Here is a 57671-nt window from a genome sequence, read left to right as displayed (position 1 = left end):
CGAGAAGCCGTTTGGCTATGATCTGGAATCGGCGCGCAAGCTCAATGCCGAACTGGCGCAAGTATTTGCAGAGGATGAGATTTTCCGGATTGACCACTATCTGGGTAAGGAAATGGTACAGAATATTGAGGTGATCCGGTTTGGCAATGCCTTTTTCGAGCCGCTCTGGAATAATCAGCATATAGCGAATGTGCAGATCACGCTCAGTGAAACTGTAGGCGTCGAAGAGCGTGGAGGCTATTATGATCATTCCGGAGCGCTGCGGGATATGGGTCAGAACCATATGCTGCAGATGCTGGCCATGATCGCCATGGAACCGCCAAGCCGTCTGATGCCGGAAGATATCCATGATGAGAAAGTAAAAGTACTGCGCTCCCTGCGGCCTTATCTGACAGCAGAAGAAGTTGATAAAAATGTGGTGCGTGCCCAGTACACAGCCGGTTCCGCTAAAGGCAAGGAATTGCCGGGCTACCGTGAAGAAGATAAGGTAGATCCCGAATCGAATACAGAAACGTATTTCTCGGCGAAAGTATTGGTAGATAATTTCCGCTGGGCGGGTGTACCTTTCTATATCCGAACAGGCAAGCGTCTGCCGGTAAAAACAACGGAAATTATCGTTGAGTTCAAACGCATGCCGACCAATGTATATCTGGGGCAGCGTCATAACTTGGAGCCCAATCTGCTCGTCATCCGGGTCAATCCGATGGAAGGCATTTATATCAAGATCAATGCCAAAAAGCCGGGTTCCGATTCGGAAATTCAGCCGCTGGCGATGGAATTTTGCCAAAGCTGCATGATCGGCATCAACTCGCCGGAAGCGTACGAGCGTCTGCTGGAAGATGCGGCGCAGGGCGATTCGACCTACTTTACCCGCTGGGATGAAGTGGCTGCAGCTTGGAGCTTTATCGATCATATTGATCAGGCCTGGAAACAGCATCCATCAGATGTAAAAACCTATCCAGCCGGCTCCTGGGGACCGGAAGAGACACATCAGCTGCTCCAGCGGGATGGATTTCACTGGTGGCCTGTCAATGGACAGGATGAAGATGACGTGATCTGGCAGGCGAACAGCCGCTAAGGTTAAGCATAATCAATTGCAATAACACTATTCTGTGCGGACAACACATAGGAATAGTCACCATACACCTATTTATTATCCGACTGTGGTAAACTGTCTATAATTGTAGTGATATGTATGGACACTCCAGTGTGGATGGAATACAATAAAAGAAGCGTCTTTTATCGAATAAACACTCTTATGTTGGCATGACATAAGAGTGTTTTTGCTGTGGATATGCTACAATAAGTACAGTCTATTCAAGTGATGAAGGGAAAATGATAATGAGTAAAATGATAGATAAAGAACTACAGCAGGAAGTCGACAAACGCAGAACGTTTGCGATTATCTCTCACCCGGATGCGGGTAAAACGACTTTGACGGAGAAGCTGCTGCTGTTTGGTGGTGCCATTCGTCTGGCTGGAACAGTCAAAGCGCGTAAAGCAAGCAAACACGCCACAAGTGACTGGATGGAAATTGAAAAGCAGCGTGGTATCTCGGTTACTTCTTCCGTTATGCAATTTGATTATAATGGTCACCGGATCAACATTCTGGATACACCGGGTCACCAGGATTTCAGTGAGGACACCTACCGTACATTGACTGCAGCAGATGCGGCAGTCATGCTGATTGACGTAGCCAAAGGGGTCGAGGCACAGACAATCAAATTGTTCCAGGTCTGTGCACAGCGCGGCATTCCTATTTTTACATTTATCAACAAACTCGACCGTGAAGGACGCAGTCCATTCGATCTGATGGAAGAGCTGGAGCAGGTACTGGGTATTCGCTCGGTGCCGATGAACTGGCCTATCGGAATGGGGCGCGAACTGTGCGGTGTATATGACCGGATGAAGAGTCAGGTTGAACTGTTCCAGGGAGACGATCATTCCACAATCGAAGTGACAAAGGTAGAAGATTACCGTGACCCGATCATCAAAGAGATGGCTGGTGATTTCCTGTATGAGCAGCTCACTCAGGATATCGAACTGCTCGATGTGGCAGGCGATCCTTTTGATTATGAAAAAGTACTCAAGGGTGAACTGACTCCGATTTTCTTCGGCAGTGCGATCAATAACTTTGGACTGCAGACATTCCTGGAGAACTTCCTGGAACTGGCACCGAAGCCGGAACCGCGCCGCAGTACAGCAGGGCTGATTGAACCGACTAACGAGAAATTCAGTGGATATGTGTTCAAAATTCAGGCGAATATGAACCCGGCTCACCGTGACCGGATTGCCTTCCTGCGTGTCGTATCCGGCAAGTTTGAACGCGGTATGAGCGTTAAGCATGTACGCGTCGGCAAAGATATCAAACTGGCTCAGCCGCAGCAGTTCCTCGCACAGGATCGTGATATCGTACAGACAGCTTATCCGGGCGATATCGTCGGTCTGTTCGATCCAGGCATTTTCCGTATCGGGGATTCTCTGAGTGAAGGCAGCAGCATTGTTTTTGACGAGCTGCCTACTTTCTCTCCGGAGATCTTTGCCAAAGTGACTGCCAAGAATGCTCTGAAATACAAGCAGTATCAAAAAGGAATCGATCAGCTGACCGAAGAAGGTACCATCCAGGTATTTAACACCGTCAGCTTTGATGATACGATTCTGGGCGTGGTCGGACAGCTGCAGTTCGAGGTATTCGAATACCGGATGAAAAATGAGTATGGCGTGGATGTCCAGCTGCAGCGGATGCCATTCCAGTTTGCACGCTGGATCGTCGCCGACAATCTGGATCCATCCAAGTTCCGGATCAACTCGACACTGGTTAAGGATAAAAAAGGCAACCATGTTGTACTGTTCGAAAATGAATATGCCATGCGTACAGCCGTAGAGAAAAATCCGGATGCGCAGTTCCTGCAGACCGCTCCATAAAAAAGCCAATCATGTATTAATACAAGTTGAATATGCAGATTGTTGAATACAGAAGATATTCCTATTCAGCAATCTGCATTTGTTTATGGCATCTGTTACAATTTAAACGAATAATAGTCAGCGAATGTAGATAACTGTAGTGGATATTGGTATTTTAATGAATGTGCTGGAGGTAGATTATGGCTAGAAGGCAGTATGCGGTTATTGGAATCGGCCGTTTTGGTTCCAGTATTGCAAAGACACTGAGTGAAATGGGATTTGACGTATTGGCGATCGATTCAGATGAACATCGCGTACAGGAAGTGTCCCATATTGCAACACAGGCGGTAGTCGCGGATTCGACGGATGAGGAAGCGCTGCGGGCGCTCGGTCTGCGTAATTTTGACGTGGTTGTGGTAGCGATTGGTGAAGATATTCAGGCGAGCATCCTGACGACACTCATTTTGAAAGAAATGGAGATTCCGATGATTCTGGTCAAAGCGCAGAATGAGCTGCACGGCAAAGTGGTACAGCGGATCGGAGCAGACAAAGTCATTTTCCCGGAGCGGGATATGGGGGTTCGCGTAGCTCATCATCTGACCTCACCGAATGTGCTGGATTATATTGAGCTGTCCGACGATTACAGTATTGTCGAAATGAGAGCGACCGACTCCATGGTCGGTCATAACCTGATCGAGCTGAACATCCGGGCCCGCTACAGCTGCAACGTAATGGCAATCAAGCGTAATAGTCATATGAATATCGCGCCGGCGCCGGAAGAGCGGCTCAAAGCCGAGGATATACTGGTCATTGTCGGCCAAAAGCACGATCTGATCAAAATGGAAATGGATCTGGAAAACTAATGGAAATTCTATCGACGCAAAATGCACGTGTAAAAGAGTGGGCCCAACTGCTGGAGAAAAAGCACCGGGACAAGCAGGAAAAGTTCATTATCGAAGGCATTCATCTGGTCAGCGAAGCACTGCGCAGCGACTGGGATATTCAGTATATCGTCTATGATACGGAGAAAGGAATACCGGCAGAGCTGCAGGCGGATATCGCTTCGTATTCAGGCGGAGCCCAGTATGTAGCCGTCTCAGAGGCGGTGCTGGCCAAATGTACAGATACCCGGACCCCGCAGCCGGTATTTGCAATTGTATACAAGCGCAATGCGCTGCTGCAATCGATTCTGGCAGAGCCGAAAGGTATCGTAATCGTGCTGGATGGTGTGCAGGACCCAGGCAATGTTGGCACGATTATCCGCAGTGCGGATGCTTCGGGAGCGGCAGGTGTAATACTTGGACAAGGCTGTGCCGATCTGTACAATCCCAAAACGATTCGTTCCACGATGGGTTCCTTGTTCCATCTGCCGGTACTGGAAGGCAATCTGCAGGATATCCTGCCTGCTGCCAAAGAGCAGGGCGCTGTGCTGCTGAGCACGTCGCTGCAGGCGGAGAAGTCATGCTATACGTATGATTTTGGCAGTGGCGCCTGGATTGTAATTGGCAATGAGGGGAAAGGGATCTCCGAGTCTACAGCAGCGATGGTGGACGAGCATATCCTGATCCCGATGCAGGGACAGGCCGAATCACTGAACGCGGCGATGGCCTCGACAATTTTGTTATTTGAGGCGATGCGTCAGCGAGGACTGTAGAATAACCACTGTGCCAATATTTTAAAATAAAAGACACCGCAGAAACAGAGGAATATTCTTCTGTCTCTACGGTGTTTTTTATTTTACCGGTTATTCATATCCAGCCGCACCAGCAGTTATGAAGCAGCATTATATTCAATCCGGATCAACGTGCTGGTGCTATCCTGTCTTATTCACTGCTTGCATCAGCATACATTGCCTACTGTATGCTTACGGCTGGTACCAGCGGTGCCGCTTGCTTGCTTATGCCAGCAGACAGCTTACTGCTGCTGACGTCGAACCAGGACGACAAAGCTCAGTACAGCCAGCACTTCCGCGCCAAAGATCACCAGGCTCATGGGTACCGCGGTCAAGCCGCTGCCGAGGCCGACAAGAGGTGAAGCCGCGCCGCCGAGCAGCAGTGGCAGCAGTCCCAGCAGCGCAGATGCACTACCTGCCGAACTGCCCTGGCTCTGCATCGCCAGCGAGGTGGAAGTGGCCCCTACCGAACCGACACACGATACGACCAGGAACAGCATCACAGCAATCGGAATTAACCCACCGCCTGCAAAAGCAATAACAAGCAGCAGCAGCGAAGCGATAAAGGCAATCACAAGACTGATCCGCAGCAGCCGGTATTCGCCGTATTTGCCGGACAGTCGGCCCGCAAGCTGGGCAAAGATAACGATACCCACCCCATTAATGGCAAAAAACAGACTGAATCCCTGTGCGGAAACGCTGAAAATATCCTGCACAACAAAAGGCGATCCGGCGATATAGGCAAACATGGCAGCGGTTATAAAAGCCTGCGAGAGGGCAAAGCCGATAAAAGCACGATCCCGAATCAGCCGGCCGAATGTACGCAGTGTATTGCCCAATCCGCCGCTGACTTTACGTTCCGGGGAAAGCGTCTCCGGCAGCCCAAACAGCACCATAATGAACATAATCGCGCCAATCGCAGCAAGCACGATAAATACACCCTGCCACGGTACAAATTTGAGCAGCAGTCCGCCAATAATCGGCGCTGCAATCGGTGCAACTCCATTTATGAGCATCAGCAGCGAAAAGAAGCGGGTCAGTTCATGACCGGAGTACAGATCGCGCACAACCGCACGCGAAATGACAATGCCCGCGGCCCCTGTCACTCCCTGGATAAAGCGGAGCAGGATCAGCATCCATATATTGCCTGTCAGTGCACAGAGCAGCGAAGACACAGCGTAGAGCATTAATGAAATAATCAGCGGTGTACGGCGTCCTTTGACATCGCTGAGCGGACCTACAATAAGCTGTCCGAAGGCCAGACCGAGCAGACAGGCTGTCAGGCTGAGCTGGGCGAGCGAAGCATTGGTCTGCAGATGCTCGGCAAGTGTAGGCAGCGCAGGCAGATACATATCAATCGATAAAGGAGCAAAAGCCGATAGGGAGCCCAGAATCAGGGCAATCCACAGACGCCGGGATTTGGTCAGGCCCGCGGCAGTCAGAGGGCTGGGTGAAGCAGATTTGTTCATATACAGAAATCGTCCTTTCCAAAAAAACATTTCGTTGTCTATGCAACAACTTACAGTGTATACGATCATGGAGAATGAAGAAAGCAAAGATTTCAGCCTCATGCATTTCGTGTTATAATGTATCCCAATGATCAATAAATCCTGAAAGACAATACAACCGAGGAAGGTAGGTCAAACATCTTGTCTACAAAAGCTAAGCAACCGAAGCCCGAATGGATCAAAATCAAGATGACCAACAACGAAAACTATCAGGAAATCAAGAGCATGATGCGCTCCAAAACACTGCATACGGTGTGTGAAGAAGCACGCTGCCCGAACATCTACGAATGTTGGGCCAATCGTACTGCAACGTTTATGATACTGGGAGATATTTGTACACGCGCTTGTCGTTTTTGCGCTGTCAATACGGGAATGCCGACGGAGCTTGATTTGCAAGAGCCAGAACGGGTAGCGGAAGCCGCTGAGAAGATGGGCCTGAATCATTGTGTTATTACGAGTGTGGCCCGCGATGATCTGAAAGATGGAGGCGCAACCATTTTCGCGGAAACTATCCGTGCAATGCGCAAGCGTCTTCCACTCTGTAGTGTGGAAGTACTGATTCCCGATTTTATGGGAGATATTGATTCCCTCAAAATCGTTATGGATGCCAAGCCGGATATTCTTAATCATAATATTGAGACCGTGGAACGAATGTCTGACCGTGTCAGAGCAAGAGCCAAGTATCCACGGTCCATGGAACTGCTGCGCAATTCCAAACAACTTCAACCAGACATCCCAACCAAATCCAGTATCATGCTGGGCGTAGGCGAAGAGTGGGATGAGATTCTACAAGCAATGGATGATCTTCGTGCGGTAGATTGCGATATTCTGACACTGGGGCAGTATTTGCAGCCAAGTCCCAAGCACTTGAACGTGGCTCGATACTATACTCCGGAAGAATTCGCGATTCTCAAAGAAGAAGGACTCAAACGCGGATTCAGTCATGTGGAGTCCGGTCCGCTGGTCCGCAGTTCTTATCATGCGCATGAACAGGTGAAATCCGCATCCAAGTCGAAGGAAGCTTCGACCGTTTAATTGCTGAAAGGCGGGGAAAACTTGATTCAGATTGGTGGCAAAACTTACGAACTTATCAAAGAACACCGGGACGGATGGAACGTAGAAGTATTCCGTGACCGCTTTAGTGAAGTGCTGGACCGGTATGATTATATTCTGGGGGACTGGGGATACAACCAGCTGCGCCTCAAAGGATTTTACCGTGATGGTCATCCCAAAGCGGGCAAGGATACATCGCTATCCAGCATGACCGAATATATTAATGAATACTGCAACTTTGGCTGTGCCTATTTTGTACTCCAGAAGGTAAAAGATACCGGCAATCCGCCTAAATCTGCTGCCGAAGGGGAAAAAGCCGAGAAGCCGGATAAGCCGTCCAGAGGACATGGCTCACGCAAGGAACGGCAGGACAAGCATAATAAAACCGATAAAACCGCATCAGCGGACAGCGGTTCCCGATCCAAAGGCAACGGAGGGTCCAAGTCTGCAGGAGAGACGAAAGTCGCTTCACAGCAGTCAGCTGCTGCAGCCAAATCGGCAGCACAAGCAGGGGGAACCAAAGTCTCTCCATCACAGTCACCAGCCGAGGCTAAACCGGCAGTGCAGCCGGTAGTGGAGAGTCATGTCTCACCTTCACAGGTGCCAGCTGGGGTTAAAACGTCAGTACCGCCAGGAGAGGACACCAAAGTCTCACCACCGCAGCCGTCAACTGAGGTTAAGCCGACAGCAGGACAACCGGTGTTGGATACCAACAGCTCCTCATCACAATCGGCAGTTGGAACAACACCAACGCCGACAGGAGAGACGCAAATGACATCACCGCTGCCAAAGGAACCAAACCGTACTGCTGAGAATCATGAGGAAACGTCACAGCGGCCGGAATAACTCGGCTGCTGAAAGAATGCAGAATTCCATGGAAATGGATCTATTCCGACTCTTCCCGTGCATACAGAGTGCAGTTGGTATCTTGCACATGAAAGCAGTAGGATGGATAAAATACAAAAAAAGCTGACTTCTTTTACGAAGTCAGCTTTTTTGTTCTGTCTGCTAAGAGCATATCCAGCATAGTCATCTTTGTAACGATAGAACGATTGAAGCAGGATATAAAAGAAAAGCACACTCTTACTCGCTCTCCGTTCGTCCTGGGGCTATCAGCCGAGGAAAGATTGTCTGACCCGGTTCCAGAACGGATACGGGCGGTATCGGGCAAAGCTGACGCGTACTTTGGACACCTGGCAGCGGATAGAGATCAGATCATCAATCGACAGATTCAGGTGGTCAATCGTCAGCTGCAGGCGCTGCTGCTTACGGGAATGAATATCACAGTGATGGTGCTTGGGCAGCATCATGGATGAACCCAGTGTACGATAGACCCGATTGTTGATCGAGGCGATTTCTGCGATCTGCAGTGCTTCGATGGTGGGATGCACCATCGCCCCGCCAAGCGCTTTGTTATAGGCAGTACTTCCGGATGGCGTCGAGATGCAGATGCCGTCACCGCGGAACATTTCAAAAATCTCGTCATTAATATCGACCTGGGCGACTACGGTTGTACCGTCTACCCCTTTGAGTGTAAACTCGTTCAGAGCCGTGTAATGAGACGTACCGCTCTTGGTGTTGATCTCCAGATCCACAAGCGGGTATTTGACGATCTTGGGATGGTGTTCCATGCTGTCGCCGGACTCACCTGCCATAAATTTGACCAGTTCCTCCAGTTCATCGGCTTTCCAGTCTGCATAGAAGCCCAGATGTCCGGTATGAATACCGACAAAGGCAAGGTCAGGAATATGATCAATAAAAGTATGGAAAGCGTGCAGCATCGTACCGTCTCCACCGATAGAGACGACAATTTCAGGTGATTCCGCATCGAGTTCAAAACCGTACTTGGCAGCCAGCTTATGGAATCGTTCACTAAGTTCAATGGATAATTGGTCTCCGCGATCAAGTACATAGTATCTCAAGTTAAGGAAGCTCCTTTGTCCAATATGGTTAACCTACTCACTTTTGATGATAATCAATTCTTACAGGGAACACAATGTTTTACTGAATAATTAACCGGAAAACCAGATAGTTACGTAAGCGCAATATAAACGCAACAATGCACCGTTTTGTAAAGAGCCTGTAATCTAATTGTTAAAGAGAACGCTTACAAAAAGGGTCCTATTTCATATTGGGTGTGGTAAAATAAAGACAAGAATAAAACGTACCTCTCGTCGGAAGTCAACATAACTTTGAGAAACGGAGTGATCAAGATGAGTGTAAGTATTATATCCGGTCTTGTTGTATGTGCGTTTGTGTATGTCATCCGATCCTCTTTTACACATCCTGGTGAAGAAGACGGAAGCATGTACTGACAGTTTCGACACTTTAACCTAACTTAATTTCTACTCATATATCCATTTTCCGCTGCAAAAGGCGTGAAATGGCAGGGAGCGCTAAATTCACTTTAGCGTTCTTTTTTATTGCATCCATATCCGGATGGCTAACATTAGGGAAATTATCCCCCCTTCATTCAAGTACCCATCCAACTATGTTATAATTTTGGCAATGACGCATGGAAAGTTGGCGATTCACTGTGAAATTTGATCAATCCATTTACGAACTGCTTGGCGGAGATGAAGGTCTTCGTCGTCTGGTTGAAGCATTTTATCCGAAAGTTCAGCGTGATCCGTTAATTGGTCCTTTATTTCCGGAAAATATTGATCCGGTAATGGAAAAGCAATATATGTTTTTATCACAGTTTTTTGGCGGTCCGCCGCTGTTCTCGGAAAAGCATGGTCATCCGATGATGAGAGCAAGGCATATGCCGTTTCCGATTACGCATGAAAAAGCGGATGCCTGGCTGGCCTGCATGAATGAAGCATTGACTGATATTGGGGTGGAGGACGAACTGCGTGTCTTTATCATAGACCGTCTGTCCGGCCCGGCCCACCACTTTGTAAATACAAATTGATGTTGGGGGAAGATGGATCAGATGGGGGAGTCACTGGAACTAGAACCGTTATATCAGATAACGGTAAATTGTCCGCAATGCGAGGAGGACTTTAAAACAAGTCGGGTTCGTCCAAGCATGAAGCGCGCAGTACGGCGGGATTCCGATTTCTGTGCTTATTACCAGCATGAGAATCCGGATTATTATGTAGTGCGGATATGCCCGCACTGCGGATTCGCCTCGACCGAGAATTCTGTTGCCAAGCTGAGCAATGAACAGAAACAAAAATATATGAAGCAGATCGGCAGCCGTGTCGCCAAGCGCGATATGGGCGGGAAGCGTACGGGAGAACAGGCACTGGAAGCTTACAAACTCGCACTAATGTGTGCACAGACGGTAGGGGACCGTGAACGTATCGTGGCCAGCTTTTTGCATCATATTGCCTGGCTGTATCGATACAATGGAGAGATCGAACAGGAACTGCGTTTTATCCGTTACTGTCTGGAATCGTACATCCGTGTCTTTGAGCTGGAGAGCGTCAGCGGCAGTGATGCCAAGCTGATGTATCTGATTGGAGAACTGCATCGTCGTCTGGGAGAATTTAATGATGCGGTGAAATGGTTCTCGCGTGTCATTAACGATCAGCACATTACCGATTCGGCGATGATCCGAGCTTCGCGGGAGCAGTGGGTTGTACTGCGGGAACAGATGCTGTCCAAAAATATCGATCTGCCGGAAGAGATGCAGCAGTAAGGCAAATCAAATCGATGAGGATACAAAAAAAAGGAGCCACTCCATCAGAGGGCTCCTTTTTTTGATGACTGATTGGACAGAATGTACAGTATCATATCGTCTCACTAATATGATTACAACAGAAGTATACACATTACAGCAGCTGTCTATCATACATGTGACTGCGGGAACTGCGTTGCTTAGCGCAGCACCGTATCGGTCAGCAGATAATCCGAATCACTGTCCAGCAGGGTCACCCGGTTGCTGCAGCAAGGGAAGACCAGCAGTTTCTTTTTGCCATTATGAATGGTTGCCAGCTCTTTGGGACGAATCGGCAGCAGCACATTGGCAGTCTGGCAGAAAGGACATTCCTGAATATATACATCGTTCATTACAATATCGTAAGGCCAGGCCTGATTAAATGGAATCATTATTCATTGCCGCCCTTTGACTCATCCTTGGCGAGTTCGGCCAGCTTTTGCATCAGGATGTGCTGTGGCATATGCATGAGCTGCTCCAGAGGAACATTAAGCTTCTCGGCCAGTTTGACAGCCGTATCCGCAGAAATCTGTAGTGGTCGCATCAAAGGCTCCCTCCTCATTACAAAATAGTATTGAATTAGAGTATACTATAGTTATACCCTCTTGGCGATGATACTGCTGCATCCGGCCCCGAGGAAGTTAGCAGCAGCCTGACATTACGGCTCCCGACAGCTCCATGAATGGGGTCATTCGTCCATCACAAGAAATTGAACATACATAGGGATGAACGGTCTGGCCTTTCACGCAGCAGAGGAATGCTGGATATTATGCACTGCTGCAAACTGTAATTAACCACTGGTCATATTCATATTCTGTCTGCATGCAGACCTACACAGAAAGGTGATGTCAACATGAACCATCCGCTGAATCCTACCTGGAACCTGGAACCTATTTTTGCAGGAGGCTCCACTTCGGAACAATTACAAGTGTTTTTGGGCAAGCTGACAGAAGACATCGATCGGTTGGCGTCCGAGCTGAAGCAGCAGAAGGCTCCGCAGCAGGTAGAAGAGACACAGAACTTTGATACACTGCTGGAGCAGCTGCAGGATACACGCATTCGCCTACGTGAAGCGGGATCATTTGCCGGCTGTCTGACCGCCCAGGATCAGAGCGACAAACAGGCGACCCGTTTATCCGCTGCATTATCCGACCTATCGGCCAATCTGCAGGCATTATTCGTACAGTTCCAGAGTATTCTGGTGGATACGTCCGATGAGGTATTCGCTGGCTGGATCGAACGTCCACAGGTAGCATCGGTCGCCTTTTACCTGAATGAGATCCGTGCGGTTGCCCGTGAGAAGATGTCTCCTGAGCTGGAGAGTCTGGCACTGGGACTCGCGGTAGACGGCTACCATGGTTGGAGCGACTTTTATGATACGATTGTCAGCCATGTGCGTATTCCATTTGAACAAAATGGAGAGACCGTGATGCTGTCGGCAGGCCAGGCCGCCAATAAGATGAGCGACCGGGACCGCAATATTCGTGAAGAGATATTCCGGAAATGGGAAGAAGCATGGACAGGCGTGGAGGACTTTTGTGCGGATACACTGAACCATATTGGCGGCTTCCGTCTGAAGCTCTACGACCGCCGCGGCTGGGACAGTGTACTGAAGGAACCGCTCGCGATCAACCGGATGTCCCAGCAGACGCTCGATACGATGTGGGATGTTATTGTCAAAAATAAACCGGTATTCGTCTCCTATCTGGAGCGCAAGGCACAGGTACTGGGCGTGGACCGACTGAGCTGGAATGATGTCGAGGCACCGATCGGCAATGTGGACAGCACATTGAGTTATGATGATGCGGCTGATCTGATCGTGGAGCAGTTCCGCAAGTTTAATCCGGAGATGGCTGACTTTGCCGCCCAGGCTTTTGAGAAGCGTTGGATTGAAGCGGAAGATCGTGCCGGCAAGCGTCCGGGCGGATTCTGTACCTCCCTGCCGCTGAGCAAGGAGACACGTATTTTTATGACCTACAGCGGTACGGCTTCCAATGTATCGACATTGGCTCATGAGCTGGGACATGGTTATCATCAGCATGTGATGAATGATCTGCCGGCATTCAGCCAGCAGTATGCGATGAATGTCGCCGAGACGGCATCGACCTTTGCCGAGATGATCGTCGCGGATTCCCTGGTAAAAGAAGCGAAGAGCGAGGAAGAGAAGCTGTCCCTGCTGGAAGATAAAATCCAGCGCAGCATTGCATTCTTCATGAACATCCATGCCCGCTTCCTGTTCGAGACACGATTCTACGAACAGCGCCGCTCCGGCATGGTTGGCAGTGAAGAACTGAGCCAGTTGATGGAAGAAGCGCAGCGTGAAGCCTTCTGTGATACGCTGTCGTCCTACCATCCGCACTTCTGGGCATCCAAGCTGCATTTCTACAAAACAGGTGTGCCGTTCTACAACTTCCCGTATACATTCGGTTATCTGTTCAGTACAGGCATCTATGCGCTCGCTCAGCGTGAAGGCGCAGGATTCGCCGCCAAGTATGATGCACTGCTGCAGGATACTGGACGGATGACTGTCGAGGAACTCGCACAGAAGCATCTGGGCGTTGACCTGACCCAGCCGGAATTCTGGCAGGGAGCGGTGGATGTCGGTATAGCAGATGTACAGCTGTTCCTAGAAATGACAGCTTCCTATGCACGTTCCTGATCAGGGACAAAGAATAACAGCAGCCTTTTCCATATTCCGCACAGGAGATGGAGAAGGCTGTTTTTGTTCAATTGTTTCCTTCAAAAAGTAAAAAAAGAGGAAAGTAAATTCATTATATAAAAGGGAACATAAAAATAAGGTTACTTAGTAGTTAAAGGAATTTCGTGTCGAATAATGGTTCTTAATACCTAATTTTACATCTATGACTTGATAGATCGTAACAATCGACATATAATGAGTCTTAAGTCCTGATTACATGGGACTAGGGGGAGAAAGGAAGGGGAACATATGCCTAAAAATGATCTGGTTTCTCTGGCGAGACAACTTGATATCGTCTTTAAGGAGCTTGAGAATGAATTATCCTGTCTGGATTCGGGGACGGTATTTATTCAGATCCGCAATAACATGATTGGAAAGTTTGGCATTAAGCACAATCCGATTGCTGGTAGAGAGGGAGAGTGGAGTGGTCCTGAAGAGGGATTGAGTGCGATTCAGATCAAATCGTTTCGCCAAATGGCAATTGAATCGCTAAAATTCAAAAACCATTGGACGCATGGGGAAATCAGCTATGAATTTGCAGTGCGCAAAGGGCTGATCGCAGTCGACACGGTGATTGAATCGAACTACAACATGGCTAACCACATGATTCGCTATCCAAGAGCTACATACAGCGATACTAACGCAGAATTATCGTAAAGTCATGAGAATGATCTGCAAGCAGCAATGTACCGTTTGGTTTTCGAAAAAGTAGCAAGAAGCAATAACACCGCCATTGTACCTGAACAGGCATCATGTTTACTGCCATTATACGTTTATATTATATTATTCCATTTGGCTCGATTGAGCCGCATACCCGGTGTACTGGGATGGAACAATGGCAAAAAGGGCTTCCCGATTGGGAGGCCCTTTTTTATAATTTTATGTTAGATTACAGCATGGTAGATTTCTCGACCACATCCAGCTGCAGACTCAGCTCAACCGGTTCACCGGGATGAAGTTCAATCAGGCCGGTAAACTGCGGTGGATGCGAAGAGTTGGGAGCATCCGGCAGACTGGTATACGGCTCGATGCAAAGAAACTGGTCGCTCTCGCCTTTGGTATACAATACCCAGTATTTGAAATAATCCGGATCTGCCGAATAGCGCAGACCGTAGCCATCATCACGCTTCAGCTCGGCGCTCACCGGACGTTTGTCACCGATGCGCAGCAGGTTATCCCAGTTGCGGTTAGCCATGTTCATGCCGGTATTCAGTTCTTCCCATTCATCCAGCGGAACCACCTCACCGGTCGGAATCTGCTCTTCGTCCTGAAGCAACTGGTCACTGACCGGAATCTTGAGCGTCCAGCGTTCCGGCTCGCCATCCAGCAGGAACCAGGTATGCAGTCCAAATCCAAATGGAGCGGAATGTTCACCCAGATTGGTAATTTTGAGCCGCTGCATTAGGGAAGTCCCCTGCAGCTGCAGCGTCATTTCCAGTTTGAGTGGTGTCGGATACTGTCTGATCCAATTGGGATCATCCGCTGTCAGCAGCTCGGTAACGATCTGGCACCCGGCATCATTCTCATCGATATCAGATATGCGCCACGGCTGGGTACGATGCAGGCCATGGATATGATTATTATTGGCGGTATTCTGGTCAAACTGGTACTCCACACCATCATATTCAAAATGCCCGCGGCGAATCCGGCCAGGCGGCATCAGCATAGGCATGCCGAAGTGGTACGGCTTTTGCAGATAAAAATCAAGCTCGCTTTCTTCCGGCCGGCGGAGAATCTCGCGGTTCTCCTGCAGGTCGCGTATACCGATAACATTGTTGCCGAGCTTGGGCAGCAGCGTGACTTCGAGCTGCTTGCTTTTCAAAATGTACGTCTCGTATTTATTCCAGGTTCCTTTGGTCACTTTCATTGCGCTGCTCCTTCCTGATCTTTCAGAACAAATGGGAGTGAGGATAATACAGTTATCATACCAGATTTTACGGATAAAAAGGAATTTGACATTTAAGGAATTGGGAATTATGATGAGTGCAAGATACTGGGAATACGATGATAGAGAGTAGTAGGCAGAAGAATGCTTCTCCAGAAAGCCGGTGGATGATGCGAACCGGTGAAGATGGTCTGCTGAATGGACTCAGGAGTGCCTGGCTGAAATGGACATCTGCGGATGATTCCGGATTAGGCGGGCCGGTTGTTCACCGTTAACGGAACGCAGATAAGGCCGGATTCGATCCGTGCTGTAGTGATTGCGCTGCAGCCAGCGATACCGGTAAATGAGGGTGGCACCACGGTCACACGTCCCTTGCAGGATGTGTGGCCTTTTTGCGTTCCGTAATACAGCCACAGTATAGCCGCACAAAGTCACAGCCGGCTCTGCCGCAGATGATTGCCATGGCAGAGCGGATAAATATGCTTTGCTGAAGTCACTATTTATAAAGTATCCCCATGCATCATTACTTTGAGGAGGAATTATCGATGAAAACTGTATTATCCGGCATTCAGCCGAGCGGTCTATTGACCATCGGTAACTATATCGGCGCGATCAAGAACTTTGTGGAACTGCAAAATGAGTACAATTGCTACTTTATGGTGGTGGATCTGCATGCGATCACAGTCGCCCAGGACCCCGAGGCACTGCGCGAAGCTTCCGAATCGGTAGCTGCTCTGTATCTGGCGGCAGGACTGAACCCGTCCAAAGCGAATATTTTCCTGCAATCCCATGTACCGCAGCATGCAGAGCTCGGATGGATCATGACAACACTCGCTTCGATGGGTGAACTGGAGCGTATGACCCAGTTCAAGGATAAATCGGCAGGCAAAGAAAATGTAGGCGCCGGACTGTTTGTCTACCCGGCACTGATGGCAGCTGATATTCTGATGTACAATGCAGACGTCGTGCCGGTTGGCGATGACCAGAAGCAGCATCTGGAGCTGACCCGCGATCTGGCGGCACGTTTCAACCACCGATTCGGTGAATTCTTTACACTGCCGGAGCCATATATCCCGGAAGTTGGTGCACGCATCATGTCCCTGGATGATGGCACGAAAAAAATGAGCAAAAGCAACCCGAACACAGGCAGCTATATTGCTCTGCTCGATCCGCCGGATGTCATTCGCAAAAAAATCAGCCGGGCGACAACGGATTCCGGACGTGAAGTACAATATGATCCGGCCAATAAACCGGAAGTCAGCAATCTGATGACCATTTATTCGCAGTTCTCGGGAATGTCACTGGCACAGGTAGCGGAGAAATTCGAAGGCCAGATGTACGGCCCGTTCAAAAAGGATCTGGCAGAAGTGGTAGTAGCCGGATTGGAGCCGCTGCAGCAGCGGTATCAGGAGATTCGTCAGACCGGTGAGGTCCGTGATATTCTCCGCCAGGGTGCACAAAACGCACAGGCCGCAGCGGAGAAAATTCTAACCGGAGTCAAAGATAAAATGGGATTCCTGCCTAAAGGATTCTGATTCAGGCCGGATAGTTGCTGCTGCGGCGCTCACGCTTGGCTTTGATGACAAAGCCCCAGCCGATATTGGCGACGCCCAGTACACCGAGCAGTACAGCGAGCCATGCGGAATGGGAAATGGCGATCGCACAGAGCAGCAGCAGCATGATGGAAGAAACGGCGAACCATAGGGAAAGACCTTTACTCATGGGGATAACAGCCTCCTGAAAAATAGAATTAGTGATATGGAATGAATGGGTTATAGGTGATGTAAGCGTATAACAATGTTCTATATCTATTGTGCCTGACAGCGAAGCATGGGTCAAGCGAATCTGCCGGAGGATTCCATATTCCGGACGTATATCTTCTTCAAAAAAAATGTTTTATGCAAGCCTTTCTCCAGACATGGAAGATGTTGTGTCCAATCGATACAATGATGCTTTTGTGTATGGAGAAAGGCTTTTTTATTATTGGATCTCCTGCACATTGTCAGTGATCGCCATTCTTGCCTTTAATTATGCATAGGTCGGAAAATGAAGCTATGCTATACTGATAATGATTATCAATATTAATTAAAGAAGACGGGAATGGACAATTATGTTATTTGGCAGACAACTGCGAATCGGAATCTGGCTTCTGGCTGCGGCGGTAGGATTGCTGCTGTCGATATTTTTGGCTGTATCCTATGGAGCGAAAGAGCTGACGCTGGCTGCAGTCTGGTCTGCTGTATGGCATTATAATCCGGACCTAACGGCTCATCAGATTGTGCATGATCTGCGGCTGCCGCGTGTACTTGGTGCAGTCGTAACCGGCATGGCATTTGGCGCGGCGGGTGCGATGATGCAGGGAGTTACGCGCAATCCGATGGCGGATACCGGCATTCTGGGCATTAATGCAGGTTCGGCCGCCGTAGTGGCGCTGAGCTTTGCTTTTCTTCCGCAGATCTCGTATTCGAGATTGATGCTGCTCTCCTTTGCCGGGGCAGCGCTGGCTACACTGCTGATTGTGCTGCTTGGCTCGGCGACGCCTGGAGGGCTGACCTCGATGAAGCTGACGATTGCCGGAGCGGTCATTGCGGCGATGCTGCACTCTTTCAGTACCGGGGTAGCCATTTATTTTGACCTGAGTCAGGACCTGGCGTTCTGGTATGCCGGTGGGGTAAGTGGAGTCACCTGGGCACAGCTGAAGCTGATGACGCCTGTTATTATGCTGGCGATCATGTGGGCGATGCTGCTGGGACGTCCGATTACCTTTTTGTCCCTGGGAGATGAATCGGCGGTCAATCTGGGCATAAATGTTCGTTACATACGTGTGATGGCTCTGACGGTTGTTGTTATTCTGGCGGGAGTCTCGGTATCTGCCGCCGGTTCGATCAGTTTCGTCGGACTGGTGGTACCTCATATGGCACGCCGCCTGATCGGAGTCGATTACCGGGCGGTCATTCCGCTGTCTGCATTGCTGGGGGCGGTTTTACTGGTATGGGCTGACTTTGCTTCACGGATGGTACAGCCGCCGAGAGAGTTCGCGATTGGAGCGATGGTCGCTATAGTGGGCGTTCCGTTCTTCCTGTATCTGGCACGCCGGGAAGGGAGAGAGCTGTAAATGAATATCCATCATATCCGGCTGCAGCGGGCGCGCCGTGCCTGGCTGGTGAGTATGATTCTGCTGCTGATCGCCGTAATCGCTATTCTGATCAGTCTGAATACTGGTACGATCCGGCTCTCTCCGCTGCGGGTACTGTATACACTGCTCGGGCTGGGTACCCGGCAGGAGCATATGATTATGTTCGATTATCGTCTGCCGCGTATTGTAATTACGATTCTGGCTGGAGCGGGTATCGCGGTCGCAGGAGCCATACTGCAGGGGACGTCACGCAATTCGCTGGCAGATCCGGGTGTACTCGGTATTCACGCGGGGGCAGGGCTCGGCTTGATTATTTTCGTGTCCTTTTTCCGTACGATGGAAGGATCGGTATCTGTACTGATTCCGCTGTTTACCTTTACCGGTGGTGTAGTGACTGCGCTGATCATTTTCCTGCTGTCCTACGATCGTCAGCGGGGGATACTGCCGATTCGGATGATCCTGGTCGGTATTGCGATATCGGCCGGAATCAGCGCAGTCACACTGCTGCTGTCGTTAAAGCTGGATGAGGATACTTATACCTTTACAGCGACATGGCTGGCTGGCAGTGTGTGGGCGAGAGACTGGATTCATGTATGGACGCTGCTGCCCTGGATTGTGCTGATCCTGCCCTGGGTGTACTGGCGTTCCCGTTATCTGGATCTGTTCACGCTCGGGGATGAGCTGGCTTCCGGTATAGGCAGTCAGGTGAACCGGAGCCGAATCAGTCTGATGTTGCTCGCGGTTGCGCTGTCCTCGGCCAGTGTGGCGATGGTCGGCTCGATCGGATTTATCGGGCTGATCGCTCCGCATATGGCCAGGCAGCTGGCGGGAGCGCAGCACCGTTACTTTTTACCTGCGGCTGCACTGCTCGGTGTTGTGATTCTGCTGGCTGCAGACACCGTGGGACGCTCGATTTTTCAGCCGAATGCTGTTCCGGCCGGTGTAGTGGTAGCTGCGATTGGCGGGCCTTATTTTCTGTATTTATTGTTTAAAAAGTATTGATTCATGTGGAGGTAAAAATAGATGTTCAGAAAAATGCATTTCATTGTTATGGTAGGTATGATGATGGCGCTGCTGGCTGGCTGCGGACAACCGGCAGCTGGACCCGCAGATACAGCTAAAGCCAGCGGGTCGGTCAAAACGGAGAATGGAGTCATTACTCACGATGCCAGTGCACGTGTAGCGTCGATGTCGATCCATATTACGAATAATCTGCTGGCTCTCGGCATCAAGCCGGTCGGTTCGGTCGTCGGCGGAGATGTAAAGGATTTTCTGCCGCACGTAGCCGACCAGCTGCAGGGAACAACCCGTTTGGGTGCGGTCGCTGATCCGGATATGGAGGCACTGCTCGCTCTGCAGCCGGACGTCATTTACATTGATAAAGAATATTCCGGCAAAGACCTGGCCAAGTTCGAAGCGATCGCGCCAACGATCGTCATTAACATGGACCAAGGCACCTGGCAGGATCATCTGAAGCAGATCGCCGAACACGTAGGGCGCACCCAGCAGGCTGATGAATTTATCCAGACCTATGAGGCCAAGGCGGCTAAAGTCAGCGAAATGATTCACGCCAAATTGGGTGCTGATGCCAAAGTAATGGCAATCCGTGCCACAGCCAAGGAACTGCGTGTCATGAGTACAGGCAGACCACTGGGGCCGATCATGTACAACGATCTGAAGCTCCAGCCCGCCGATGGCGTAGCGGATATTGCAGCCGATGAGCCATTTTCCGTCATTTCCAAAGAAGTGCTGCCGGATTACCATGCCGATGCCATCTTCGTCATTATCAGTAAAGGCAGTGAAGCCCAGGCTACATTCGACGCCCTCGAATCCAACCCGGTGTGGCAGAATCTCAAAGCAGTGAAGGAAAAGCATGTATACATGCTGGATGGTCAGAAATGGCTGGATTACTCTTCACTCGGCCATAGCATGGCGCTGGATGATGCCGAACAGTTATTTGCCAAATAATCAGTAAAGAACTTGCTTTATCCAAATTCCGCTAGTTGATTAGGCAGTTAGCAAGAGAAACTGGAAGTACCCTTACAACATTAAAATAGCTCAAAATGCAAAAAGATGTACTTTATATGGAGTTGGTAAATAATGCCATATGTACGGAACGCAAGAAAGGAAATAAGGGAACTGGACGACCTTTAAGCCTGGAGATTCCCCTTTTTGATCTAACTGTTCAGGAATTCCAGGCTTAACCGGAGTCCAGTCCCTTATTCCTTTCTGGAGTGAATGAAGCAAATGCAGCCAATTATGCATTCACTCCCCATTATGCGTCGCATTCAAAATAGCTAACTCAAAAAGCCCCTGCTTGCCTTATACTGTATCCAGATGAACTCCATCTGATCGTATAGAGAAAAGCAGGGGCTTTATTCAGTTCATTTGGCAAATTATACTGTGTGTATCACAGATATACTGTTCACTGAGCATATCTTACTCCAGGTCTGCATATGCCGCTTACTCAGCTCATATGCAGACTAATGCGGTCGTTCATCTTGTCCGGACTCAGCCAGCCCACATAGGAATCGATGGCGTTAAAATTCTCATCCATAACGACCACAGCGACGAACGGATACTGGCGACGATGGCGATAGCGTACATCGGCCCAGCGTACAATATAACCGTTGGATGTCTTCTCGACCTCGGATACGGTATAGGAAGAGAAATAAAGCAGCGCACGAATATCACGATGATTGCGCGAAGCTTCGATTGCCGGATGGCTCATCGACTGGATGGAATCAATCCAGATCAGTTTGTCCGGGCTGTACCAGCCGATCCGGTAGCTGCCGTCTTTTTTGGCATGCACGACATGCCAGCGGCGCAGGGAAATGGTAGGGATAAGCACATAGTGACCGTCCGGCTCTGGAGAGCGGCCATCCTCAATATCCATTTGCTCGACTTTGCGTGTCAGATACCAGTGGGTCAGTGTGCGCCATACATAATAGACGGCAATGACCGCATACAGGGTAACGAACAGCGGAGCCGGAGCTACCAGTCCGGTGAGCCACAGCAGCAGCGCTATGATATGGGTCCCGAAAATAAACGGATCAAAAATATTGATAATGTTCCAGGAGATCCAGGTCTCGCTGAATGGCCGCACCGCCTGGGTGCCGTACGTATTAAACAGGTCCGTAAAAACATGCAATCCCACCGCTACGGCTGTCCACAGCAGAATATGCCAGAAGCCTTCCTGATGCAGCAGCAGCGAAGTGAATCCGCTGATCAGTGCAATCCATAGTGCCATAAATGGCAGTGAGTGGGTGATACCTCTATGATTGCGCACATAGGTCGCGTTATCTTTCAGTCGTAAAATGGTGTCGGAATCCGGCGCCTGGGAGCCGATAATGGTCGCGACCATAACGGCAATAGCGAGCCGTGGATCGGAAGCGACAACAGGGTCCACATAGGCAAGTCCGGCAAGTCCAAAACCCATGGCAAAATGGGTGGCAGTATCCATTCGGTATTCTCTCCTTATGACTTTCAGGATGTCTCTATTCATGAGGAATAGGAGGGCTGGCATAACAGAAGCAGCGTCGTCGCTGCCTGGTTGATTTCTTTCATAAATATATATCCGTTTCGGTTAGCCTGTAGTTTACCATAAACGGAAGATGAAAATATTAAACTCCGATAAATTGGAGTGCCTTGTCAATAAATTGTCATAATAATGACCGATCATGCTTCTGAATTCCAAAGACATTTGCATACAGGTATGATAAAGTTTATAGAGCAATTATTTTGTTTGATTTATTCTATTCACTTTTTGTGGAAATCTGTAAAAATGTGAACTGCATTTTCAGATGATATACAGAGAGTGAATATTTTTATGACTATACTTCTTGTTTACTCATCGGCTGTTTTCAGCTGAATTTTAAGGAGGAACTTATAAACGTGGATAAACATTTGGGTTATCAGACTCCCCCGGATTCCACAACGTTCGTAAGCCCGTCTCCGCAAGACCAGGTCGTGACCTGGAGAGATTTTGTCGCTTTAACCAAGCCCGGGATTCTTAGATCGAATCTGGTGGCTACGTTTGGCGGCTTTTGGCTTGCTTCCGGCTGGAATGTTCATTTTATACATCTGATCTGGACATTGCTCGGTACGATGCTCGTTATGGCTTCTTCGTGTGTATTTAACAACTATTTTGACCGTGATCTGGATACCAAGATGGCACGGACACAGGATCGGGTACTGGCAACACGCCGCCTGTCACCTAATGTGGTGCTCTGGTATGCGATTGGACTCGGTGTGCTGGGTCTTGGTGTACTGGCCATATTCTCCGGCTTGCTCGCTGCTGCTCTGGGCGTGCTCGGTATGTTCGTCTATGTGGTGATCTATACACTGTGGCTGAAGCGTTCGTCCACATGGAGTACTTCCATTGGTGGAATCTCTGGTGCGATGCCGCCGGTAATCGGCTATGTAGCCGTGACTAATCATATTGATCTGGCTGCCTGGCTGCTGTTTGCGATGCTGTTCCTGTGGCAGCCGCCGCACTTCTGGGCACTCGGTATTCGCCGGGTGGAAGAGTACCGCGCTGCAGGCTTCCCGCTGCTTCCCGTTGTCAAAGGAATCCAGCGCACCAAGTATCAGATGCTGCCGTATATTGCGCTGCTGATTCCGATCCCGATTCTGATGTATGTGTACAACTACACCGGCGTCATCTACATGATCGTATCGCTGGCCCTGTCGGTCGTATGGCTGTTCATGGCCGTATCGGGCTTCCGCAAGCCGGATACGGATAAATGGGCAAAAACCGCTTTTATTTTCTCGATCAACTACCTGACAATAAGCTTTATCCTGATGATTATCGATACGGTTCATAAGTAAAATCATTAGTTCTTCCCAAAATGGAAAAGCGTATTCTCCATTTCCCGGGTAATACCGAATCTCTATTATTGTAGCCGCAGAGTGCATTTTATCTCTGCGGCATTTTTAATAGGCAGCCATTCATTCAGGACCACGGAAGATCGGGATCGATAATATATTCGTCCAGTCCGGCTTTTTCCAGCTGGGCCACTACGTATTCATCCGGTGTACCTTCCACGCCCGCGTAACCGCGCCGTGTATACATATGGGTGGCATCCGGAAAAGCGTCGCTCAGTACGGCACGGATCTTGCGTCCTGACGGGTCATTATCCATAAACAGATACACTTCGTCCTGACCGACCTGCTTGCGCAGCTTTTCCAGCTTTTGCGAGTTTAGTGTACCAAAGGTACACAAGATCTCCACTTCCGGCTGCAGCAGCCTGCGCAGTTTGCTGCGGTCATTTTTGCCTTCGACGATAATATGAATCAAGGTCATCACCTCTATCAATAATTGTATAGGATGCGCCTCTTCCTATGCAAAAACACGAGTACGCGAAACTGCTGACACCCTGTATATACTTCGGTTATAATGATTCTAGCTTGCCTGCAAAACCGGAAGCAAATGATAAATTACTGAATTGTAATGAATACACCAATTGTGCTGAATTTGACTCAGCAAATGCAAAAGAATGGAGGGGAAACAAGATGGATTGGCAGGTATGGAGTGAATTTTTCAGGCAGAACTGGCTGATCATTCTGGTTGCCCTGATTATATTGTTTATGGTCATCAATCTGGTCAAAACGGTGATCAAATGGCTGATCGTCATTATTATCGTTGTTGCCGTGTTCATATATAGCGGTATTTCCATGGATCAGATTCGTGATACGGTCTCCGGAGTAACCGGGCAGACGGTGGCGGCTCTGCAGGAGCAGGCCATGGATGTGATGAAAGATGAAGCAAAGAGTGCCCGCTTTATTCAAAATGGGGATGGAACGTATACGATCAAGACCGAGACGGTTGAACTGAAAGGAACACCGGGAGCAGGCAAAGTTGGTGTGACCTTCCGCGGAGTGCCGCTGGGAGAATGGGAGATCAATAGTACGATCCGTTCGCTGATCGACCAGGCCAAGCAAAATACAGCTGCAGGAGCTTCTTTCTGATGAGCAGCATGGACATAACCAGAGGAGGAAGTGACGTATGGAACTGAGCAGTATTCAGGCATTATTTGATAGCAGTCTGGTCTCCTGTCTGTTGTATGCCATTGTGCTGCTGTCCGTGCTGCAGGGGATACGCCATGGCGTTATCCGCTCGGCTGGCCGGTTGTTCTCCTGGGCTGGGCGGACACTGCTGACTATTCTGGCGATCATTCTGGCTGCTCCTTTTGCATTATGGTCATCGCCGCATGTGCAGACCTGGGCAGAGCAGGTATCGTCATCTGTCCCGCAGGGCGAACTGAAGTGGTGGTGGGAAATGTATTACTCGGCGGTCTACCTGATCTCGGAGTTCTCGCTGCTGCGCTTTGTCGTGCTGTTTATGCTGAGCTATGTCGTAGCCAGCATTTGCTTTTCCCTGCTGGCTGTACTGCTGCTGCCGGAGAGATGGCGGCAGGGAGGACTGCCTGCGGAAGAGCGGCGTTCTTCGTGGTTTAGCCGTGTGCTGGGCGGCGGAATCGGTTTGGTAAACGGACTGCTGCGCTGCGGGATCGTGATTCTGGTGTTATTTATCGCGATCAGCCTGTATCCAAACACAAGAATGTCCTCTTATGTGGAAGCTTCCTCGCTCTATAATCATACGGTGACAGCTGTTGTGCAGCCGTTGACCGGTTCCTTTATCAAGGATACGCTGCCGGTATTCACCAGTGCAGTGGAGCAGGAACTGACAGGTATTTTCCAGCGCAAATACGATGTAGTGGACCGCAGCATTCCGGCGGATATCGAGGAAGCGGCGGCATCGATCGTCTCGGATGCCAGTGGAACGGAAGACAAGGCCCGGCGTCTGTATGACTGGGTCGGCTCGCGGGTGAGTTATGACTATGGCAAAGTAGCGGATTACGAGCAGCGAGGCGTATGGCATGAACAGACACCGGAAGATACATTTGCTACCCGCATGGGTGTATGTATCGACTATGCCCGTCTCTATGCCGTAATGGCCCGTTCACAGGGAATTGACGTGCGTGTCGTTACGGGGCTGGGATATAACGGCAAGGGTGGTTATGGACCGCATGCCTGGAATGAAGTCTATCTGCCGGATCAGCAGCAGTGGATTCCGCTTGATCCGACATGGGCATCCGCAGGCAACTGGTTCAACCCGCCCAAATTCGCAGAGACACATATCGAACAAAGCGTGTTATAAGCTTTAAGCTGCAGGTCTTAAGCGAGCCTGCAGCTGATGGATTTGCAAACGCGAAATTTCTCATTAGCCTGCTGGCTATGCTAATATAATACATGTTGAGTCGTAGAGCCCAAAACCGTACAATACAGAGCCTTTTATAAAGGTTGGTCTGTGAATAGCGGCGCATATACAGGTTTACTCCGGTAAATACGAACGATTAGGCATCATAAAGCAGTGCCTTTCCCCAAAGAAGGCGCTGCCTTATGATGCCGTTAAGAAGAAGGAGAAAGATCAAGAAATGAAAAAATCGGGTATTGATGAGTCGTCCAAGCGCGAACTCCGAAATCAACGTCAGTTCTCTATCCGTCTGAACGTTTTCTTTTTTGCGACATTTATTGTATTTACGGTGCTGATTGTCCGGCTTGCGATACTGCAATTTGTTGAAGGACCGACACTGCGGGAAAAGGAAGCAAGTATCTCAACCAAAAGCACGCCGATCCCGCCGATTCGCGGAAATATTATGGATGCCTCGGGTAAAGCACGGATTGCCTATTCGACATCGTCACAGTCGCTCTACTTTACAATGACCAAGAACTATGCATTAGAGCAAAACAAAACGGAACTGTATGATATTGTTGGCAAACTTAAAAAAGTCTTCAACAAATATGGTGATCCAAATGAAAAAATGACTGCCGAACAGATCATCAAAGCAATGGATATTAATTCTAAAGTACAATATGGATACACGCCACGAAGAATTAAAAAGAACCTGACAAATGAAGAAATTGCCCATTTCTTGGAACATAAGGATGAGTTTAAAGGAATCGAGATTGTTGAAGAAAGTGTACGTCATTATGATACCGATCAGGTGGCGACGCAGACCGTGGGTTATTTGCGTCAGTTCAGTAGCGTTAGTTCTAAGATAGATTATTATGACCTTAAATCTGATATAACAGAGCCGGATGAGAAATATCTCTCTACAGAATATGTCGGTGTAGATGGCATTGAATACGCGTATCAAGATGATCTACGTGGTAAAAATGGTCTAAAAACAACACCTGTTAACGCATTAAATCGGCCTATTGGCAGATCGGAATTAACAGCTCCCCAAAAAGGGAACAATGTCTGGCTGACAATTGATAAAAACGTACAGATGGCTACTCAAAAAGCGATTACAGATCAGCTCGCTTATCTTCAATCGTATCGTAGCGGAAGCGCACAGGCGCGTAATGCTCAGACAGGCTATGCGGTGGCGATGGAAGTGAATACAGGCAAAGTGGTAGCAATGGCAAGTATGCCGGACTACGACCCTAACATCTGGGAAAATATGACAAATGATAAGTACAAGGAAATACTACCTCGTCTTGCAAATGGTACAATTAAAGAAGTTTATCGTGAAGGGCATGCTTCTTCGATGGTATTGATGGGGTCTGTTATTAAGCCTCTTACTGTATTGATTGGTTTAAAAGAAGGTGTGATTACGCCTTACAGTCAGTATCAGGATAGAGGATATGCTGAATTTGGTAAAGAAGGCCATGAGGCAAGGATTCGTAATGCTAGCGGTCATGTCTACGGGCCATTGAATCCATCCACAGCTATTAAACATTCTTCCAATGCATTTATGATTGATAAAATTGGACTGCCATTATATCGAAAATATCAAGCTGACTCTATTAATGTATGGGATAAATACATGAAGGAATTTGGACTGGGCGTATCTACTAATAGCGGACTGCCAGGTGAAAGCGCCGGTTCAGGCGAGTATATGAACCTGGAAGCGGCAGGTAGTGCGCAGGCAGCGATGGCCTTTGCTTCCTTTGGCCAGCAGGGTAAATACACGACACTGCAGCTGGCACAATATGTTACGACGCTCGCCAACAAAGGCAAACGTCTGAAGCCGCAATTTGTCAGCAAAATTACCGATGCCGAAGGCAATACAGTAAAAGAATTCAAACCGGAAGTTGTCAATACGATCAATCTGCCGGATGAATATTGGAACACAGCCATCAACGGCATGCGCAGTGATGTCGCTGTATTTAAGGATTATCAGTATGATGTAGCCCGTAAAACAGGTACATCCGAGCAATCCATTTATGGACATACCGTGGATAACGGTGTATTTATTGCCTTTGCCCCGCGGGAGAACCCAAAGCTGGCAGTAGCCGTGGTTATTCCGGAAGGTGGATTCGGAGCGCAAAGTGCAGCGCCTGTAGCACGCAAAATATTTGAAGCCTATGATCAAGAATACGGTTTGGATGGAACTCCTCATAAAACAGACGAAAAATAAAAAAAATGTAAAAAAAGCAAAACAATACAATGTTTTGCTTTTTTTTACATTTTTATTTCTTTATGGTATAATCGAAATGCAGTAAAAAAACTTACATAGAAAGGAATTTTTTAAATGCAAAGTAATTTAAAGAAAGTAGTCATATCAGCTGTATTTGTTTCTAGTTTATTTCCAATTAGTATCATGCATGCGGATAGTTTAACCGTCGTAGAGGATAGTTATACACCAGATACTAACGGAGTCCCTCCAGTTCTTATTAGCAGCCCAAATGTAAAAGAGCAGCAAATTAATACGCAAGAATATAGAACACATGATCTTGGAGACATTACAGCCCCTATATATCACCAAGGATCTGTAAGAGTTCAAATATTTCCAAAAGGTGACGGTTTAGTACAAGTACGAATGTTCAAAAAAGAGAATAATCAATTAATTGAAATTACATCTCAGCTCGTAAATGCGAAAAATGGTAAAAGTTCTGATGTATACTTTAATGCTTCAAATTATGGATATGTCTATTTTGGTGCATCATCATATGATGGAAATGTTACAGGTAAATTTAATGTTATTTGGTAAATTCAATGTTTAAAGGAGAAATTATAATGAATATAAAAAAATGTATGCTTAGTGTTTCAATTTCGAGTGCTCTTTTACTTACTGCCACACCCATCTATGCGGCAGATAATAGCTCGCCAAATAACTATATAGAATTGAATCCAAGTGATTTACAAAACAGTCATTCACCTATTATTGTTCCTTCTCCAATTAATGAAGGCGGAGTTACAACTCAAGATTATAGAACTTATAAATTCAGTGAAAATACATTCTCACAAGAGTTCTATGCTCCTGGTGTAATTACTATAACCTTATACCCAGAAAAAACTGAGGAAATAAGACTAATAGTGTATAGAAATGTTGATGGGATGCATGTAGCAACACCTTTCAATAGGTATGTAAACGTTACGGCAGGGCAACCTCAAACGATCAAAGTGCAAGTTACAGGATATACTAGTGTGTCTTTAAATAGTCATTACCAAGTAGGTAAATTTGACATTATGTGGTGATTGTATATAAAACAATAATTATTCAAGAGGAGCTTCCTATATTTATTAGGAAGCTCCTCTTAAATAATTGCTAGATCAAGTTGACTACTAAAATACGTGTTCAAGTTGTTGCTGTATAAAATAATAGTTGGAAATCAATAAAGTAAAGTGAAAAGGTTGATAACTGGTAGTCGATTTATGATTATAAAAGTAAATATTGGAATAACAGTAAAGAAGCCTCCTTAATTTAAATAAAGAGGCTTCTTTACTGTTGCATTATCATAACAGACCTAGGACTAAATTTTAATTTCCTGCCCAGTCATAGGCACCAATGCTACCTACAGCTCTTCCATCAACTATAAAAAATAAAGGTATGCCTGTAGGTAGACCTTTAATATACTTGGATCCAGCGCTAGAAAAGCTAGTAGAACCGTAAGATTGGTATGTACCATTAGAACCAACACTAGCCACATAAATAGTAAAGTTACTAGAAGAAGATGGTATCCAATTGATGCGTACAGTACTATTGCTAAGAGTAAAATTCCCAAAATTATAATTGTTGGAAACATTCAATTTACCATCAACTATAACTCTGTTACCAGAAGCTAAGGTGCTTGTTCCCTCTACATTTGGAATAAAAGATGCAGATGAGATTAATCCATTCTGGATATAGTTTGAACTATCCAGTTCTGTAGAGGCTGCTAAAGTAATGTTTGCTCCTTGAAGTAACAAAGTAGCAGTAAGTGCAGATGTAGCTAGTAGTTTAAATAAATTAGATTTCATTTTGTCCTCCTGTTTATGTAATTTAATGGTTCTTTTTAAATATAACGATATAAAATGATAAAATCAAGAATTAAGCTTTATGCTATAATATCAAGCTTTCAAATTTGCTGAAATTATATCTTGTGTGATTATTATTTTAAATCTTTTGAACTCAATTTTTTGATTTAAGTGAGATATTTATGTAATTAATTAAAATAAAGTATATTTTAAATGTAATATATGTTGAAAAAATATATGTTGAAAATATATGGCATTCAAATGGTATTAAAAAATTTGATGTTATATTAGTTTGTATGTTACAATTAAAATGAAATATATTACATAATTTATTTAAAAAGGAGATTGGTACTATGATTGGAAAAAGAATTTTTAGTTTAGCATTAATTAGCGGTTTAATTATGGTATCAAGCACAGCTACAGCTTCATCGAGTTTGACGAATACAAGTAATTCTCCTGAATCTCCTATAGGTTTTGGGAACGTAGCGTCTAAAGGTGAATCTACTACTCAAGAATTTCGTACATATTCCTATCCTGGAAAGTCCCCAAGCATTTATTCACCAGGTACAATAGGTATTCAGATAGTTCCTGAGACGCCCGGAGATATTTATGTTTATGTTTATAAAGTGAACTCTGATGGAAGCGAAGCTTCTGCAGGACTTACAAGATTTGATGGTGGGGTAGGGAATGTTTCAAAAGTATATAAATTTAACGTACCAGGTTATGTGAGATTTGAAGTTCGTGATATTAATGGTGGACATGGAAAATATAATGTAGTATTTTAATCGGAAAAATATTACATTAAGACCTTTAAAATGCAGAATTAAATTCTACATTTTAAAGGTCTTTTTATATAAAATCAAAATTGCTACCTTTAATCTTAGAAATATTTTTATGATCAGTTCTTTATATCCATAAATTGGAAAATATAGATAGATATACAGAACTAATCATAAATATTTTTTACAGATCAAGAAAGTTTTTAGAAAAATATAAGAAGATGAATATATTTTTAAGTGAGATTTGTTCCTAAGCTTGTTTATGCTAAAATGAAGAGATAGTTACATATAATAGTACCGTTCAGTGTTTGCTAAGATTTTCGATATATTTAATTATTATTTACAGGAGGGTTTTCTGGTCAATGAAAAAGATAGGTTCATCCGAATCGGAGGAATTTGAAGAGAGTCATCGGCGCCAATTTTCAATCCGGCTGAATATTTTCTTTTTTGCTACTTTTCTTATATTCACTGTGTTGGTGGTACGTCTGGCTATTTTGCAATTTGTGGAAGGTCCGACACTGACCGAAGAAGAATCGAGTATTACTAATAACGAGACACCAATTCTGCCGAGCCGTGGAATTATCTATGATGCTTCCGGTTCCAAGATCGCTTATTCGATTCCGACACAATCGCTGTATTTCACGCTAAATAAAGATTACCAGCTGGAAAAGAACAAACCAGAGTTTTACAAAATTGTCGGAGATCTGAAACGTGTATTTAACACGTATGGTGATCCAGATAAGAAAATGTCAGCTGACGAGATTATTGATGCAATGGATATTACGTATCGCAAAAATTTTGGCTACACACCGCGCCGGATTAAAAAGGATCTCAGCAATAAGGAGATTGCTTATTTCCTGGAGCACAAGAGTGACTACAAAGGAATCGAAGTTCGCGAAGAAAGCATTCGTCAATACAGCCCGGATCGTGTAGCTGTTCAGACAGTTGGTTATCTTAAAGGGTTCTCAGGAGTTAAAGGGGACAAAAATTATCAGGGTGGTTTGGTCAAATATAGAAACAGAGCTCAGCTTACAGGTGCCAAGGAAATGTATATGGATACGGAGTTTGTAGGTACAGATGGTCTGGAGTATATGTACCAGGATGAACTGAGAGGGAAAAATGGCGTACGCAGCACACCTGTTAATGCAATGAACCGTGCTGATGGACGTGATACATTGTTACCTCCTCAGAAAGGCCACAATCTGTGGATGACTATCGATAAAAATGTGCAGCTCGCGACTCAGCAGGCAATCACAAATCAGGTTGCCCAGCTGCGTTACCAAAAAGGTGCCGGTAATGCGCTGACCGGATATGCGGTAGCGATGGAAGTACAGACCGGCAACGTAATCGCGATGGCTAGTATGCCGGATTATGATTCCAATATATGGTCGCAGTCGCCGTCACAGCAGCAAATTGCCGATCTGGAACCCATTTACCCGAACGGAACGATCCGGGAGATTTATAATGGACGTCGTGCATCTTCCATGGTATTGCTGGGTTCCGTTATCAAGCCGCTCAGCGTCATGATCGGTCTGAAAGAAGGATTATTTACTGCAGATACATGGTACTATGATCGCGGTTATGCCGAATTTGGTAAAGCAGGTCATGAAACCAGAGTACGAAATGCCCTGGGAGAAGTGCTGAATTCATTAAATCCAACAAGAGCTATTGAAAAGTCTTCCAATGCCTTTATGGTTGATATGGTTGGTAAGCAGCTGGTGGTTAAACATGGCAGCAAGGCCATTGATGTATGGGATAAATACATGAAAGAATTTGGTCTTGGCGTAACAACTCAGAGCGGTCTGCCTTATGAGAGTGAAGGCCGTGGCGAGTATACCAACCTTAAGGCAGCAGGTAGTGTACAGGCAGCGATGGCATATGCTTCCTTTGGTCAACAGGGACGTTATACGACGCTCCAGCTTGCCCAGTATGTCACCACCATTGCCAACAAAGGCAAGCGCCTGAAACCGCAGTTCGTGAGCAAGATTACGGATGCCAAAGGCAATGTCGTAAAAGTAACCAAGCCGGAAGTGCTGAATACCGTCGATTTCCCGCCAGAGTACTGGAACACAGTCATTAACGGAATGCGCAGTAAAGTGGAAGCGCTGAATGGCTACCGCTATGATGTAGCCCGTAAGACCGGTACATCCCAGCAGTCCGTATACGGCAAAATTGTCGATAACGGTGTATTTATCGCTTTTGCTCCGCGTGATAATCCAAAGCTGGCCGTGGCAGTAGTCATTCCGGAAGGCGGCTTCGGTTCCCGAAGTGCAGCACCGGTAGCGATCAAAATCTTCGATGCCTATGATCAGGAATACGGCCTGGATGGCATTCCAAAGAAAAAGACGGCCACTACAGACGAGGCGGCTGTTGAAGAGCCCGTGCAGTAAGCAGCCCGTAATGTACGGGATGATCATTACCTCAGCGCAACTTTTAAACGACTGAAGCTATTCACGCTGTATCGTCAGACTCTCTCCCCTTTATCGGGAGAGAGTCTTTTTTTGATATATTCCGGCTTTATTTTGGCACTTGCAATTTGACATTTTACCCCTTAAAATTTGCATCAGGGAAACATTATTTCCATATATAAAAATAAAGTCATATAGGAAATACTTTTGTTGCTAAGCAATAGTCAAAAAAGACAAGATATACTTCATAGCGTCAAATCCATGCATGCGATTCATTTTTACAGCAAAAGTATGATTCACTTTCACAGCAAATTTCTACAGTAAAAGGAGAGAGATTATGAAGTGGGATGTACAGGTTCAAAATAAAAGCCTGATTCATAGGCTATCCAAACACAAAATTCGGCAGCGTAAAAACAGGCTGTCTACAGTTGGATCTGCAGCTCTGCTGCTCCTGCTCATCGTGATACTGACAGGCTGCAACAATAATCCATTTGCTTCGGAAAATGCTGCAGCCGATCAGGGAGCAGGTAAATTCCGGATTACCGCCACAACCGGTATGATTGCGGATGCAGCTCGTCAGGTGGGCGGAGAGCATGTATACGTCACCGGCCTGATGGGGCCCGGCGTCGATCCGCATATGTACAAAGCTTCCCAGGGAGATATCCGCAAGCTGGATGAAGCCGACCTCGTGCTGTACAACGGACTGCATCTGGAAGGAAGCATGACGAATATTATGGAAAAGATGAGCCGAACCCGCAATGTAGCCGCTGTTACTGCCTCCATCCCTGCCAGTGAGCTGCGGCAGAGCGAAGAGAATGCAAGCGAGCATGATCCGCATATCTGGTTTGATGTGCGCCTGTGGATGCAGTGTGTCGAGCAGATTCGCGATTCACTCATCGCCGCTGATCCTGATCATGCACAGGATTATCAAGCCAACGCTGCAGCCTATCTGGCTGAACTGAAGCAGCTGGATGAGGATGTACGGGAGCAGATAGCCTCTATTCCACAGCAGAGCAGAGTGCTGGTGACCGCTCATGATGCTTTTGGCTATTATGGAGATGCGTATAACATTGAAGTGCGCGGATTGCAGGGAATCAGTACCGCTTCGGAATACGGTTCCCGGGATGTCAGCGAACTGCGCGATATGCTGGTGGAGCGTAGTATCAAAGCCGTCTTCGTTGAAAGTAGTGTGCCCGCACGCTCCATGGAAGCCATTATCGCCGGAGCAGCACAGCAGGGGCATATGGTAAATATTGGCGGTGAATTGTACTCCGATGCACTCGGTGAACAGGGCAGCGATGCCGGAGACTACATCGGTATGGTTCGCCATAACACGGATACCATCGTCAAGGCACTCCGGTAAAGGACAGGACAAAGCAGAGTAATGGGAAGCACAAACTGTCTTTTTTACAGCCGCTTGTCATAACAGATTGCCGATGACAGAAAACTCGCTGCTGATTGGATGAAACGGATATTCTTTCTTCGAAACCAGGTCAAATACAGCCCGGATTAATAGAATGTATGGATATAAATCATCTTCACACTAACGATAAAGGGAGGAATCAAAATGAATACAAAGCCTGTTAATCTACCGATTCACACAGCAGTCAGTCCGCTGAATGCCCAGAGCATCACTGTGGCCTACCACAAAAAGCCCGTTGTACAAAATGTATCTTTTACCCTTGATGAAGGTCGATTGGTCGCCTTGATCGGACCGAATGGAGCCGGCAAATCGACACTGCTCAAAGCAATGCTTGGACTGGTGCCTGCGATCAGCGGAGAAGTGAGCATCTACGGCAAGCCATATGCCAGCCAGCGCAAACGGATTGGTTATGTGCCCCAGCGCGAGTCGGTCGACTGGGATTTCCCAACCAATGCGCTCGATGTGGTACTCATGGGCACCTATGGACGTCTCGGCTGGTTCCGTCGTCCGGGGCGGCAGGAGCACGAGATTGCGCTGGAATCGCTGTCCAAAGTAGGCATGGCCGATTATGCGGACCGCCAGATCAGCCAGCTGTCCGGGGGACAGCAGCAGCGTGTATTTCTGGCCCGGGCACTGGCCCAGCAGGCCGATCTGTATCTGATGGATGAACCGTTTGCCGGTGTGGATGCCGCAACAGAGAAAGCGATTATTACGCTGCTGGAGCAGCTCAAGCAGCAGGGCAAGACTGTGCTGGTCGTGCATCATGATCTGTCGACGGTTGAATCCTATTTTGACGATGTACTGCTGCTGAACCGGGAGCTGATCGCTGCCGGGCCGGTGGAGAACGTATTTAACACCGAGATGCTGCAGCGTACCTATGGCGGTCGACTGACCTTTTTGCAGGATAGCGGCAGCATGATTATGGCGGGGAAATAAGGAGGGATTACATTGCTGGATATGCTTGTCTATATTATGAACGATCCCAATGTACGCTGGATTATCCTCGGCTGCATGCTGCTTGGTCTCAGCAGCGGTGTGATCGGTTCCTTTATGGTGCTGCAAAAGAAGAGCCTGATCGGCGATGCGCTGGCTCATGCGGCACTGCCGGGAATCTGTATCGCTTTTATGCTGCTCGGAGTCAAATCGACCGCAGGCTTCCTGATTGGAGCATTAATCGCCGGCATGCTGGCGACGGTAGGTATTCGCTGGATTACCGAACATTCCCGGATCAAGCAGGATGCGGCAATGGGCATCATTTTATCGTTTTTCTTTGGGATTGGGGTGCTGCTGCTTACCCGTATTCAGCATAGCGGCAACGGTGGACAGAGTGGACTGGACAAGTTCCTGTTCGGTCAGGCCGCCTCAATGATGCGGGAAGATCTGTATCTGCTAACCGGCATAAGCATCTTACTGATTGCTGTCTGTACCCTGCTGTTCAAGCAGTTCAAGCTGGTGAGCTTTGACCGCGGCTTTGCACGCGGACTTGGCTGGCCGGTCGTCTGGCTGGAGCAGATCATTCTGCTGCTAACAGTGCTTGTCGTCGTGGCAGGCATTCAGGCCGTCGGGGTAGTGCTGATGTCTGCGTTGTTGATTACACCCGCTGTAGCTGCACGCTACTGGACAGACCGGCTGCATATTATGGTTATCCTGGCTGGTATCTTTGGCGCGGTCAGCGGAGCGGCAGGCACGGTATGGAGCAGTATGGTATCCCAGCTGCCGACGGGACCGGTCACGGTGCTGGCAGCGACGCTCATATTTGCAGTGTCCGCTTTATTCGCACCACGCCGCGGATGGGTCGCTCGTCTCTGGCAGCAGCGGCAGAACCGGCTGGAATGGCAAAAGCAGGGAGGGGTATCTCATGAGCAGTGACTTCTGGATTATGCTGACGGCAGCACTGATGTCAGCGTGCTGCGGGCTGCTGGGATGCTTTCTGATTCTGCGTAAAATGGCATTGATCGGGGATGCGATCAGCCATGCGGTACTGCCGGGGATTGCTATTGCTTTCCTGCTGAGCGGTGGACGTGATTCGATGGCCATGATGATCGGGGCAACTGCACTGGGGCTGATCGCTGTATTTCTGATCCAATGGCTGCAGAGTTCAGGCATTCAATCGGATGCCTCGATCGGTATTATTTTCACCGCATTGTTCGCGATTGGTGTCATTCTGGTCAGTCTGAATGCGCGTAATATCGATCTGGATCTGGACTGTGTATTGTTCGGGGAAATTGCCTATGTACAGTGGGATACCTGGATGATGAGCGGCATGGATATGGGTCCGCGTTCGGTGTGGATGCTGGGATTTGCGCTGCTGGTCATTCTAACGCTGCTCGGTCTGTTTTACAAGCAGTTCAAAATCACTGCCTTTGATCCGGCAATGGCGGCAGCCTGCGGTATCCCGGTGATGGTGTTCCATTATCTGCTCATGGGCATGGTCTCGATGACGTCAGTTGCTTCCTTTGAAAGTGTTGGCGCCATTCTGGTCGTAGGCATGCTGGTCATACCGGCCGCTACCGCCTACCTGCTCACAGACCGCCTCGGCAGAATGCTGATCTACAGCGTCATTGTCGGTATCGTTAGCTCGATTGTCGGCTATTACACCGCCTATGTGCTTAACGCCTCCATCGGCGGCAGCATCGTAACCGTGGCGGGTATCCTGTTCATCATTACGTTCCTGTTATCTCCACGTCATGGCATTCTGTTCCGCAAACTGCAGCATTTGAAGCTAAATAAAACGAGTTTGGATCATGATATGAAATAAAGCAAATGCCTTGGATTTTATGAGTAGTAAATAAATATAGACCGAGAATAAAGTGAAAAAACGAAGGCGATTGGTTCCTGTATGGATTCCGGTTGTCTTCGTTTTTTTTGTAGGAAGTCAATAAATTGACTTTAAGATCTGCCCAACCACATTTGCTTTGAAACAGCAGGGTCTTCAAAAATTTTGTCCTTTAAAGTAAAGGTAACTTTCCAAAAGTCTTTTTTCCACCTTTCATAATCAGGCTCTATATAACTGAGCAAACTTAACATTGCCTCTGTATCAGAAGGAGCCAGATCAATTAGTATATTATTATGGAAAATACCAGTAAGACCATGCTCTATGGAAAGTCGGCAATTTTTAAAAAATTCAAGCGAATAGTAAGAGAATTCACCTTGAAAATAGCCAGGTAAGATTTGTAAAACTGGAGTTCCCAGATAAATATGAATATCCTGTGGATTGACAAAATGAAGAGGTACAAAAGAGCCAGTCTGTTCTTCATAACTTTCAAAAACATGTCCTTCCGATTGCCAAGAAAGTAATGCTTCTAAAAAAGAATAATAAATATTGGAAAAGTGATCTCTAATATAATGAATAGTATTCGTATCTCGATCAGTCAGCGGATTGGAGGTATCAATCAGTATAGCGACAGGATAAGGGGCTGTAGAGGATAGGGACGGTGGGAGCTGAACATGAAGTTCTCCTTCCCAGCATCCATACTTTTCACTATATTGAAGGTGATTGATTGTATTAGTCATGATTAATTGTACTCCTATTGTTTATTTTCAACATATGTCTAAGAAAACAGCATATCGTTGACGTTTGGTAAGATCATCTATAGACTACTTAATGAAAAAGAGGTTGATTTTGTTAAGCAGATAGTTGCAGTAAAAATATTACTCAGTATTAATAATACTATTATTGTAGTACCTTTTAAATAAAGAAAATGGATGGAGGAACACCCCGCAATGACAACACGCAAATACAAATTGCTCGCACTTGATATGGATGGAACACTGCTCAACGACAATCATGAGATCACCCTGGAAACGAGCAAATGGATCAATAAAGCGATGGACGAAGGCATTCATGTCTGTCTCTCGACCGGTCGTGCAGCCAGCAGTGCACTGCCGTATGGACAGGAACTGGGACTGGAGACGCCGATGGTGACCGTGAATGGCAGTGAAGTATGGAAATCACCGCGTGAGCTTTACCGCCGCACCCTGTTGGACCCGGCGCTGGTACGCCAGATGCACGACCTGGCGATGGAAAAGGAAGTATGGTTCTGGGCCTATTCGGTCGAGCGTCTGTATAACCGTGACCGCTGGCTGGAAAATACACCGCTGGAACAGGTGGAATGGCTCAAATTTGGCTATAATACCGAAAATGACCAGCTTCGTCACGAGATTCTGATGGCGCTGCAGGATATGGGCGGACTGGAAATCTCCAACTCCTCTCCTTACAATCTGGAAATCAACCCGCTCGGCATTAACAAAGCGGCAGGAATCGCCGAAGTGTGCCAGCTGCTGAATATCGATATGTCCGAAGTGGTCGCTGTCGGTGACAGTCTCAACGATCTCGCAGTGATCCAGGCTGCGGGACTTGGCGTAGCGATGGGCAATGCCCAGGAGACCGTCAAATCCGAAGCCGATCTGGTCGTCGCCAGCAACAATGATGATGGGATCGTCGAAGTGATTCGCGATCATATCCTGGTCTAACCTGCATAAGTCTCCACATTCTCCGCACAATTTGAAACCAATGTGTCATTTGGACAGTATACAGGTATACAAATAGTAGAGTATATCTGCAGAAGCAGGCGAACAGGTCTGTTTCTGCGGAAGCGCAGCTAAAGTTAGAGTATACCTTGCGCTGTGAAGATACTTCTTGAATGAACATGGATGATCATGTGCCAATCCGGATAGTCCGGATCGGACAAAGGAGAGAGATGACAGATGGAAGTTATAGGTTGGATACTGGTCATTGCCCTGTTTGTAATCGGGATGCTCGGAACGATCTATCCCGTATTACCGGGAGCATTGGCAATATATTTTGCATTTTTTGTATACGGATGGTTTTTCTCGTTCGCTGAATTTGGACCGTGGTTCTGGATTATCCAGACGGTTATTGTTATTGCCCTGTTTGTGGCAGATTATCTGGTCAGCGCCTATGGGACCAAAAAGTTCGGAGGCACGAGGCTATCGGTCATCTTGTCCACGATTGGTCTGATTATCGGACCGTTTGTGATTCCGGCTTTTGGTCTGATTCTGGGTCCATTGATCGGGGCACTCGCCGGTGAGCTGATCAGCGGCAAGAACTTCCAGACGGCACTCAAAGTCGCCTGGGGAACGATGCTTGGACTGCTGTCCAGCGCGGTCGTGAAGATCATTCTCCAGCTGGGCATGATTATCATCTGGATTATCTGGATTGTCCAGCATTAAGCGGATGTACATTGCGAATTACGCAGAAGCTTGTCTATAATAGTAATGCTGACGTAAGACGACGACCGGAAGGCGAATCAGCCTTCCGGTTTTTTGTGCCGATTTGGTTACATAGACAGTCCGCAGGTCTCTGGATGATGCAGATGAATCCTACCGTACCAGCCAATAGGCAGCAGGCGGCAGAGCAATGAATATAATGAGATGATCCGAATACTGTGCATCCATGATGTGACATGAGAGAAGGGGAACTATTTTGGCTAAGGCAGAATCATTTATCAAAGGAACGATCATCCTGGCCGTGGCGGCACTGGTCGCCCGTGTACTGGGACTGGCACAGCGCGTACCGCTGGAGCATTTACTCGGTTTTACCGGGGATGCGGCATTTTCGATTGCCAACAATGTGTACCTGATGCTGCTGGCGGTTGCTACCGCAGGCATTCCGAGCACACTCAGTAAAATGGTGTCCGAGCGTTATGCGCTGGGACGCCCGCATGAAGCGCAGCGCATTTATTATGCGGCGCTGCTGTTTGCCGGAGCGGCGGGTGTGGTGATAACGCTGCTGCTGTATTTTGGAGCGCCGTATTATGCGGCAATGTCCAAGGAGCCGGCGGCGGCTCTGTCCCTGCAGGCCATTGCTCCATCCCTACTGCTGTTCCCGGCAATCGCCATGATGCGCGGTTATTTCCAGGGGCGCAATATGATGATAGCGGGCGGTATATCACAGATTGTGGAGCAGTTTGCCCGTGTATTCACGGCTATTTTGCTGGCGTATCTGCTCGTACGTATCGGTTATGGTGATGTGGAAGTAGCTGCTGCCGCTTCATTCGGCAGTGTGCTCGGCAGTATCGGTGCTTTTGCGGTCATGATCTACTTTACCCTCAAGCTGCGCAAACAGGATGCAGCCAGCCGCATGGAAATGAAAAAGATCGGCGAAGAATCGGTCATCCCTCTGGGTCAGATTTACAAGGATATATTCAAATTATCCATACCGATTGTTATTGCCTCGCTGACGATTCCGGCAGTCAATATTATAGACAGTTCGATTATCAAACCGCTGCTGATCGACCAGGTCGGCAATCTGGCAGCGACCGCTTCTCTTGGTATTCTGGGACAGCGTGCACAGAGTATTGCAGGGATTCCGCCGATTCTGGCTATCGCGCTCAGTACCTCACTGATCCCGATTATCTCGGCAGCCTATGCCCGCAAAGAACAAGAGAATCTGCAAAAGCAGATGACTCTGGCGCTGCGGATCTCGGTATTGACCGGGGTGCCGATCGTGCTGATGCTGGCGACGGCAGCCTACTGCATTAATGGACTGCTGTTCAGTGCGCATGACAGCGGCGGGGCAGATGCACCGAGCATTATTGCGCTGCTGACGATTTGTACAATTTTCCAGATTACGATGATGACGAGCAACTCGATGCTGATCGGGATTAACAAAGTCAATCTGTCGATGGTTCACGTACTGGCCGGGATTGCTCTTAAGCTGGTACTGAGTCTGGTGCTGTCGCAATTTTTCGGCATTTACGGCATTATTTCGGCAACCGGATTATGCTTTGTGCTGATTACGATATTGAATCTGCGTTCGCTGCATCAGGTGGTCAACTTCTCCGTACTTGGCAGCCGCTGGCCGGGCTTCCTGATCACCGTCGTGCTGCTCGGTCTGGTCGGTCTCGGGCTGAATCAGGCAGGGATCGGATTGACGGCCTGGATGAACGACAGGGTTGCATTTTTCCTTGGTTGTTGTATGGTAGGAATAGCGACACTGGTATTGTATCCGGTGATGTTGGTGATCCTGCGCGTGGTGCGTGCAGAAGAATTGTCCTCGTATCCGGGACCGCTGCGCAAGCTGCTGTCACCGCTGATGCGTCTGCAATCCCGCAAAGGCTGATCATTCATTATAAATAAAGGAGGATTTATCTCTATGCAAATGATTACAACAAGCGAAAGCTTTTATACAGCAATTAACTCTCCCAAGCTGACGGTTGCCGTCTACAAGGCCGACTGGTGTGTAGACTGCAAATTTATCGATCCATTCATGCCTGAAGTCGAAGCCAATTATGCAGATCGTCTTCAATTGGTGGAAGTGGATGTAGAAAGCGTAGGCGATGTAAGCCAGGAGCAGAATATCCTGGGTATTCCGAGCTTTGTCGCTTATGCGAGTGGTAAAGAACTGGTTCGCTTCGTCAACAAAGCCCGCAAATCCCGCCAGGAAATCGAACAGTTCCTGGACCGCGCGGTGGCTGTGTATGAGACGCTTAATACTCAGGCAGCCGAGTAATATAGCAAGGCGGTACAGCAGCAAGACAGCAAAACTAAAACGCATGTATCATTGGCAGCGCAGATAAGCTTGCACGTGAGAATAATAATTTGAATAAAAGCAGCCTTTTCCAATCCTGAGACTTGTCGGGCATGGGGTGATATGCATTTACCCTGATGCTTACAGCCTATGGATATGGAAAAGGCTGCTTTTTTACGGTTGCCGATAGATCAGGGGGACATTGTATAACCGATTTCAAATGAATCCGGTATTCCCGTATCAAACATCATATCTACCGTCTTCCTGTTCTGTCATACTACAGAGATTGATCATTTTTTGTCACAAACCGGCCGCTAGGATTCGATCAGAATTGATATAATAAGATTGACTTCAAATGAACGTCACTATCATATAAATAGCGGGTGATTCTCATCATGGCAAAAAAGCCACTAATAACGATTAAGCAACTGAAATGGCTGAGCTATATCACATGTCTCGCCATGTTCCTGGCGACGATGGGCGGCCTGGTCGTGACCAAAACGGGTTCCGGTATGGGCTGTGGAGCACAGTGGCCGCTGTGTCACGGCAAATTCATCCCGGCGTACACGATCGCTTCATTGATTGAATATTCACACCGTGCAGTCAGCGGATTTGCCGGACTTACGGCACTGTTTTCCTTTATTGGATTCATGTTTTTCAATAGAAACAAAGAGCTGCGCGTGTACGCTTCATTTACTCTGTTCTTTGTCATTCTGCAGGCAATCATGGGCGCATTTGCAGTCGTATTTTCCCAATCGTCTGCCGTTATGGCACTGCACTTCGGTTTCTCGATGATCGCGTTTGCCAGCTCGTCGCTGCTCGCGTTCAGCACCCGCCGGCTGCATCTGCGGCAGATCATTCACGATATTGCCGACGAGCCTCCGGTTAGTAAAGGGTTCCGCAATCTGACCTGGTTCGCTACGATCTTTACCTATATCGTTGTGTATACAGGTGCTTTTGTGACGCATACGGATTCACGCGGCGGCTGTTCGGGCTTCCCGCTCTGTAACGGAGCCCTTGTTCCTGAACTGTCCGGCGGCGTAGCGGTAGCTTTCCTGCACCGCGTCGCGGCTGTGGCACTCGTCATCGTAATTGCCATTCTCGGTCATTATGCTTATCGTCGCCATCCGCGCAACCCGGGTATCCGCAAAATGGGCATTCTGGCCGTACTGTTCATCCTGCTGCAATTTGTCAGCGGAGCAATCAACATCTTTACAATGGATACACCGGAAGTCTACTTCTTCGCCACCATGTCGCATACGCTGATCATCCAGTTCCTGTTCGGTATCCTCTGCTACATGAGCCTGCGCGTATGGCAGCTCAGCCGCGGCTCCTACGGCCGCCTGGCCCCGAATGCCTGGGGAGAAGGTACAAGTACCGCTGACCAGAAGACCGGTACTTTACACTAACTGATTCATAAATTGATTCGTAATTACGTTATTGATCTGTCAATTTCTATTCAGATGCATGAACAATAGACAAGCTGCACTGTCTCAAATGTATTATTAGCAGCGCAGCCCAACTGCAGATTGTAGATTTCCGCACCAAAGCCGTCCTTCATCACCGGACGGCTTTTTTATTTGCATTGAACAGAGTACATCACAATAGAGCAGTAAGAGCAGTAAGAGCAGTAAGAGCAGTAAGAGCACTTTTCCTTCCTGGACCACGCAGCAATTTCACCTTGCACTAAGCGGAGAGAAGAGAATTCTACCAATGACCGACATTTAAGAATGGAGATCGACCGCTGCAAGCGGTTATTCAAGATCTCCATTCTTAACCGGAGGAAATGGTAGAATCTCTTCTCGAAGCGGATGAACTATACATCGAACTATACACCGCTCGTCACAATAAGAGACGCTCTTACAAATACCCACCAATGAAAATGAATTTTCTTTGCATAACGATTCACCGACTCTGCCAGCCCAAGAAAAAGATCTAACATAATCCCCCTTTCCAGACGAAAAAGAGTAAGAGGCCACTTCCACCTTTTGAAAAGGAAAGCTTCCTCCTAATCTCTACCAAGCCTGTTTACCGGCGACCAGCCCTCTATTTCAGTACCTGAATATGTAACTTTTGACGAATCCCAAGTATTCTGATTAACTTTATGTGATATTTAATGAAATTTTGCTGAATTCATCGAAATTCCATATATTTTTGCTTTACAAACGATGTGATCTTCAATATACTGAGTAAAGATTTTCATTCGACGTTTTCATATTTTCTTATCGAGAGTGGTGGAGGGACTGGCCCGATGAAACCCGGCAGCCGATTTGGAAATGACCGTTAAGGTCTTATTTTCCAAATGACATGGTGCTAAATCCTTCAGAATGGCAGATGCATATTTTACAGCATCCTGCGATTTTGGCAGATGAGAAGGCAATATCTAGATGATAGAGAGCCCTTTTCTGCAAAGGGCTCTTTTTGTGTATAAAGCGGTCGCTTGAAGAAAAATTACTGAATGACAGCATAAAGGCTCGTAACCGAGCAAGCTACAAGGAGGAGGATCTGAAGCTTGATTCAACTGGAAAATTTGACCAAAACCTATGGCAAAGGCAAAAATGTAACCCCTGCCTTGTCCGAGCTGAATCTCTCGATCGAACGCGGCGAGATTTTTGGCGTTATCGGCCATTCAGGTGCTGGTAAGAGTACGCTTATACGATGTATTAATTTATTGGAACGCCCGACTTCCGGACGGGTATGGATTGATGGAGTGGACCTGACCCGTCTCAGCAAATCCGCACTGCAATCCCGCCGCCGCAAGATCGGTATGATTTTTCAGCACTTTAACTTGCTGTCCTCCGCTACGGTCTATGACAACATCGCTTTCCCGCTGCGTCTCGTCAAGACACCGGAAAAGAATGTTCGTGCCAAAGTGGAAGAACTGCTGGCTCTGGTCGGTCTGGAAGCTCATGCACGTAAATATCCGGCTCAGCTGTCCGGTGGACAGAAGCAGCGTGTCGGTATCGCTCGTGCGCTGGCAAGTGATCCGGATGTGCTGCTCTGCGATGAAGCGACTTCGGCGCTTGATCCGCAGACAACCGACTCCATTCTGAAGCTGCTGCTGGATATTAACCGCCGCTTCAACCTGACGATTGTACTGATTACACACGAAATGCATGTTATTCAGAGCATTTGTGACCGTGTAGCCGTTATTCATCAGGGAGGGATCGTGGAGAAAGGCCCTGTGGCCGAAGTGTTCCTGAAGCCGCAGCATGCTGTGACCCGCGACTTTATCAACCGGGAGTATACCCATGCCGAACTGCTTGATATCGCGCTGGATGCACCGCATGCGTCTTCCTCACTGGCCGTGAAGATTTCGTTCCTGGGTGACAAGACGTATCAGTCCATTCTGTCGCAGACCGTGCGTCAGACAGGTGTGGATTTTGCCATTATCCAGGGTACCATCTCCACACTGAAAAATGTCCCTTACGGACAGCTTATTGTTCGTTTTGAAGGGGAAGAGGCGCTGATCCGCCGTACAATTGAAATATTGACCGGCGAAGGCCTGGATGTGGAGGTGATCGAGTAATGGACGTGGGAGCACTTGATTTTACACAGGTAGACTGGACAGAGTTTGGTACAGCTACCAAGGATACACTCGCCATGCTCGGCGCTTCGGCATTGTTCACCCTTATTCTGGGACTGCCGCTGGGAGTCATCCTGTTTATGTCGGCTCGTTCCACATCACCTGTCGTACGCGTCGTATACACGGTGCTGTCGGTGATTGTGAACATTCTGCGTTCGGTACCGTTCATTATCCTGATCGTGGCACTGCTGCCGCTGACGGATAAGCTGGTCGGTACGACGATTGGTGTCAAAGGAACAATCCCGCCGCTCGTTATCGCAGCTGCGCCATTCTTTGCCAGACTGGTGGAGACGGCGCTGCGTGAAGTGGATCGCGGCGTGATCGAAGCCGCTCATGCGATGGGCGCTTCCGTATGGCAGGTTATCAGCCGCGTATTGATCCGGGAAGCGATGCCTGGACTGATTGCCGGCCTGACCGTTACGGTCGTGGCACTCGTCTCCAATACGGCAATGGCCGGTATGGTCGGCGCGGGTGGACTGGGAACGCTGGCAATTAACTATGGATATTACCGCTATGAGACAGCCGTCATGCTGGTGGCGGTTGTACTGATGGTCGTCATTGTGCAGGTACTGCAAATGATCGGCGACCGTCTGGTCATTTATTTCTCACGGAGATAGGAAAGAACAGGTACAGGCGCTGCCTGAATCGGTTCCTCCGAATTCCATATCACCAATAGATCAACCAAACTATCATAAAAGGGGCAAATATACTATGAAAAAATGGGCACTCGCTCTGATCAGCATCATGCTGATCGCTGTTGTCGCAGCTTGCGGCAGCAAAACAACTGGAGATTCCGCACAATCCGGCGCAGCTGAAGGCAGCAAAGAAGTAACACTTCGTGTCGGCGCAACCGCTGTTCCACACGCCGAGATCCTTAACCACCTCAAACCGGCTCTGGCTAAAGAAGGCATCAACCTGGAAGTGGTCGAATTCACGGATTATATCCAGCCGAACGTACAGCTGAACGATAGCAAACTGGATGCCAACTACTTCCAGACGAAGCCTTACCTGGATGAGCAAAATAAATCCCGTGGCATGAACCTGGTTACTGTACAGGGTGTACACATCGAGCCATTCGGCGGATATTCCAAAAAGTACACTTCCCTGGATCAGCTTCCTGACGGCGCAAGTATCGCCATCCCGAACGAAGTATCCAATGGTGCACGTGCACTGATCCTGCTGGCCAATAACGGCCTAATTGAGCTGAAAGACAAAACGAAGATTACTTCGGATGTAAAAGACATTACAGCTAACCCGAAAAACCTGAAATTCATACCAATGGATGCAGCGATGCTGACTCGTCAGCTGAACCAGGTAGATATGGCAATGATCAACATGAACTATGTACTTGAAGCCAAAATCGATCCTAAATCCGCACTGGTAGTGGAAGACAGCAGCGCACCATACGCGAACTATCTGGTATCCCGTGAAGACAACAAAGATTCCGATGCGATCCAAAAGCTGGCTAAAGCACTGACTTCCGATGATACCAAGAAATTTATCGAAGAGCAGTACAAAGGCGCAGTAATCCCGGCATTCGAAACGAAATAAGCATAGCAATAACCAAAATACGGTGAGCCCATAGATATGGCTCACCGTATTTTTGCATGAATAAAGCGATTGGGGAGATCGGCATTATTCCTCCATACATAATGGCTCAAATTGTGCCTGAACAACCTGAGCGAGTTCCTGCGGTCTCAGTTCGATCTGGGTACCAATCCGTCCTGCGCTGACAATCATCCGATCGAGTGACGCTGCCTGCTGATCGATAAAGGTAGGATACAGCTTTTTCATGCCTACCGGAGAGCAGCCTCCGCGGATATAACCGGTCCATTTCTGCAGTTCCTTGACCGGCAGCATATCGAGCTTTTTCTCGCCGGCAGCGCGGGCGGCCTGCTTGAGATCCAGCTCTGCACCAACCGGTATCACAAAGATATACAGTCCCTGTTTACCCTGGGTTACGAGCGTTTTATGGACCATCTCGGCAGGCTTATTGATTTTGGCAGCTACGGCATTACCGTGAATCTGGCCGTCTTCCGGATCGTATTCGTAGATTCGGTACTGAATCTGTTCCTTGTCGAGAATGCGCATGGCATTCGTTTTCTGTTTGTGGGTGCTCATGATCAGGATTCCTTTCTGCCGATAATCGTACTCTGGTTCTAATCTATCCAAAACAAAGCATGAATTCAACCGCAAAAAGAAGATTGGATGAAATCCGGAGAACCTTTTTGACATCTGCTATCACTAGTTTGTACACTATGAATAGACTCGAATTGAGTATTGATGACCAGGGAGGCATAGTATTGGAACGCAGAACCGCTCTAATTACAGGAAGCGCCAAGGGACTTGGCAAAATGACGGCGCTTACGCTAGCCGGTCAGGGCTATGACATCGCTCTAAACTATGTGCACAGCGAGACAGAGGCGCTGCAGCTGCAGCAGGAGATTCAGCAGATCGGTGTGCGCTGTATCGCTGTACAGGCAGATGTGTCGATAGAACAGGATATTGACCGGCTGGTGGATGAAGTGCAGCAGCAGCTGGGCAGTGTAGATATATTGGTAAACAATGCCGGCCCTTTTATCCGGGAGCGCCGTTTATTTATGGATTATGAACGTTCAGAGATTATGGATATGCTGCAGGGCAATCTGATCGGGGCGATGCTGCTCGATCACCGGGTACTGCCAGGTATGCGTGAGCGCAAGTGGGGCAGGATTATCCACTTTGGCTTTGGTCATGCTGCGGAATCGAGAGCCTGGCCGCATCGCGCGGTCTATGCGGCGGCCAAAGTAGGTCTGGTTTCCTTTACCAAAACACTGGCAGTAGAAGAAGCGTCCAATGGGATTACGGTCAATATGATCTGTCCTGGCGATATCCGCGGGGATAACAAGGAGAAGCGGATCGATGAAGTTATCGGCATGAGTGACGGAGAGACACCGCGCGGTCGCCCGGGCAGCGGCGAAGACATCGCCCGTGTCATTGCCTACCTGTGCGAGAATAATTCAGACTTTATTACCGGCAATATTATGGAGATCTCGGGAGGGCTGGACCCGATTCGTCCTTATGTAAAGTAAACAATAGATCGCCATTCAAATAAAGCAGGCACGGAGTGATGCTCCACGCCTGCTTTATTTGGTTTCCGTATAAGTATAACTACTGTGCAACTATGGAATGGTACGTACCGAGACAGTAACGGACCCGGCAGAGCCGTCAATAGTATGAGCATAGATATCCCATAAAGGGTGAAGATTGGCTGCTATGGCCGCATCGGACGAGAGTGTATACTTTACTTTTTTGCCGGCAGGAATACTTGCTTTGGCAAATGGAGTAATGCTGTCCGGAGATGTAATATGAATATCGATGCTTTTGTTACCTGTGTTTTGAACAGACAGGAGTAGAGCTTTCTGGCTTTTATAAGGAACAGTAATATGAGCCTCTCCATTTACCAGCTGAAAAGTCTGTAAAGGCATGATCCATGCTGCCGAAACAGATGGTGAAGCATCATTATCGGCAATAGTAGAAGGGAGTGGACGGTTCTGGCTGCTGTTGTCTTCTACAGAGCTAACGATAGGAGACGCATTGTGTATCACGTTATTATCGTTGGATGCACCCAATCGAAAGTCTTTGGTATACATGACGCCGCTCCCTACTATGAGAATAGCGAGCAGCAAAGCAGCGATTATCATCTTATTTCTTATTTTCATTGCAGGCGATCTCCTTATGTAGGCTGAGATAAGTATTAGAGCTTAGGGCAGGCTATAATGAACGAGCAACAGACTGGAATGATCTGTTTGCTCACATATACAAATATAATCTATTTATACCAAAAGTTACAAATTAATCGACTAGCTCCGTAGAGTTACTTTATTCATATTATTATGCAAGTTTACAGCATAAAAAAGAGACCTTCCTGCTGGAAGGTCTCTTTTGGTGGCAAATGCCTATAGATCAATGCATGAAAAGGAATGACTTAGAATACTTGCACTACCTCTTCCACACCTTCAACTTCTTCGAAAAGGGCGCGCTCAATACCGGCTTTCAGTGTGATTGTAGAACTTGGGCAGCTGCCGCATGCACCCATCAGTTTCAGTTTGACGATACCGTCTTCAACATCAACCAGTTCCACGTCACCGCCATCGCGCTGCAGGAATGGACGCAGTTTGTCCAGAACTTCCATTACTTCATCATACATTTCAGCTTGTACGCTTTCACTCATATTGTTCAACTCCTTTCGTAAGTATATTATAATATAAAAGTAAACCAATTTCAGCATTTGCGCCATTGATTTTTATACTCATTTCAAATTTATTTTGAAAATGAGTCACTACTCCGGCACAATTGGCATAGAACATGCTAAAATAGATCAGATGTACCAAGCAGAAAACCGTCGTTATTGGCACAATTGAAAGGATATAGATTGGAGAGTATCACATGAGACCCATTATTGAATTTTGTCAGAGCAATATGCATAATGGCACAGACCGCATTATGAAGCAGCTTGACAGCAACCCGGATTACGATGTGATCGAATACGGTTGTCTGGGCAACTGTGGTCAATGTTATGCGATGCCGTATGCGCTGGTTAACGGAGAAATTGTCGCATCCGAAGATGAGGATGAATTATATACATTAATTATGGATAAAATTAATGAGGCGGATGCCTGGGCTGATCTCGATCTTGATTGAGATCAGCTTTTTTGTACTCACAGACATGCCGGATAACGACAATTATTCAATATATCACCAGTGACAGGCGTAATGGAACAACATTCATTAACCAAAATGGTGTCTGGACATCCAGAGCACACCGCTCTTCAGCAGACGTGGTACGCGGCCGGTAACGGAACTTTTGCCACCAAACCCAAAGCCTGAACCGAAGCCGGCATGTTTGCCGAGTGCACCGAGTGTGCCTTTTAGCTTGAGTGGTTGTACTTTTGGCTGCTCGCCTTTCCAGCCGGCTACGATGACATTGGCAATCTGCTCGGCCTGTGCTTCGGCAGCCTGTGCGCTGGCAGCGAATGGAAGGGAAGCGCAGTCTCCGCATACGAAGATTTCCGGTCGGCCAGGAATCCGGTACAGATCGTCCAGGATTACGCGCCCGGAGTTATCCTGGTTGACGTTCAGCTCATCTACCAATGGTACAGGGCGAATACCTGCTGTCCATACGGTAATGTCTGCCGGAATGCGTTCATCCGGTCCGTTGTACACACAGTCTTCTTCCACACGGCTGATATTGATTTTGTTGCGGATCTCTACGTTATGATCCTTGAACCAGTCCTGTACATACTTGGACAGGCGTGGAGGAGAAGCGGATAGCAGTCTTTCGCCACGATCCAGAATACGTACATGCAGATCTTCACGGCTCTCGCGAATCTCGGCTGCAATCTCGATACCGCTCAGTCCGCCGCCAACGATATTGACAGTCGATTGAGGAGGCAGGTTGTTGACCCGGCGGTACGTTTCGCGTGTAGCTTCAAACGTCTGGATCGTGCAGGTGAAAGTATCGGCTCCCGGTACACCGTGGAAGTTATCCACACAGCCAAGAGCAATAACCAGCTGATCGTATTGCAGCGGCTCGCCTTCAGCAAAAGAGATACTTTTCTCATCCATGTTGATTCCGTTCACTTCACCATAGCGGATCGATAGCTTGGGATGAACAGGGAATTTGACACGCAGCTCCATATCGGAGGATGTACCTGCTGCGAGCGCATAGTATTCGGTCTTGAGTCCCTGGAATGGCATGCGATCCACCAGGATTAATTGAGTGTCTGCCGGAATTTTGTGATCCAGCAGCTCATGCAGCAGGGTGGTTCCACCGTACCCTCCGCCGAGAATGACTAAGTTTTTCATAATATCTTCTCCCTTTATGCAGTGTGATTAATTGAGAATGTTATGGATTCCCGGATAGAATTACATAGCTTGGAAACGATAATGTATACTGACATCATCCGGCACAGGGAAGTCACAGCAGAGACCGGGTAATGCCAATCGCCTGACGCTATAATAGGTTTATCGGCAGGCGGATAAACGGGCTTTACTTCAATGAGAAAGCATGCAGCTAAACATGCCTGTTCAATTAAGTAAAGCCCGGTGTATAGTGAAATGCGAGGCGCAAATAAAGGTGTTCCTGCAGGAGCGGTTAGACTTCTGCAGATCGACGGTTATTCGTACACTTGAATTTCGTTATAGAAGGTATCCCGCTCCACCGGAATGCGGCCGGCACCTTTGACGAGCCAGACCAGTTCCTTGCGAGTCAGACCTTCCGGCGTCAGGGCTCCGGCAGCGTGACTGATACGTTCCTTGAGGATTGTACCGTGCACGTCGGATGCGCCAAACGTCAGAGCCATCTGGGTCAGCTGGGTACCGATGTTAATGAAATAAGCTTTGATATGATCGATATTGTCAAGCATCAGACGGCTGATCGCGATCGTTTTGAGATCTTCATAAGCCGAGTTGCGACGCATAATGCTTGCGTTTTTGCTTTTTGGCTGCATGGATAATGGAATAAATACCTGGAAGCCGTTGGTCTCGTCCTGAAGTTCACGAATCTGAATCATATGGTTAACGCGATCTTCATAGGTTTCAATCGAACCGTACAGCATGGTTGTATGCGTGCGCATGCCCAGCTGGTGAGCGGTACGATGTACTTCCAGATAACGATCCACATTGGCTTTGTTGACGCGCATTTTTTTGCGGTATTCATCCGACAGAATCTCAGCGCCGCCGCCAGTCAGCGATTCCAGTCCGGCTGCCTGCAGCTCGACGAGTACTTCTTTGACGCCAAGTCCGCTGATCCGGGTAAAGAAGTCAATCTCCGCCGCAGTATAAGCTTTGAGTGTAACTTCAGGGAACGCTTCATTCAGTGCTTTGAGGGAATCCACATAGTACTGGAATGGTACATTGTTGTTATGTCCGCCAACGATATGGAACTCGCGTATGCCGGGATGAATATGCTGATTCACATAATCGACCATTTCCTGGCCGCTCAGTGTGTACGAGCCTTCTTCACCTTCATCCTTGCGGAAGTTACAAAAAGCGCAGTGAGCTTCACATACGTTGGTGAAGTACAGGCTCATATTCTCGATGAAATATACTTTCTTGCCGTTTTTGCGCAGATTGGCTTCGTTCGCCAGCTGGCCAATGGTCAGGATATCTTCGCTCTCGTATAAATATACCCCATCTTCCAGGGATAAACGCTCACCTGCACGTACTTTATTAATGATCTCCGCCATCCGGGTATCCGTATGTGGTGTAATAAGGGTGGACATGCTAGATTCCTCCTGTTCTCCTGTAACGCTTCTGTCTATGGTGTCTAATCCCGTAAGACGCTCTTGTCCTGTCTTACACCAATTTGGCACTATTGAATAATAGAAGCCTATATTATGATTCAGTTATCTGTGATTTGTCACAACATTCGACACAACTATATCAGTTTTGAAATAACGCCTAATATTCAATATACAACAATGTACATAAGAAGTCATCCATATTAACAATAATTGTGAAAAAAGTTACAACGGTAAATAAGGCTAAAACCGCAATTGTTTTTGACATAATTTCGACATTTCACGTCATTGTTCACTTATCCATTATAAACCTCTCATCAGACACGGGCAACACAATTACTTAAAAAATGAAGGTTTTTGCCAGGGATTCATCCTTGAGGCAATACCGGCAGAAGAGTATAATGAAAAGGGAAAAGGAGGGAATACGAATGATTACAATTAGTGATACAGCGGCTTCACGTATGAAGGAAATTATGGCTGCACAGGATATTCCGGGGCTGTTTGTGCGTGTGGGTGTCAGTGCCGGCGGCTGCAGCGGATTCTCTTATGCCATGGGTTTTGACAGTGAAGAGACAGAACAGGACATATACATGGACGTTCAGGAGATGAAAGTGGTCGTTAACAAAGAAGACCTCGGCCTGCTGAATGGTCTGGAAATAGATTACGAGGAATCCGGTCTTGCCGGGGGATTCACGATCAACAACCCGAATGCCATTGCTACCTGCGGCTGCGGAGCTTCTTTCCGTACCCGCAAAGAAGACGAAGTACTGGCGCAGCCTTGCGAGGATTAAGCACCAGGCAAGGAGCATAATGACTCAAACGATCCAAATAAAGCACAGGGAGAATGACATCCCTGTGCTTTATTTTTTGTGCACCGCATAAGAGATACCGTTCGTTGTATCCAGCGCATTGAGCTGTCCACCATAGGCGGCTCCTCCATCGATGCCGATAATCCGGTTGACCCCGCAATAAATATTGAAGTTGGCAGCATCCTGATGCAGATAAAAAGTGGGTGTATGGCCGAACACGACCAGCTGCTTGCCCTGATAGCCGGTATGAAAAGGTTCCCGGATCCAGAACAGCTGACGCGGCGTCGTCTCGGCTGCGGTCTTGCCCGGTTCGACGCCTGCATGTACATACAGATAATCGGGTGTCTCGTAATAGAGCGGCAGGTCCCGGATAAATGCCAGATGCTGCTGCAGCGCATCCGAATGCAGATCCGGCAGGTGAAAGTCCTCGCCCGACAGCGTGATCAAGTCTTCCCGGGTAAATCCGTAGCTGAGCAGGGTCGCCAGACCTCCGTTCACCTTGAGCCAGCGATTCCAGTCCGCTTCCCTACCGCTGGTCAGGGCACTATGCATCAGATCTTCATGATTGCCCTTTAGTGCGATAGCGCCGTCCCAGGTGAGCTGCATGACACGATCCAGCGTACCCCGGGAATCACTGCCGCGATCCACATAGTCACCAAGCAAAATCAGCTGATCCTGTCCGGGCTGATAATTGATCGTATCCAGCAGATGGTCGAGAAGTTCCAGTTCACCATGAATATCACTAATCGCTAGCGTACGTCCGGACATGAGAAGACCTCCTTGGCAATGAATATAATACGTCAGGATGAAATGAGTAGTTACGGGATACGAGGGTCGAATAGGTAATGGAAGGCTGCTCCGGACAGATGGAATCTGGTCCGGCAGTAAGATACTGCTACTTATTGATTATTACCCCGATTTGCCGGATTGAGTTGATAAAAGCCCAATGGATATGTTTCTCCTTTCTTGCTGCTACTGTTAAGTCCAATGCTTTAATCTCGGTTTCAAATAACCGATGACTTTCAATAAAAAATGAGAATAAGAAATGAAAACAGCCACCTGTAGCTTCCCGGTGGCTGTCTCGTTATGGTCATGTTTCGTAAAATCGTTTATTTATTTGCTTGTTGTGGATTTGGCCGTTGTTTTGGCAGCGGTCTGGACAGGCATGATTTCAATTTTGCTTACTTTGGTGGTACTGCCGGAGGCCAGCGTGATGAAGACGACATCACCGGCTTTGAGCGAAGACAGGGACTTTTTGGTCTCGGTGGCTTTGGTACTGCCTGCCGCACGGGTAACGCTGACTACGGTGGTTGCGCTGGTCGTGGTCAGTGTGGTCGCTGTTGTGCTGAATGTCTGGGCAGGGGGCTGACCGCCGGCGTTTGTTTTGGCTGCACCTTCTGCTGGAGCGGTAGGTGCTTCACCGCTTGGAGGCGCTTCGCCTGCTTTCGGAGCGGTAGCGCCTTCGGCACCTGATGGAATTGCCGGCTGTGTGGACGATTTGTAGATTACAATTTTGCCGGAACTGACGGATTTGATTTTGGCGACGACTGCATTCTTGTTGTTGGCGGCTGTCTTGGCAGCAGTAGAAGCGGCCGTTTTGGTGGTGGTCGCAGCATCTGCAGTAGAGAATGCTGTCAGCGAACCTGCCAGTAGAGCAGCGGATAGAGCGAGACTGGATAGTACTTTTATTGTTTTCATGAATGGTATTCCTCCTGGAAGGTAGATGATACAAGCCATCTGACTGGCTTACAGTTCACAGTATAAAGCGGGCAAATGAACACATTATGAACAGTGGATAAAAAGAAGCTCAGCTTCTGTTCATCTCCTATTCACACTTGGACTTTATGGCTGCCAGCCCCTGCATCCCTCCAAAAATGGACATAACCAAAAAGCCATCTTCCTCTCCGTCATGCATTAACGGAAAAAAAGATGGCTGAACGGCCAGCAGAAGATACTGCTGCCGGTAAGGAGAAAGATCTATAGAGTATACGGATCAATCAGTCTGAAACATGGTCATATCGCGGCTGTACAGACTCTTGGTACCGGATTGCAGATTGCGTACACGCACATATTTATTCGTATAGGCTTCTACATAACCTCGGCCGACTTCACAATACACGCCAGCAGGATCTTCCTGCCACACAATAATCAGGCTACCGGATAGCCCGGCGGTAAAAAAGTGAATGTCTTCGGTCAACGTATGCTTTTTATTGGATTTCATGGAGGAGCCCCTTCCTATATTAAAACCGCCTCACCGGCGGAATTGTTCCGGTAAAGATTATACTCTATGACCGGGCATATGGCGATAGCTTTTTTATATAAAAATAGAAAAAACCGGGAACACTAAAAATCCCGGTTTTTCGTTACTAGAGGGAGGCAGGAACCGCATTGGATTTCCCTTGTAATAATACGGAACTCTCCCCGCAAAGTCCTGATCAAAGATTAAAATAACCGTAGGCACTGCCCTGAACCATAATCGCAATGATCGCCAGATGTGCGGGATAGAATGCCCGCCATAACCAGCGCGGAGGAGCTATAAGTCTGACATCCGGGCGCAGTTCCGTACCGGCCGTGATCAGCAGCGTAGAGAAGATGCTGTAGATCTGGATCAGACTCATATGTCCTGCCAGTACAAAAATAACCGTAAGCGCAAAATGCGCCAGTACCATCATATAACCCGGCACATACCGGTAAATAAGAATAAGCAGAATGCCGTAAGCGCCGTAATCCGTATGCAGCAGTTCCGCAATAGCGCTGAATCCGGCAGCCAGCACAATCGACAGCGGGAACAGCTTGGTCGGGATGCGGTCGAGCAGCATTATCAGCAGTAGTCCAATCAGCAGAGTGAATACCACATTCAGATTCTCAATATTAAAAGCGAACATAAACGGGAACTGGGACACCAGTGCGATGATGAGCAGCCGGGTCATGTACTTATTCACATTCCGGGTATGCCGGTATCCGACGACCAGCAGATAGCAGTAGATCGGAAAGGCAATCCGTCCGATAATGCGCAAATACCGCTCATCAGAAAAAAAGGCATAGCCCAGATGATCAATCAGCATTGTAATCATTGCCAACCATTGCATAAGGCCACACCTCCATATTTATAACGATAATCAGTCAACCGATCGGTCAAAAACTAAGCATGACACCACGCACAGCCAGTGAAATAACAAGCACTCCGAAAATAATAAAACCTGTGCCCGCAGCTTTGCTGTTTTGTTTGAAAAATTTGCTGCCCAGCGCCACCATCATGCCGCCGATAACGAGCAGCATAAGTGAAATAATCAAACGAAGGGTAAAGTATACGCCAATACTCAAGCCGGTAGACCTCCTTATTTAAACAATATGCAATTAAAATCGATTTGGGATAACTTAATTTTAACAACTTCTTATTACTATACGATAAAAATCGGCCGCAAATCCAAGCAAAAGGTGAACAAATTGGCAACATCGGAAGCGCTGACAGAAAGAAATATACAGCAGCAGGCAATCACGCCGCTATTCGGCAGAACAGCCCATTCCCGGGCTTATTTCAAAATATACATAACATCATCTCGGATTCTCAGCAGCCGCTGATATCCAGAAAAAAAAGCGCCGCTCCTGTCCGGTCGCAATGATGGAAAGGAGCAGCGCTTCTGTTTATTCAGGCTGCAAGTGACATACAGGCCGTTCGTAGCCAGGATGCCGCTGTGCAAATCAATCTTACAGCTTCATGTTACTGCTGTGTCCCGGAGACAGCTTGGCATCCGGATCCACATATACTTTGGCATTGTTGATCGCTGTGGGTGCCTCACCAAAACCGACGGCAATCAGCTTCAGTTTGCCCGGATAGGTGGTAATATCACCGGCAGCAAAGATTCCTTCCACATTCGTTTCCATACGGGAATCGACGACGATGGAATTTTTCTCGATCTCAATGCCCCATTCCGCGATCGGACCGAGCGAAGACAGGAAGCCAAAGTTGATAATAACATCATCCACTTCAATCTCCTGGGTCTCACCGGACTTCACGTGAGCCAGAGTAATACGCTCGATGCGCTCTTCACCATGCAGCTCGGTGATTTCGGTCGGCGTGATGACTTTGACGTTGGAAGCCATCAGGTTCTCTACACTATGC

The 57671-nt window shown here is 47.8% G+C and carries 58 protein-coding genes, 1 riboswitch and 1 other annotated feature (2 of these 60 only partly in view); of the genes, 37 read left to right on the top strand and 21 right to left on the bottom strand.

The window, feature by feature from the left end; all coding sequences use genetic code 11:
- The 4 genes from zwf to WH45_RS18315 form a co-directional block, all read left to right on the top strand.
- Window positions 1–1078, top strand: partial view of a glucose-6-phosphate dehydrogenase gene (gene zwf, locus WH45_RS18330; RefSeq protein ID WP_046215873.1) — the 3' portion only. The gene continues 476 nt to the left of window position 1, outside the view; only the last 1078 of its 1554 coding nucleotides appear in the window; its start codon lies beyond the left edge, outside the window; the stop codon is at window positions 1076–1078.
- Between the two features lie 263 nt (window positions 1079–1341).
- Window positions 1342–2925, top strand: coding sequence for a peptide chain release factor 3 (locus WH45_RS18325; RefSeq protein WP_046215872.1), 1584 nt, complete (start codon window positions 1342–1344; stop codon window positions 2923–2925).
- Window positions 2926–3104: 179 nt separating this feature from the next.
- A complete protein-coding gene (locus tag WH45_RS18320) occupies window positions 3105–3767 on the top strand; it encodes a potassium channel family protein (protein ID WP_046215871.1) in 663 nt (220 codons plus the stop codon).
- Window positions 3767–4558 (top strand): TrmH family RNA methyltransferase, encoded by a 792-nt coding sequence (locus WH45_RS18315; protein ID WP_046215870.1) that lies wholly within the window; start codon window positions 3767–3769, stop codon window positions 4556–4558. Before WH45_RS18320 ends, WH45_RS18315 begins: the two co-directional genes overlap by 1 nt.
- Window positions 4559–4818: 260 nt before the next feature.
- On the opposite strand, the gene WH45_RS18310 is transcribed toward WH45_RS18315, so the two are convergent.
- Window positions 4819–6045 (bottom strand): multidrug effflux MFS transporter, encoded by a 1227-nt coding sequence (locus tag WH45_RS18310; RefSeq protein ID WP_046215869.1) that lies wholly within the window; start codon window positions 6043–6045, stop codon window positions 4819–4821.
- A gap of 180 nt (window positions 6046–6225) precedes the next feature.
- On the opposite strand from WH45_RS18310, the gene lipA reads away from it, so the two are divergent.
- The gene (gene lipA, locus WH45_RS18305; RefSeq protein WP_082096939.1) at window positions 6226–7119 is read left to right on the top strand and encodes a lipoyl synthase; all 894 of its coding nucleotides are present in this window, start codon (window positions 6226–6228) and stop codon (window positions 7117–7119) included.
- Window positions 7120–7140: 21 nt separating this feature from the next.
- Window positions 7141–7983: a YutD family protein gene (locus WH45_RS23230; RefSeq protein ID WP_082096945.1), complete on the top strand. Its 843-nt coding sequence runs from the start codon at window positions 7141–7143 to the stop codon at window positions 7981–7983.
- Window positions 7984–8249: 266 nt separating this feature from the next.
- Here WH45_RS23230 and WH45_RS18295 read toward each other — a convergent pair whose 3' ends face one another.
- Window positions 8250–9059, bottom strand: a complete 810-nt coding sequence (locus tag WH45_RS18295; protein ID WP_046215868.1) for an NAD kinase — start codon at window positions 9057–9059, stop codon at window positions 8250–8252.
- 614 nt (window positions 9060–9673) lie between these two features.
- On the opposite strand from WH45_RS18295, the gene WH45_RS18290 reads away from it, so the two are divergent.
- Window positions 9674–10051, top strand: coding sequence for a globin domain-containing protein (locus tag WH45_RS18290; protein ID WP_152663591.1), 378 nt, complete (start codon window positions 9674–9676; stop codon window positions 10049–10051).
- Window positions 10052–10063: 12 nt separating this feature from the next.
- On the top strand, window positions 10064–10783 hold the full coding sequence (locus WH45_RS18285; protein ID WP_046215866.1) for a DUF2225 domain-containing protein: 720 nt from the start codon (window positions 10064–10066) through the stop codon (window positions 10781–10783).
- 179 nt (window positions 10784–10962) lie between these two features.
- Here the strand turns inward: WH45_RS18285 and WH45_RS18280 are convergent, their stop codons facing one another.
- A complete protein-coding gene (locus WH45_RS18280; protein ID WP_046215865.1) occupies window positions 10963–11193 on the bottom strand; it encodes a hypothetical protein in 231 nt (76 codons plus the stop codon).
- The gene (locus WH45_RS23225) at window positions 11193–11345 is read right to left on the bottom strand and encodes a YycC family protein (RefSeq protein ID WP_082096937.1); all 153 of its coding nucleotides are present in this window, start codon (window positions 11343–11345) and stop codon (window positions 11193–11195) included. The genes WH45_RS18280 and WH45_RS23225 overlap by 1 nt, the downstream gene beginning before the upstream one ends.
- A gap of 309 nt (window positions 11346–11654) precedes the next feature.
- On the opposite strand from WH45_RS23225, the gene WH45_RS18275 reads away from it, so the two are divergent.
- On the top strand, window positions 11655–13460 hold the full coding sequence (locus WH45_RS18275; RefSeq protein ID WP_046215864.1) for a M3 family oligoendopeptidase: 1806 nt from the start codon (window positions 11655–11657) through the stop codon (window positions 13458–13460).
- A gap of 288 nt (window positions 13461–13748) precedes the next feature.
- Window positions 13749–14156 (top strand): hypothetical protein, encoded by a 408-nt coding sequence (locus WH45_RS18270; RefSeq protein WP_046215863.1) that lies wholly within the window; start codon window positions 13749–13751, stop codon window positions 14154–14156.
- A gap of 232 nt (window positions 14157–14388) precedes the next feature.
- Here the strand turns inward: WH45_RS18270 and WH45_RS18265 are convergent, their stop codons facing one another.
- Window positions 14389–15366 (bottom strand): aldose 1-epimerase, encoded by a 978-nt coding sequence (locus WH45_RS18265; RefSeq protein ID WP_046215862.1) that lies wholly within the window; start codon window positions 15364–15366, stop codon window positions 14389–14391.
- A 128-nt stretch (window positions 15367–15494) separates the two neighbouring features.
- Window positions 15495–15760 (top strand) — a binding site (T-box leader).
- A 169-nt stretch (window positions 15761–15929) separates the two neighbouring features.
- Between WH45_RS18265 and trpS the strand changes: the two genes are divergently transcribed.
- On the top strand, window positions 15930–16919 hold the full coding sequence (gene trpS / locus WH45_RS18260) for a tryptophan--tRNA ligase (protein ID WP_046215861.1): 990 nt from the start codon (window positions 15930–15932) through the stop codon (window positions 16917–16919).
- 1 nt (window position 16920) lies between these two features.
- On the opposite strand, the gene WH45_RS18255 is transcribed toward trpS, so the two are convergent.
- Window positions 16921–17106, bottom strand: coding sequence for a hypothetical protein (locus WH45_RS18255; protein WP_046215860.1), 186 nt, complete (start codon window positions 17104–17106; stop codon window positions 16921–16923).
- Window positions 17107–17494: 388 nt separating this feature from the next.
- On the opposite strand from WH45_RS18255, the gene WH45_RS18250 reads away from it, so the two are divergent.
- From WH45_RS18250 to WH45_RS18240, 3 genes are read left to right on the top strand one after another with little or no spacing between them, the layout of a single operon-like run.
- Window positions 17495–18499 (top strand): FecCD family ABC transporter permease, encoded by a 1005-nt coding sequence (locus WH45_RS18250; RefSeq protein WP_046215859.1) that lies wholly within the window; start codon window positions 17495–17497, stop codon window positions 18497–18499.
- Entirely contained in the window at window positions 18500–19522 is a 1023-nt protein-coding gene (locus tag WH45_RS18245) for a FecCD family ABC transporter permease (RefSeq protein WP_046215858.1), read from the top strand. It abuts the gene before it with no gap.
- 21 nt (window positions 19523–19543) lie between these two features.
- Entirely contained in the window at window positions 19544–20488 is a 945-nt protein-coding gene (locus WH45_RS18240; protein WP_046215857.1) for an ABC transporter substrate-binding protein, read from the top strand.
- A gap of 499 nt (window positions 20489–20987) precedes the next feature.
- On the opposite strand, the gene WH45_RS18235 is transcribed toward WH45_RS18240, so the two are convergent.
- Window positions 20988–21983, bottom strand: coding sequence for a metal-dependent hydrolase (locus WH45_RS18235; protein WP_046215856.1), 996 nt, complete (start codon window positions 21981–21983; stop codon window positions 20988–20990).
- A gap of 431 nt (window positions 21984–22414) precedes the next feature.
- On the opposite strand from WH45_RS18235, the gene cyoE reads away from it, so the two are divergent.
- Entirely contained in the window at window positions 22415–23350 is a 936-nt protein-coding gene (gene cyoE, locus WH45_RS18230; RefSeq protein ID WP_046215855.1) for a heme o synthase, read from the top strand.
- 124 nt (window positions 23351–23474) lie between these two features.
- Here cyoE and WH45_RS18225 read toward each other — a convergent pair whose 3' ends face one another.
- On the bottom strand, window positions 23475–23825 hold the full coding sequence (locus WH45_RS18225) for a toprim domain-containing protein (RefSeq protein ID WP_046215854.1): 351 nt from the start codon (window positions 23823–23825) through the stop codon (window positions 23475–23477).
- A 209-nt stretch (window positions 23826–24034) separates the two neighbouring features.
- Here WH45_RS18225 and WH45_RS18220 point away from each other — a divergent pair, with 209 nt between their 5' ends.
- The 5 genes from WH45_RS18220 (at window position 24035) to WH45_RS18200 (ending at window position 29009) form a co-directional block, all read left to right on the top strand.
- Entirely contained in the window at window positions 24035–24490 is a 456-nt protein-coding gene (locus WH45_RS18220; protein ID WP_046215853.1) for a hypothetical protein, read from the top strand.
- A 37-nt stretch (window positions 24491–24527) separates the two neighbouring features.
- Window positions 24528–25682 (top strand): transglutaminase domain-containing protein, encoded by a 1155-nt coding sequence (locus WH45_RS18215; protein ID WP_046215852.1) that lies wholly within the window; start codon window positions 24528–24530, stop codon window positions 25680–25682.
- Between the two features lie 277 nt (window positions 25683–25959).
- Complete coding sequence (locus tag WH45_RS18210; protein ID WP_046215851.1) at window positions 25960–27948, top strand: peptidoglycan D,D-transpeptidase FtsI family protein; 1989 nt, start codon at window positions 25960–25962, stop codon at window positions 27946–27948.
- Between the two features lie 114 nt (window positions 27949–28062).
- Window positions 28063–28521, top strand: a complete 459-nt coding sequence (locus WH45_RS18205) for a hypothetical protein (RefSeq protein ID WP_046215850.1) — start codon at window positions 28063–28065, stop codon at window positions 28519–28521.
- 26 nt (window positions 28522–28547) lie between these two features.
- A complete protein-coding gene (locus WH45_RS18200; RefSeq protein ID WP_046215849.1) occupies window positions 28548–29009 on the top strand; it encodes a hypothetical protein in 462 nt (153 codons plus the stop codon).
- Window positions 29010–29291: 282 nt separating this feature from the next.
- Here WH45_RS18200 and WH45_RS18195 read toward each other — a convergent pair whose 3' ends face one another.
- Window positions 29292–29771: a hypothetical protein gene (locus WH45_RS18195; protein ID WP_046215848.1), complete on the bottom strand. Its 480-nt coding sequence runs from the start codon at window positions 29769–29771 to the stop codon at window positions 29292–29294.
- 350 nt (window positions 29772–30121) lie between these two features.
- On the opposite strand from WH45_RS18195, the gene WH45_RS18190 reads away from it, so the two are divergent.
- The 6 genes from WH45_RS18190 (at window position 30122) to WH45_RS18165 (ending at window position 37136) form a co-directional block, all read left to right on the top strand.
- Window positions 30122–30553: a hypothetical protein gene (locus WH45_RS18190; protein ID WP_046215847.1), complete on the top strand. Its 432-nt coding sequence runs from the start codon at window positions 30122–30124 to the stop codon at window positions 30551–30553.
- A 356-nt stretch (window positions 30554–30909) separates the two neighbouring features.
- Window positions 30910–32937, top strand: coding sequence for a peptidoglycan D,D-transpeptidase FtsI family protein (locus WH45_RS18185; protein WP_046215846.1), 2028 nt, complete (start codon window positions 30910–30912; stop codon window positions 32935–32937).
- A 355-nt stretch (window positions 32938–33292) separates the two neighbouring features.
- The gene (locus tag WH45_RS18180) at window positions 33293–34318 is read left to right on the top strand and encodes a metal ABC transporter solute-binding protein, Zn/Mn family (protein ID WP_082096935.1); all 1026 of its coding nucleotides are present in this window, start codon (window positions 33293–33295) and stop codon (window positions 34316–34318) included.
- Between the two features lie 204 nt (window positions 34319–34522).
- A complete protein-coding gene (locus tag WH45_RS18175; protein WP_046215845.1) occupies window positions 34523–35314 on the top strand; it encodes a metal ABC transporter ATP-binding protein in 792 nt (263 codons plus the stop codon).
- Between the two features lie 21 nt (window positions 35315–35335).
- Entirely contained in the window at window positions 35336–36247 is a 912-nt protein-coding gene (locus tag WH45_RS18170; protein ID WP_235338415.1) for a metal ABC transporter permease, read from the top strand.
- Window positions 36237–37136 (top strand): metal ABC transporter permease, encoded by a 900-nt coding sequence (locus WH45_RS18165; protein WP_046215843.1) that lies wholly within the window; start codon window positions 36237–36239, stop codon window positions 37134–37136. The genes WH45_RS18170 and WH45_RS18165 overlap by 11 nt, the downstream gene beginning before the upstream one ends.
- A 131-nt stretch (window positions 37137–37267) precedes the next feature.
- Here WH45_RS18165 and WH45_RS18160 read toward each other — a convergent pair whose 3' ends face one another.
- Window positions 37268–37891, bottom strand: a complete 624-nt coding sequence (locus WH45_RS18160; protein ID WP_046215842.1) for a hypothetical protein — start codon at window positions 37889–37891, stop codon at window positions 37268–37270.
- Window positions 37892–38101: 210 nt separating this feature from the next.
- On the opposite strand from WH45_RS18160, the gene WH45_RS18155 reads away from it, so the two are divergent.
- The 8 genes from WH45_RS18155 (at window position 38102) to WH45_RS18120 (ending at window position 47007) form a co-directional block, all read left to right on the top strand.
- Window positions 38102–38851, top strand: a complete 750-nt coding sequence (locus tag WH45_RS18155) for a Cof-type HAD-IIB family hydrolase (protein ID WP_046215841.1) — start codon at window positions 38102–38104, stop codon at window positions 38849–38851.
- Window positions 38852–39085: 234 nt separating this feature from the next.
- Window positions 39086–39571, top strand: coding sequence for a DUF456 domain-containing protein (locus tag WH45_RS18150; RefSeq protein WP_046215840.1), 486 nt, complete (start codon window positions 39086–39088; stop codon window positions 39569–39571).
- A 253-nt stretch (window positions 39572–39824) separates the two neighbouring features.
- Window positions 39825–41462 carry a putative polysaccharide biosynthesis protein gene (locus WH45_RS18145; protein WP_046215839.1) on the top strand — a complete coding sequence of 546 codons (1638 nt, stop codon included), beginning with the start codon at window positions 39825–39827 and terminating at the stop codon, window positions 41460–41462.
- A gap of 33 nt (window positions 41463–41495) precedes the next feature.
- Entirely contained in the window at window positions 41496–41852 is a 357-nt protein-coding gene (locus WH45_RS18140) for a thioredoxin family protein (protein WP_046215838.1), read from the top strand.
- A gap of 413 nt (window positions 41853–42265) precedes the next feature.
- Entirely contained in the window at window positions 42266–43279 is a 1014-nt protein-coding gene (locus WH45_RS18135) for a COX15/CtaA family protein (RefSeq protein WP_046215837.1), read from the top strand.
- An 810-nt stretch (window positions 43280–44089) separates the two neighbouring features.
- Window positions 44090–44245, top strand: a riboswitch (SAM riboswitch).
- 137 nt (window positions 44246–44382) lie between these two features.
- Window positions 44383–45399, top strand: coding sequence for a methionine ABC transporter ATP-binding protein (locus WH45_RS18130; protein WP_046215836.1), 1017 nt, complete (start codon window positions 44383–44385; stop codon window positions 45397–45399).
- Window positions 45400–45404: 5 nt separating this feature from the next.
- Complete coding sequence (locus WH45_RS18125; protein WP_152663595.1) at window positions 45405–46073, top strand: methionine ABC transporter permease; 669 nt, start codon at window positions 45405–45407, stop codon at window positions 46071–46073.
- A gap of 94 nt (window positions 46074–46167) precedes the next feature.
- Window positions 46168–47007 carry a MetQ/NlpA family ABC transporter substrate-binding protein gene (locus WH45_RS18120; RefSeq protein ID WP_046215834.1) on the top strand — a complete coding sequence of 280 codons (840 nt, stop codon included), beginning with the start codon at window positions 46168–46170 and terminating at the stop codon, window positions 47005–47007.
- Window positions 47008–47091: 84 nt separating this feature from the next.
- On the opposite strand, the gene ybaK is transcribed toward WH45_RS18120, so the two are convergent.
- Window positions 47092–47577, bottom strand: coding sequence for a Cys-tRNA(Pro) deacylase (ybaK, locus tag WH45_RS18115; RefSeq protein WP_046215833.1), 486 nt, complete (start codon window positions 47575–47577; stop codon window positions 47092–47094).
- 137 nt (window positions 47578–47714) lie between these two features.
- Between ybaK and WH45_RS18110 the strand changes: the two genes are divergently transcribed.
- A complete protein-coding gene (locus tag WH45_RS18110; protein ID WP_046215897.1) occupies window positions 47715–48527 on the top strand; it encodes an SDR family oxidoreductase in 813 nt (270 codons plus the stop codon).
- 90 nt (window positions 48528–48617) lie between these two features.
- On the opposite strand, the gene WH45_RS18105 is transcribed toward WH45_RS18110, so the two are convergent.
- Complete coding sequence (locus WH45_RS18105; protein WP_046215832.1) at window positions 48618–49157, bottom strand: hypothetical protein; 540 nt, start codon at window positions 49155–49157, stop codon at window positions 48618–48620.
- 266 nt (window positions 49158–49423) lie between these two features.
- Window positions 49424–49669, bottom strand: a complete 246-nt coding sequence (locus WH45_RS18100; protein WP_017815716.1) for a NifU family protein — start codon at window positions 49667–49669, stop codon at window positions 49424–49426.
- A gap of 215 nt (window positions 49670–49884) precedes the next feature.
- On the opposite strand from WH45_RS18100, the gene WH45_RS18095 reads away from it, so the two are divergent.
- The gene (locus WH45_RS18095) at window positions 49885–50139 is read left to right on the top strand and encodes a YuzB family protein (protein WP_046215831.1); all 255 of its coding nucleotides are present in this window, start codon (window positions 49885–49887) and stop codon (window positions 50137–50139) included.
- 87 nt (window positions 50140–50226) lie between these two features.
- Here the strand turns inward: WH45_RS18095 and WH45_RS18090 are convergent, their stop codons facing one another.
- The gene (locus WH45_RS18090) at window positions 50227–51303 is read right to left on the bottom strand and encodes an NAD(P)/FAD-dependent oxidoreductase (RefSeq protein ID WP_046215830.1); all 1077 of its coding nucleotides are present in this window, start codon (window positions 51301–51303) and stop codon (window positions 50227–50229) included.
- A gap of 311 nt (window positions 51304–51614) precedes the next feature.
- Window positions 51615–52721: an aminofutalosine synthase MqnE gene (gene mqnE / locus WH45_RS18085; RefSeq protein WP_046215829.1), complete on the bottom strand. Its 1107-nt coding sequence runs from the start codon at window positions 52719–52721 to the stop codon at window positions 51615–51617.
- A 446-nt stretch (window positions 52722–53167) separates the two neighbouring features.
- Between mqnE and WH45_RS18080 the strand changes: the two genes are divergently transcribed.
- Window positions 53168–53530 carry a HesB/IscA family protein gene (locus WH45_RS18080; protein ID WP_046215828.1) on the top strand — a complete coding sequence of 121 codons (363 nt, stop codon included), beginning with the start codon at window positions 53168–53170 and terminating at the stop codon, window positions 53528–53530.
- A gap of 69 nt (window positions 53531–53599) precedes the next feature.
- On the opposite strand, the gene WH45_RS18075 is transcribed toward WH45_RS18080, so the two are convergent.
- The 6 genes from WH45_RS18075 to WH45_RS18050 all read right to left on the bottom strand — a co-directional run.
- On the bottom strand, window positions 53600–54316 hold the full coding sequence (locus WH45_RS18075) for a metallophosphoesterase (RefSeq protein WP_046215827.1): 717 nt from the start codon (window positions 54314–54316) through the stop codon (window positions 53600–53602).
- Between the two features lie 345 nt (window positions 54317–54661).
- Window positions 54662–55246, bottom strand: a complete 585-nt coding sequence (locus WH45_RS18070) for a hypothetical protein (RefSeq protein ID WP_046215826.1) — start codon at window positions 55244–55246, stop codon at window positions 54662–54664.
- 295 nt (window positions 55247–55541) lie between these two features.
- The gene (locus tag WH45_RS18065; RefSeq protein ID WP_017815708.1) at window positions 55542–55769 is read right to left on the bottom strand and encodes a hypothetical protein; all 228 of its coding nucleotides are present in this window, start codon (window positions 55767–55769) and stop codon (window positions 55542–55544) included.
- A 214-nt stretch (window positions 55770–55983) separates the two neighbouring features.
- Window positions 55984–56637 carry a TraX family protein gene (locus tag WH45_RS18060; protein ID WP_046215825.1) on the bottom strand — a complete coding sequence of 218 codons (654 nt, stop codon included), beginning with the start codon at window positions 56635–56637 and terminating at the stop codon, window positions 55984–55986.
- Window positions 56638–56683: 46 nt separating this feature from the next.
- Window positions 56684–56872 (bottom strand): hypothetical protein, encoded by a 189-nt coding sequence (locus tag WH45_RS18055; protein WP_046215824.1) that lies wholly within the window; start codon window positions 56870–56872, stop codon window positions 56684–56686.
- Between the two features lie 384 nt (window positions 56873–57256).
- A protein-coding gene (locus tag WH45_RS18050) for an NAD(P)/FAD-dependent oxidoreductase (protein ID WP_046215823.1) crosses the window boundary here: on the bottom strand, window positions 57257–57671 show its 3' portion. It continues 584 nt past the right edge of the window; only the last 415 of its 999 coding nucleotides appear in the window; the start codon falls outside the window, past its right edge; it ends in the stop codon at window positions 57257–57259.

Origin of the sequence: Paenibacillus wulumuqiensis, from assembly GCF_000971965.1 — a bacterium.
In the GTDB taxonomy this organism is placed as follows: Bacteria; Bacillota; Bacilli; order Paenibacillales; family Paenibacillaceae; genus Saccharibacillus; species Saccharibacillus wulumuqiensis.
Note: the sequence above shows the minus strand (reverse complement) of the source record. Positions and strands in the feature narration are given on the sequence as shown.

What these genes read in the sequence shown, in the direction of transcription:
- ybaK (WP_046215833.1), bottom strand. Translation starts at nt 47,577, where the DNA reads ATGAGCACCCACAAACAGAAAACGAATGCCATGCGCATTCTCGACAAG.
- WH45_RS18325 (WP_046215872.1), top strand. Translation starts at nt 1,342, where the DNA reads ATGAGTAAAATGATAGATAAAGAACTACAGCAGGAAGTCGACAAACGC.
- WH45_RS18310 (WP_046215869.1), bottom strand. Translation starts at nt 6,045, where the DNA reads ATGAACAAATCTGCTTCACCCAGCCCTCTGACTGCCGCGGGCCTGACC.
- WH45_RS18235 (WP_046215856.1), bottom strand. Translation starts at nt 21,983, where the DNA reads ATGGATACTGCCACCCATTTTGCCATGGGTTTTGGACTTGCCGGACTT.
- WH45_RS18275 (WP_046215864.1), top strand. Translation starts at nt 11,655, where the DNA reads ATGAACCATCCGCTGAATCCTACCTGGAACCTGGAACCTATTTTTGCA.
- WH45_RS18060 (WP_046215825.1), bottom strand. Translation starts at nt 56,637, where the DNA reads ATGCAATGGTTGGCAATGATTACAATGCTGATTGATCATCTGGGCTAT.
- WH45_RS18250 (WP_046215859.1), top strand. Translation starts at nt 17,495, where the DNA reads ATGTTATTTGGCAGACAACTGCGAATCGGAATCTGGCTTCTGGCTGCG.
- WH45_RS18285 (WP_046215866.1), top strand. Translation starts at nt 10,064, where the DNA reads ATGGATCAGATGGGGGAGTCACTGGAACTAGAACCGTTATATCAGATA.
- WH45_RS18320 (WP_046215871.1), top strand. Translation starts at nt 3,105, where the DNA reads ATGGCTAGAAGGCAGTATGCGGTTATTGGAATCGGCCGTTTTGGTTCC.
- WH45_RS18195 (WP_046215848.1), bottom strand. Translation starts at nt 29,771, where the DNA reads ATGAAATCTAATTTATTTAAACTACTAGCTACATCTGCACTTACTGCT.
- WH45_RS18245 (WP_046215858.1), top strand. Translation starts at nt 18,500, where the DNA reads ATGAATATCCATCATATCCGGCTGCAGCGGGCGCGCCGTGCCTGGCTG.
- WH45_RS18280 (WP_046215865.1), bottom strand. Translation starts at nt 11,193, where the DNA reads ATGATTCCATTTAATCAGGCCTGGCCTTACGATATTGTAATGAACGAT.
- mqnE (WP_046215829.1), bottom strand. Translation starts at nt 52,721, where the DNA reads ATGTCCACCCTTATTACACCACATACGGATACCCGGATGGCGGAGATC.
- WH45_RS18215 (WP_046215852.1), top strand. Translation starts at nt 24,528, where the DNA reads ATGGAACTGAGCAGTATTCAGGCATTATTTGATAGCAGTCTGGTCTCC.
- WH45_RS18270 (WP_046215863.1), top strand. Translation starts at nt 13,749, where the DNA reads ATGCCTAAAAATGATCTGGTTTCTCTGGCGAGACAACTTGATATCGTC.
- WH45_RS18200 (WP_046215849.1), top strand. Translation starts at nt 28,548, where the DNA reads ATGAATATAAAAAAATGTATGCTTAGTGTTTCAATTTCGAGTGCTCTT.
- WH45_RS18315 (WP_046215870.1), top strand. Translation starts at nt 3,767, where the DNA reads ATGGAAATTCTATCGACGCAAAATGCACGTGTAAAAGAGTGGGCCCAA.
- WH45_RS18160 (WP_046215842.1), bottom strand. Translation starts at nt 37,891, where the DNA reads ATGACTAATACAATCAATCACCTTCAATATAGTGAAAAGTATGGATGC.
- WH45_RS18170 (WP_235338415.1), top strand. Translation starts at nt 35,336, where the DNA reads ATGCTTGTCTATATTATGAACGATCCCAATGTACGCTGGATTATCCTC.
- WH45_RS18190 (WP_046215847.1), top strand. Translation starts at nt 30,122, where the DNA reads ATGATTGGAAAAAGAATTTTTAGTTTAGCATTAATTAGCGGTTTAATT.
- WH45_RS18105 (WP_046215832.1), bottom strand. Translation starts at nt 49,157, where the DNA reads ATGAAAATAAGAAATAAGATGATAATCGCTGCTTTGCTGCTCGCTATT.
- WH45_RS18070 (WP_046215826.1), bottom strand. Translation starts at nt 55,246, where the DNA reads ATGAAAACAATAAAAGTACTATCCAGTCTCGCTCTATCCGCTGCTCTA.
- WH45_RS18205 (WP_046215850.1), top strand. Translation starts at nt 28,063, where the DNA reads ATGCAAAGTAATTTAAAGAAAGTAGTCATATCAGCTGTATTTGTTTCT.
- WH45_RS18120 (WP_046215834.1), top strand. Translation starts at nt 46,168, where the DNA reads ATGAAAAAATGGGCACTCGCTCTGATCAGCATCATGCTGATCGCTGTT.
- WH45_RS18155 (WP_046215841.1), top strand. Translation starts at nt 38,102, where the DNA reads ATGACAACACGCAAATACAAATTGCTCGCACTTGATATGGATGGAACA.
- WH45_RS18140 (WP_046215838.1), top strand. Translation starts at nt 41,496, where the DNA reads ATGCAAATGATTACAACAAGCGAAAGCTTTTATACAGCAATTAACTCT.
- WH45_RS18165 (WP_046215843.1), top strand. Translation starts at nt 36,237, where the DNA reads ATGAGCAGTGACTTCTGGATTATGCTGACGGCAGCACTGATGTCAGCG.
- trpS (WP_046215861.1), top strand. Translation starts at nt 15,930, where the DNA reads ATGAAAACTGTATTATCCGGCATTCAGCCGAGCGGTCTATTGACCATC.
- WH45_RS18265 (WP_046215862.1), bottom strand. Translation starts at nt 15,366, where the DNA reads ATGAAAGTGACCAAAGGAACCTGGAATAAATACGAGACGTACATTTTG.
- WH45_RS18095 (WP_046215831.1), top strand. Translation starts at nt 49,885, where the DNA reads ATGAGACCCATTATTGAATTTTGTCAGAGCAATATGCATAATGGCACA.
- WH45_RS18225 (WP_046215854.1), bottom strand. Translation starts at nt 23,825, where the DNA reads ATGACCTTGATTCATATTATCGTCGAAGGCAAAAATGACCGCAGCAAA.
- WH45_RS18135 (WP_046215837.1), top strand. Translation starts at nt 42,266, where the DNA reads ATGGCAAAAAAGCCACTAATAACGATTAAGCAACTGAAATGGCTGAGC.
- WH45_RS18150 (WP_046215840.1), top strand. Translation starts at nt 39,086, where the DNA reads ATGGAAGTTATAGGTTGGATACTGGTCATTGCCCTGTTTGTAATCGGG.
- WH45_RS18210 (WP_046215851.1), top strand. Translation starts at nt 25,960, where the DNA reads ATGAAAAAATCGGGTATTGATGAGTCGTCCAAGCGCGAACTCCGAAAT.
- WH45_RS18075 (WP_046215827.1), bottom strand. Translation starts at nt 54,316, where the DNA reads ATGTCCGGACGTACGCTAGCGATTAGTGATATTCATGGTGAACTGGAA.
- WH45_RS18255 (WP_046215860.1), bottom strand. Translation starts at nt 17,106, where the DNA reads ATGAGTAAAGGTCTTTCCCTATGGTTCGCCGTTTCTTCCATCATGCTG.
- WH45_RS18220 (WP_046215853.1), top strand. Translation starts at nt 24,035, where the DNA reads ATGGATTGGCAGGTATGGAGTGAATTTTTCAGGCAGAACTGGCTGATC.
- WH45_RS18080 (WP_046215828.1), top strand. Translation starts at nt 53,168, where the DNA reads ATGATTACAATTAGTGATACAGCGGCTTCACGTATGAAGGAAATTATG.
- WH45_RS18175 (WP_046215845.1), top strand. Translation starts at nt 34,523, where the DNA reads ATGAATACAAAGCCTGTTAATCTACCGATTCACACAGCAGTCAGTCCG.
- WH45_RS18090 (WP_046215830.1), bottom strand. Translation starts at nt 51,303, where the DNA reads ATGAAAAACTTAGTCATTCTCGGCGGAGGGTACGGTGGAACCACCCTG.
- WH45_RS18240 (WP_046215857.1), top strand. Translation starts at nt 19,544, where the DNA reads ATGTTCAGAAAAATGCATTTCATTGTTATGGTAGGTATGATGATGGCG.
- WH45_RS23225 (WP_082096937.1), bottom strand. Translation starts at nt 11,345, where the DNA reads ATGCGACCACTACAGATTTCTGCGGATACGGCTGTCAAACTGGCCGAG.
- WH45_RS18100 (WP_017815716.1), bottom strand. Translation starts at nt 49,669, where the DNA reads ATGAGTGAAAGCGTACAAGCTGAAATGTATGATGAAGTAATGGAAGTT.
- WH45_RS18110 (WP_046215897.1), top strand. Translation starts at nt 47,715, where the DNA reads ATGAATAGACTCGAATTGAGTATTGATGACCAGGGAGGCATAGTATTG.
- WH45_RS18065 (WP_017815708.1), bottom strand. Translation starts at nt 55,769, where the DNA reads ATGAAATCCAATAAAAAGCATACGTTGACCGAAGACATTCACTTTTTT.
- WH45_RS18180 (WP_082096935.1), top strand. Translation starts at nt 33,293, where the DNA reads ATGAAGTGGGATGTACAGGTTCAAAATAAAAGCCTGATTCATAGGCTA.
- WH45_RS18185 (WP_046215846.1), top strand. Translation starts at nt 30,910, where the DNA reads ATGAAAAAGATAGGTTCATCCGAATCGGAGGAATTTGAAGAGAGTCAT.